The organism is Fluoribacter dumoffii NY 23 (assembly GCF_000236165.1).
In the GTDB taxonomy this organism is placed as follows: domain Bacteria; phylum Pseudomonadota; class Gammaproteobacteria; order Legionellales; family Legionellaceae; genus Legionella; species Legionella dumoffii.
This window is the reverse complement of the sequence record NZ_CM001373.1, coordinates 229,209-281,365: the sequence shown is the minus strand read 5'-3', so window position 1 is coordinate 281,365 and position 52,157 is coordinate 229,209. Positions and strand designations below refer to the sequence as shown.

The window sequence follows — 52,157 nt, the reverse complement described above, 5'->3', positions numbered from 1 at the left end:
AATAAGTCAATTAACTGCCGGCCTCAATATCCCAACTGATTTAATGGGTGACGATAAGGAATAATCCTAGCGATGGATATGTTAACCCGCTTGGTAGAGGCACTTCGCTGCCTACCAGGCGTAGGTCCAAAATCAGCACAGCGTATGGTGTTCCACTTACTCCAGCATCAAAGACAAAGAGGGCTACACCTCGCCTCTTGCCTGGAGCAAGCAATGAACAACATTCATCATTGTGAACGTTGTGCTAATTATACAGAACAAAGAATTTGTAACCTCTGTCAAAATCCAAATCGGGATTCATCTTTACTTTGTGTTGTGGAAAGCCCGGCAGATGTATCAGCTATTGAACAAAGCAATGCATTCCAAGGAAAGTATTTTGTTCTCATGGGGAAAATATCTCCACTAGACGGATTAGGGCCCGAAGATATAGGATTGCCCCGACTTAAAACTCTCATCATCCAAGAAAAAATTAAAGAAGTGGTATTGGCATTAAGCCCGAGCGTGGAAGGTCAAACTACCATTCATTTTATTCATCAGCTTTTACATGATTTGCCAATAAATATAACCCAATTGGCGCATGGCATTCCCTCTGGAGGAGAATTAGAGTTTCTGGATGGTAACACTATAGGAAACGCCTTTCGCAATAGAGCAATAATTCATGTTTAAATCAGTATACCGTGGTAAATACTTTCTCATATTAATGTTCCTCATTTCGGGGATAGCCCATGCATCTTTTTACAAAAATTTATGGCCCAGATGGGAGGTAAATAATCCTTTATCCAATGAGGTTATTTCCCATAAGCTTTGGCAAGATTTTCTAAACCGCCGTATCGTTACCAACGAAGAAAATATTAATCTGGTTGATTATGGCCATATGACACAAACCGATTTAAATCTGCTTAAAGATTATTTAAAAAGCATGTCCGAAATAAATATTGACAATTACAACCGCAATGAACAATTGGCGTATTGGATTAACGTCTACAATGCTCTGACCGTACAAATTATTGCCAATTATTTCCCAGTGACTACCGTTCAAGAAATTAATATTTCACCAGGATTATTCAGTATAGGACCCTGGGGGGCAAACCTAATCACCATAAAAGAAACGTCTTTAACTTTAGATGACATTAATAATCGCATTATCAGGGCGATTTGGAATGATGCACGCACCCATTATACTTTAAATAATGGCACGATTGGCGCACCCAACCTGAATAGAAAAGCGTATCAGGGAAACCTCATCGAAGAGCAATTGAATCAGGCGGCCTCTAATTACATTAACTCCCTTAGAGGAGTAAGTGTCATTGAAGGAAAGCTGATTATTTCCAAGTTATATGATTGGTATGAGGAGGATTTCGGCGGTACAAAACAAGATGTAATTTTCCATCTATTACAATTTGCCAAAGAACCATTACAAAGCCAACTCAAACATATTAACACTATTGACAGTTACATTTATAATTGGCATATAAACGCACCCTCTACAGATCTCGATTAAAAACACAGACACACTGCTTTAAACTGGAAAAAGCAGTAGTATACTCACCCTTTTAAATTATGAGGTGTAGAAAATGAACCGTGGTGGGTTTTCATGGAAAAGATTAATTGGTATCTCTGCTCTAAAAGCAAAAATTTCGCGAAAAATTGGTATTCCACTGACTCAATCAGGAAGGCAAAGAAAACTAGGGGCTCTAATCATTAAATACGTGCGCGCATTTTTTCTGGAAGAAAAGAGAAAAAAATAAAGATAAACAGATGAGTTCTCACCAAAAAATTCCGCAGTATGTTTTTTGCGAATGCTCATCAAATTCCGTTAAGGGGCGGGCATATAGCAAGCCCCCTAAGGAAATAAGATCCCCCACCAAATCCCCAACCTTGCCTCCTTTTAATCAGAGGTTTCGAGAGGTTGAAATAATTGTTCCATAATGTGATCTGGCGTTTCATGAGCGGGCTTGTAGATATGAATTACTCTCAATACTGCATCACGATGATGAGGGGCGAACTTGATGTCTGGTTTTTCTAAATCATATTTATAAGCTTCTGCACGCAAATGACGCCTTTTTAATTCAATGCGTAAAGATTCCAGAACACAGCATAATGCATCACCCACATTAGCTATTGCAGCCCTCTCCTCATTGCCGAGAGGAGGTAACTCCTCGAAAGAGTCTCCTTGGGAAAGTTTCAAAAAAATATAAAGTAAAGAACAGGTATCCTTATTAGCAAAATAACCATATAAATCCAGGCATTCCGTTGTAGTAAGCTGCGCATATAAATCTACCATTTTTTCTTGAAAAATAATTAAATGCTCATGCCTGGAACGATCGGCGAGCAAATGCTGTTGCAATAGCATTACTGCATCAATTAAACGGTTTGGGTTAAAACAGAATTTATAAGCCCATTTAAGATCATATAAACAATCAATAGCTCGATGCTTTAAATGAATTGCACTCGCGTTTGTCTTTAATTTTTTTAATGCTGTTTGTATTAATATTATCCACTCTTCATAAGGCTCGATAGTGATGCCTGCAAGCAATTCCTCATCATGTAGCAAATAATCGAGCCCAGGAATTAATCCCTTTTGAAAAGCAGCTGCATATAGTTGTTGCTGCATTAATTCAAGAGCATGATGTATTACCTCCAAACGCGCTTGTACTGAGATGAGTTTTTCAGGGTGGATACCCTCAGAAAACAATTTATCCGGATGATACTTATAAAAGAATATTGCATTCACTAAAGCCGCAAATTCGCGATTGGAAAAATAATCCAAGGCAGCTTGTAGATGTAAGCTATCCCATTCTTGGAATAAAGTTTTTAGCTCATTGTAGAGGAGCTCATTGTTGTTCCAATAATTGATAAATCCTTCCAGCCACAAATTAAAATTCCGTTCGTAAAATAACTGTTGTAATTCTTTTGAATAGCGATGAATTTCTCCTGGGGAAATTAAAGCCGTTAGCCGACTTTTTTCGGGAGGAAACCTATTTGAATGGTGAAATCGGGAATGAGTCATCCTGTCTCCTTGCACGATCCCTGAACTTGATTTGATTTTATCCGAAAAAAATTTCGGTTTCCGATTTTATTAAAATGCAATCTTATCAAGAGCATAGAAATTTAATTAATAATGCTTACAATAATATCGAAACTCATTGAAAGTCTATATTAATCTTGCCAAAATTATAGGTGAACTGTACTCATAAAAATCCGGAATAAATGAATGCCACAACCCAGTTATCTCTTATTTATTGATAACGATCCCGTTAATGAGGATCTTAAGAAATACTTTGCACAATTTAATATTAATATCGTGCAGCAAAACCAGTTGACTCCTCTTCAAAAGGGCACAGGGAAACCGGTTGCCATTCTAATTAACTGGTCTATTCTAAAAAATGACCTCCAGGCAATCCATCAATTTTATACAGAGTATCCTGTACCTTTATTGATTATAAACAACACCCCCAATGAAGAAGCCTGTATCAAGGTTCTTGAAGCAGGAGCTGATGACTTCATTGTAAAACCCCTGTTACCCAGAGAGCTTCACGCGCGGGTTAGTGCAATTAATCGTCGTGTTTTACGTGCCCAACAACAAGTGGAGCATGAAAAAGAAGTTCTGGTATTTGCCAATTGGAAGCTTTATCCTGCCTCCAGACAAGTGTTTAGTAATACCAATGAAGAATTGGCGTTAAGCGCAGGCGAATATGATTTATTACTTACCTTCGTACAACAACCCCAACGCATATTGGATCGAGAACTTCTGCTACACATCACCAAAAATAGTGATTTGAATCCTTTTGATCGCAGAATTGATGTGCAAATAAGCAGACTCCGCCAAAAAATAGAAATTGATGCCAAAAAACCTGCATTAATTAAAACGATTCGCAATGGTGGTTATATGTTCACGGCGCAAGTTGTTTCCTTAAAAGAAAGCGATACAAAATAGCATTTTTGCTTCCATTCAGGAAATTACTTTAAATATTTTGTATATATTTTATACTTAATATACATGGATTGTGAGGTCACACCAATGGAGAATACAAAGGAACCCATTGATTTTAAATCTATTTTCGAGTCTACCCCGGGACTTTATCTTGTATTGGATAAGGACTTTACCATTGTGGCAGCCAGTGATAATTATCTGCGAGCAACCATGGTTACCCGGGAGCAAATTATCGGAAAGAATATTTTTGATGCTTTTCCAGATAATCCGGAAGACTCTTTTGCAACAGGCGTAAGTAATTTACGTGATTCATTAAATAGAGTTTTAAAAAATAAAGCCTATGACATAATGGCAATCCAAAAATATGATATCCGGCGCCCTAAGGAAAAAGGAGGGGGATATGAAGAGCGCTTCTGGAGTCCCATAAATTTACCTGTCCTAGACCCTGATGGAACACTTAAATATATTATCCACCGCGTGGAGGATGTCACAGAATATATTCAGCTTAAAAAAACCCGCTATGAACAATTAAAAGCAATGGAAGCGCTTCGTACCCGAGCCGGGGAAATGGAGGTGGAAATTTATCAACGCTCCCAGGAAATTGAACTCATTAACAAAAAACTGCAAGTGGCTAATTACAATTTAGCTTCACTTGATCAGCTAAAGACGCAATTTTTCGCCAATATCAGTCATGAATTGCGTACTCCACTCATGCTAATTTTAGGCCCCATAGATTCTTTATTAGAGGATGAAACGTTAACACCTAAACAAATCAAAAAAATTGAATTAATGAAAGAAAATGCCCTTCTTTTATTAAAACATGTTAATGACTTGTTGGATATTGCCAAATTTGATTCGAACCGATTACCAATTAATTATTACACTGTTGATCTGGTCCAACTGATTAAAAAAATTCTTTCACTATTTGAGGCGGATATTGAAGCAAAAGGATTAAAAATTTCTTATTCGTTTCCTAAAAATTTGGCAATTCAAATTGATAGTGAAAAAATTGAGCGTGTTATTCTAAACCTAATCTCCAATGCCATAAAATTCACTCCGTTTCAGGGAAAAATTTATCTTGCTTTAGAGAAAAATGAAAATAGCGCCGAGTTTTCTATTGAAGATAACGGCCCAGGGATTCCGAAAGAATTTAGAGAAGCTGTTTTCGAACGCTTCTTTCAACTGGAGGAAAGTTTGCGTCATTCCGCAGGAACTGGTTTAGGTTTAGCCATAGTTAAAGACTTTATTGAACTTCATAAAGGAACCATTAAAGTACATCAATCAAAATTAGGTGGTGCGCTTTTTGTCATTCAAATTCCATTGACTGCCCCAGTAAATCAATTAGTTCATGGTGGACAGCCTGGACAAAATACTCTTGAAATACCTCGCATTGTGAATAAACACCGCGAAGATGTGCGCATGCAGCCGCAAGTGGAAAGTGATCCTAATCAGCCTTTAGTTTTAGTCGTAGAAGATAACCTGGCGATGAATGAATTTGTGTGCGAACTTTTAAGCAAAGATTATCGTGTTATTAGTGCTCATGACGGTAAGGATGGTTTGAATAAAGCGATAAAATTCCATCCTCACGTAATTATCAGTGACATTATGATGCCGAGAATGAACGGCATAGAAATGGTTCATGCCATCAGGCAACATTCTTCCCTGCTTTCCACTCCGATTATGATTGTAACGGCTAAAGCAGATGACGAGCTTTGTGTACGTATGCTTAAAGAAGGTGCTCAGGATTATATGATTAAACCGTTCTCCGCTGAAGAGTTTAGAGCACGCATTGCAAATTTGATTTTAGTTAAACATGCTGAAGATGAGTTAGAGCGCTTTGTTTATCTGGCTTCCCACGATTTAAAATCACCCTTACCAGCCATGGAACATCTCGTTTCCTGGATAGAGGAAGATATAGGGAATCAGTTAACTTCGCAATCTAAAACATATCTCACCTTTTTACGGCAACGTGCTTATAGGATGTCTAATTTACTTGATGGTCTTTTAAGATATTCTCAGGCCGGTGGAATACACTTAAAAATTGAAAAAATTAATTTTCCTTTATTGATTGATTCCCTGACTCATGAAATAGAAATGGCAAATAATTTTGATATCCGTTGCGAGCAGTGTAGTTTTTTAGTCGAAGCTGAAAAAGAATCGCTAAAACAAGTGATTTATGAGTTGCTTGACAACAGTGTAAAACATCACCATTTGAAAAAAGGACATATTCAGGTAGGGGTTGCTGAAAAGAACCATTATTATGAGTTTTTTGTAGCTGATGATGGTCCGGGAATTGAGCCTGCATTTCAAAATCGAATTTTCCAGCTTTTTCAAACCCTACAACCTCGAGATATTTTAGAAAGCTGCGGAGTAGGGCTTAGCATTGCAAAAAAAATTGTTGAAGCGCAAGGGGGAAGCATCGGGGTAAAATCAGATGTAAATCAAGGAGCAATCTTCCATTTTACTTGGCCCAAACGGACAGGAGGTACCATGTAATGGCTAATAAAAATACAATTCCTCATATTTTAGTAGTGGATGATGATGAAATAGATTGCATCTATATGGAAAGAGAACTGGGTAAATTGAATTTACCCCTGACCCTCCAAGTAGCAAAAAATGGAATTGAAGCCTTAAATTTGTTAACAAAAGAAAATACACAATCCACCGTCATGCCAACCATTATTGTTCTAGATTTAATGATGCCTAAGATGAATGGCCTGGAATTCTTGCAATGTTTCAGAACCCATGCAAAATTTAATAGCATAAGAATATTTGTATTGACTACTTCAAATAACAATAAAGATAAACTTGCTGTGCAAAATTATAATATTGATGGTTATTTTGTGAAGGATACTCAATTTAAAGAGTTTCTAAACCAGTTCAAAAGGGTATTGGAGCACAGCTAAAAGAAGCAAAACATTTGCTTAAGTATTTTTTGCTAGGGAAATTTTAAGTTTTATTGTCCCAAAGCTAGTTTATTTATGTTTCTTCTTATTTATTTTAAACACCCTCAAACTTTTAATCGTGTTATCGCCCACCTTTAATACTTCCATGCGATAGTTTTCTATAGTCAAACATGAATCAGGAGGAGGAATATATCCTAAATGTTCCACAATTAATCCGCTTAATGTTTTGGGTCCTATCATGGGTAATTGCCATCCCATTAAACGGTTTAAATGACGTAAGGTTAATCCAGCATCGACAATAACCGAACCATCGCTTTGTGGGGTAATGCCTCGACTCAATGCAGCCACATCGGTGGTAAACTCACCTACTATTTCTTCGAGTATGTCTTCCATGGTGACTAACCCCTGAATGTTCCCATATTCATCGACGACAAAAGAACTTCGTCTCTTCATTTTCCTGAAATTTAAAATCTGCAGGTTAAGCGGAGTAGCCTCGGGAATATAATAGGGTTTATCAGCGACTTCGAGCAAACTCTCTAAATCCAATTCGTTTTCTATAGCCAAATTTAAAACATCGCGTACATGGATCATTCCTACCAATTCATCAATTGAATCGCGGTAGAGAGGCAGCCGCGTATGCTTTGCTGTTTCCAATTGATACAGGATTTCAGACCAGGGTTCTTCTATATCAATTCCCACAATATCTGATTTAGGGATCATTATGTCTTCTACTGTTGCCGTTTCCAAATCCAGCAAGCTGATTAACATGCTTTTATGTTCAATTGGCAATAATCCCCCTGCTTCATGCACTACGGAACGTAATTCCTCTCCCGTTAAAGATTCTTTTTGTGCTTTATCAAGTGAGACTCTAAATAAACGCAAAACCCCATTAGACATAAAACTGGTTATGTATACGAGAGGGGCAAAAATCAATTGCAAAATTTGTAAGGGCAATGAAGTTGCGAATGCTACTTTCTGGGGATAAATTGCAGCAAATGTTTTAGGGATCATTTCAGCAAATACTAAAATAATTAGTGTCAACAGAACAGTAGCTATAGCGATACCTGCGTCTCCGTAAATATGTTGCCCGATAAGTGTTGCTATCGTTGAAGCAAGAATATTCGCAAAAGTATTTCCAATCAGCACTACACTCAATAAGCGATCGGGGCGTGAGAGAATTTGATTCACTCTTACTGCCTGTTTGTTTTCTTTTTTGACCAAATGTTTTAACTTGTAGCGATTAATCGACATCATGCCGATTTCAGTACCTGAAAAAAAAGCAGCCAAGAAAATTAGAAATAACAGGATGATGAATAATGTTGAAAGATGGTAGGACACCGAATTTCCTTAAGCATTTATTACACAAAATAAAGTATCATATGGTTGTAAAGAAATCGAGATAGTAATTTTTAATAAAAACACAGCAAGAATCAGGCAACACTATTTTAAGCCTGGGTTCAAAACATAGGTTTTCCCCAGGCACAATGAAAATAAATTATTTATGCTCTTTATTAAAGCGTGCCACACTGGACATAATTTCTTCAAAAGCGGCTTCAGGACCAACCCAACCATTAAGTTTTACCCATTTACCTTCCTCCAGGTCTTTATAATGGGTGAAAAAGTGCTCCAAGGAGTTTAACAGATGTTGTGGGATGTCTTCATGCGTTTGAATTGATTGGTATATTTTCGTGAGTTTGTTCGTTGGAACTGCCAAAATTTTAGCATCAACACCTGACTCATCAGTCATTTTTAACATTCCTACTGGTCGGCATGGAATTACTGAACCTCCGACAAGAGGAACTGGAGTGACAACGAGCACATCAACAGGATCACCATCTTCAGATAAAGTATTAGGAATATAACCATAATTGACCGGATAGAACATGGGTGTTGATAAAAAGCGATCAACAAATAAAACCCCTGATTCTTTGTTCACTTCATACTTGACCGGTTCACTATGCATAGGGATTTCTATAATTACATTTATTTCTTTTGGCAAATCACGACCGCTGCTAATTTTCATTAAACTCATTTATTCTTCTCCCCCTCTTATCGAATAAAAATACAAGAAACGTCTCCAGATAAGCTTTTAATAAAAGCCTTCCTTCGTTTACTGATCGATTTATTTTTGGCAAGATCAGTGCCCGAAGGTAAATTCACGACATAAAGCGGCTATTATGCGAAAAAACACATTAAAAGGCAAAGAGAAGCTGTCGCATTATGACCAATGCAATGTATAATAGCCCTTTTAATCAAATGAGATTGCTATGAATTGCTTGTTTTGCAAAATTGCACAAGGTGCGATTCCCGCATCAGTAGTTTTCGAAGATGATGAGATAATGTCTTTTCGTGATCTCAACCCGCAAGCTCCTAAGCATCTGCTGATTATTCCCAAGCAACACATTGCCACATTGAATGATGCCAGCGATGAAAACCAGGCCCTGTTGGGAAAAATGATTTTAGGGGCAAAAAATATTGCTCGAACTGAAGGAATAAGTGACGCAGGATATCGATTAGTTTTTAACATTAATCCCGATGGTGGCCAAACAGTTTATCACATTCATTTACATTTACTGGGCGGACGTCATATGACTTGGCCCCCGGGGTAGGAAATAACTATGGAAAAACTCTATAAAGAACTGCTAACACAATTAGGTGAAGATGTAACTCGGGAAGGTTTGATAGACACACCTGCCCGTGCCGCTAATGCCCTTCGCTATTTAACAAAAGGTTATAACGAAAATCTAGAAGATATTATCAATGACGCTCTTTTCGATTCAGACATGAGCGAAATGGTTATTGTCAAAGATATAGAAATGTACTCTATGTGCGAACACCATTTACTCCCGTTTCTGGGTAAATGTCATGTTGGATATATTCCTAATGGAAAAGTAATCGGATTATCAAAAATAGCGCGTGTCGTTGACTACTTTGCTCGACGCCTGCAAATTCAGGAACGATTAACTACTGAAATAGCAAACTGCTTGGAATCAATAACCGGTGCACGTGGTGTTGCTGTAGTTATTGAAGCAAAACATTTATGTATGATGATGCGTGGGGTTGAAAAGCAAAACTCGGTAATGACTACTTCAGTGATGCTTGGTGACATGCGCAACAATCCCACAAGCAGAGCTGAATTCCTCACTCTGACTCAAGGTAAGTAATTACCTCTTGTTTGAATTCCTTTAATCTTTCAATACTGTAACCTGGGTGAAGCGGAGTGCAATCCGGGTTACATATAATCTTTGATTACATGCCGCGGGATGCGCACCGCAAGAAGACATTCTCCCACGCTTGCTGTGTAGGAGAATGTGGGACTATTTACTCTTCTTCGCCTTCGTTAACCTTGGCGTGTTGATGTTCTTCTTCAGGCTGCCCTTCTTCGGCTGGAACATCAGCTGCAGCTTCTGTCTGAGGCTTATCTTTCCACTCAAGCTTCACTCGGCCTTGCTTATCAATACCGGCAACGAATACTTCAATTTCCTGTCCCTCTTGCAATACAGATTCAACTTTTTGGGAGCGGTCGTTGCAAATTTGAGAAATATGGAGGAGTCCATCCTTTCCAGGTAAAAGATTAATAAACGCACCGAAATCTACAATTTTACTCACTTTACCTTGATAGGTTTGGCCAACCTCGATTTCCGCGATTAACGCTTTAATCTGTTTTTGGGCTTCTTCGAGTGCATTCATATCGGGTGAAAAGAGCTGTATTACCCCTGTATCATCGATATCTATAGACACACCGGTACTTTCTATTAGTCCTTTAATCGTTGCACCGCCTTTTCCAATAATAGTGCGGATTTTATCTTCAGCAACTTTCATCGTAGTAATTCGGGGTGCGTGTTTGGATAATTCTTCCCTGTGCTCTGCTAATGCATTATTCATGACTCCCAGGATATGCAAACGGCCTTCTAAAGCCTGATCCAGTGCTTGTTCCATGATTTCATTGGTAATACCATGGATTTTGATGTCCATTTGTAATGCCGTAATTCCCTGTTCGGTTCCGGCAACCTTGAAATCCATATCACCCAAATGATCTTCATCACCTAAAATATCAGTTAACACCGCATACCGATCACCTTCCTTAATCAGGCCCATTGCCACTCCAGCAACCGGCGCTTTCAAAGGAACCCCTGCATCCATCAATGCAAGGCTGGTGCCACACACTGTAGCCATCGAGCTTGAACCATTTGATTCGGTGATTTCAGAAACAACTCTTAATATATATGGAAATTCATTTGCTTCAGGCAATACCGCCATAATCGCACGTTTGGCTAAACGGCCATGGCCGATTTCTCTTCGTTTTGGACTTCCAACCATGCCCGTCTCTCCTACTGAATAAGGAGGGAAATTGTAATGCAGCATAAAGCGGTCTTTGGTTTCACCAATAATATTATCCAGGATTTGCGCATCCCGCTCATTACCTAATGTGGCCACAACGATTGCCTGGGTTTCACCACGGGTAAATAAAACAGAACCATGAGTTCTTTCTAAAAGTTTGGTACGAATGGAAATAGGGCGAACAGTCTTTTGATCACGGCCGTCAATTCGTGGCTCACCATCAAGGATTCGATTACGTACTGTAGCACGCTCAATCTCTACAAACATATTACCAATAACATCTGCTTTTAACTCTTCATTTTCAGCTTGCAAAGCAGCGATTGTTTGTTCTTTTAATACATCAAGGCGCTTATAGCGTTCTTGCTTGTCTCTAATCAGGTAGGCTTCTTCCACATCTGTTTTAACCATATCGGCAACTCGTTCTTGCAGATGGGTATCTACTTCAGGAGCAGTCCACTCCCAACGAGATTTGCCTGCTTGTCCGGCGAGCTCTTCGATTGCTTTGATCACATTTTTCATCATTTCATGACCAAACATAATAGCGCCGCGCATAATGTCTTCGCTTAACTCTTTAGCTTCTGATTCCACCATCAAAATAGCATCTTTAGTGCCTGCCACTACTAAATCCAGTTTGGATTGTTCTAAGTCTTTGCGGCTTGGGTTCAAAAGGTAGATACCGTCTTTATAACCAACACGCGCGGCGCCAATTGGCCCATTAAAAGGCACGCCAGAAAGAGCTAATGCTGCAGAAGAAGCAACCATGGCAACGATATCTGAAGAGACTTCAGGATTTAAAGAAAGAACGGTAACAATAACCTGGACTTCATTACAAAAACCGTCTGGGAATAAGGGGCGGATGGGGCGATCAATTAAGCGTGAAATTAAAGTTTCGTTATCACTTGGTCTGCCTTCGCGTTTGTTAAATCCGCCGGGGATTTTTCCAACTGCATAAAACTTTTCCTGATAGTTGACTGTCAGGGGAAAGAATCCATTTTCTTCGCCACCCTCTTTCTTACCAACTACTGTAGCTAATACCTGAGTACCATTCATACTGGCTAATACTGCTCCGTCGGCTTGTCGTGCAATTTCACCAGTTTCCAATATAAGAGTGTGGTCACCAAATGCTACTTCTTTTGTAAACTTAGCCACGTAATCTTCCTCATTAAGTAATTATAACGAAAAAAAGGCGCAGAAAATTGCGCCTTTATTTAAGGTTTTATTTTAAAGTACATTTCTAATGAAATGTGTTTGCTCATCAAATTAATATGAATCTCTCAGTTCCAGACTTTGGATTAATGTTTGATAACGAGCTTCATCATTACGCTTCAAATATTTTAATAGCTTACGACGCTTATTAACGAGTTCTTGTAGTCCACGTCGGGAATGAAAATCTTTCTTGTGCTCTTTAAAATGCTCAGTTAAATATTTGATGCGGCTTGTAATGATAGAAACCTGAACTTCAGGCGATCCAGTATCTTTATCGGAACGCTTGTATTCTTTAACAATTGTTGCTTTATCTGCGCTGCTTAGCGACATTATACACTCCTGGAACTACTAAGTATTCATTTAAAGGCGAACATTCTACCAAGGCATGTCCAACGAAACAAGTACTGAAAATTATTTTTGTGCAAAAAATTTCATATTTAGTCGAGATTGTTCCTTATACTAAGTAAAAACTTAAAAAGAAAGCAACCGTTTCGCTTTAATATCACCCTTTATATTTCGTTCACCCAACCCAATAAATTGTGCGCGCTCATCGTAAAGACGTACACAATCTGCTACTTCTACATCAACTTTATTTGTTACAATTCTACCTTGGCGAATAGTAACTATCTCATCATCCAAAAGAGTTATTTGCTCTAGATGGTCAACCGCTTTATCCATAGGGATTAGGCAGGCCATGCGTTCACTCATTGACATTGCCTCTATTTCATCGAGCGTATACATAGGCATGTTTTCCAAACCTGCAGTATAAACCCGGTGTAGGCGAGTTACATGAGCGCCCACTCCTAATGCATCGCCAATATCTTCTACCAAGTTACGTATGTAAGTGCCTTTGCTGCACCTCACTGTTAATGAAAACTGGATTCCATCAAAAGCAGTAAGTTGTAAATCGCTAATCAGTATTTCTCGGGCCTTTCTTTCGACAGTAACCCCTTCGCGTGCCAAGCGATAAAGAGGCGTTCCATGATGCTTTAAGGCGGAAAACATCGAAGGAACTTGCTTAATGTGACCTGTATGCTGCATCAGTACATCCAGCAATTGTTCTGTGGAAATCGAAAAGCGTTCAACCCGGGCAGTTACTTCACCGGTTGCATCCGCAGTATTGGTTTTAATGCCCAGCAACCCCGTAGTTTCGTAACATTTATCGGCATCAAGCAAAAACTGACACACTTTAGTCGCTTCACCAAAACATAGAGGGAGCATTCCCGTAGCCAGGGGATCCAAACTCCCGGTATGTCCCACTTTTTTCGCCCCTAATAATCTTTTTGCTTTTTGTAAGGCGGTGTTGGAAGTCATCCCTACTGATTTATTCAACAGGAGGATTCCATCTTGTTTTAAAAGATTATTCGTTTTCATTATCTTCTGAAGTCGGCGGATTTACTTTATCGATGAGACGGCTTAAACGTTGTCCATATTCAATGGATTCATCATAAACAAAATGCAATTGGGGAACTGTACGCAAAGTAATACTGCGTGCCAGGGCCCCACGCAAGTAACTTGCAGCGGCATTTAAAATTGCTGCAACCGTTTTTTTATCGTCATTGAGAACGGTAAAGTATACTTTAGCATGCCCCAAATCAGCAGCGACTTTTACTGCTGATATCGTAACAAAACCTGTTAAGCGTGGATCCTTTACTTCTTTAGGTATTATTTGAGCTAACTTTCGCTGAATCATTTCAGCGACACGATCTGTACGTTTAAAATTTTGACCCATATTTATAAATCACGCTTAATTTCTACGGTTTCATACACTTCAATGAGATCACCTGGTTTTACATCATTGTAATTTTTAACGCCAATACCGCATTCAAAGCCCTGGCGAACCTCAACCACGTCATCTTTAAATCTTCTTAGCGATTCCAAAGTTCCTTCATAAATAACCACATTGGCACGGAGGACGCGGATTGGATTATTACGCTTAATTACCCCTTCGGTAACCATACAACCTGCAATAGCACCAATTTTAGGTGACTTGAATACATCGCGAACTTCGGCAATACCAATGATTTCTTCTTTAAATTGTGGGGCAAGCATACCGGTTAATGCACCCTTGATTTGATCCACAATATCGTAAATCACACTGTAATAATGGAGGGGTACTGACTCATGTTCAGCCAATTTCTTGGCACTGCTATCGGCCCTGACATTAAAACCAACCAAAATTGCATTCGAAGCTATAGCTAAATGTACATCTGACTCGGTGATGCCACCTACGCCACTGGAAATAACCTCAACCTTAACTTCATCGGTAGACAATTTCACCAATGCATCGGAGATTGCTTCAAGAGATCCCTGAACATCGGCTTTAAGGACCACATTAAGAACTTTGATTTCTCCTGCGGCCATATTTTCCATAATGCCTTCGATCGTTGATTTTTGACGTCTGGCAAGTTTTACATCACGGAATTTACCTTGTCGGAACAAAGCCACTTCCCTTGCTTTTTTCTCATCCGGAACAACAACTGCTTCATCTCCGGCATGCGGAATTGCAGACAACCCCAGGACTTCAACCGGAATGGACGGACCGGCACTCTCTACCATATCGCCATTATCACCAACAAGCGCCCGCACCCGGCCATACTGAAAACCAGCTAGCAGAATATCGCCTTTATGCAAGGTGCCGCTTTGTACTAATACCGTTGCAACAGGGCCTCTGCCTTTATCCAAACGGGATTCGATAACCACACCTTTGGCTGCGCCATCAGTAACTGCAGACAATTCCAAAACCTCAGACTGCAATAATATTGCATCAAGCAAATCATCAATACCCATACCTGATTTGGCTGAAATATTGATAAACATCGTATCGCCACCCCATGCTTCTGGAATGACTTCATGTACAGATAATTCATTCATGACGCGATCTGGATCAGCATCTGGCTTATCCATTTTGTTAATCGCAACGATAATAGGTACTTTTGCAGCCTTGGCATGCTGAATTGCTTCTACTGTTTGGGGCTTAACTCCATCATCAGCAGCAACAATCAATATCACTATATCTGTAACTTTTGCACCTCGCGCCCTCATGGCCGTAAATGCAGCGTGACCTGGGGTATCAAGGAAAGTAATATCACCTTTAGGAGTACTCACATGATAAGCACCGATGTGTTGGGTAATGCCGCCCGCTTCACCAATAGCAACTTTGGTACGCCGAATATAATCGAGTAATGAAGTTTTACCATGGTCTACGTGGCCCATAATGGTTACTACAGGGGCCCTTGATTCTGTGCGGCTGCCCTTGGTAATAGACTCACCTAAACCTACTTCAATTGCATCCTCTTTAATTACACGAGCTTTATGCCCCATTTCTTCAACAACAATTAGCGCTGTTTCTTGATCAATAACCTGGTTTATAGTTGCCATGGCTCCAAGAGACATCATCACCTTGATGACTTCAGCAGCTTTTACAGACATTCGTTTTGCCAACTCGGCAACCGTAATCGTTTCAGGAACTAAAACTTCTCTTACCACAGGTGCTGTTGGTAAGGCAAAGCCATGCTTTAGTGTTTCTTCTGCTTCTCTAAATTTATCGGATTTTTCAATGCCTTTGCGTTTTTTAAATTTGCTTCGACCACCGCGTCTGGGTCCTTCCTGGTCTTCCTCATCACGATCGTAATTCGATTGGTATTTAGGTTTTTTCTTCACTTTTCTAAAGTCGGAGGACTCGGGTTCAATTGCTTGATCAATATGCTTCTTTTTCGATGCTTTTTCCGCTTTATGTTCTTCTTTGACAGGGGCTTTCTCCATGTCTGCTGGCGCTTTATTTTCTTCAAGAACATCTGCGGTAAGTGTTTCCAACTCTTCAGTGGTTTCTGCTTTAACGGTTTCTTCCAAAACTGGCTCTTCTTGGGATTTATCTTGGGTCTCAAGCGTATCAACTGGACTCTCAACTGCTTCAGCAGGAGATTCTGCTAAAATATCGGGAGCAGATGCAACAGCAGGTTGCTCCATCTCGATTTGATGTTCTTCGGGCATCACTACAGGTTCTTCTACCTCAGGTTGTTGCTCTACTATGGGAGTACGTTTCACAAAGACTTTTTTCTTACGCACCTCTACATTTACAGTCTTTCCACTATGAGCATCATGGCCAACAGTGACTTGTGACAAACTTTTCCTTCTTAAAGTGATTCTTTCAGGTGAAGCATTTATATCGCGCAGAGAAGTCCTCTTCAGGTGATTGAGTAGGATTCGCTTTTGCTCTTCATTCACAGTCTGTTGGTCATCAGTAAAAGATAACCCTGCTTCCTGTAACTGGTTCAATAAGCGTTCAACCGGTATACCAACGACTTGAGCTAATTGTTTAACCGTCACATCCGCCATATTTTAATCCCCTTTCAGCAGTTATATTCATATTCTAAGAACGAACTGCACAATTGCACTACATTAATTGATAATAAATCCATGGTGTTATAAAAACCATGGTTCTCTGGCCTTCATTATTAAAGCACCGGCCTTTTCTTCAGTCATTCCTTCAATCTCTAACAACTCATCTACAGATTGTTCGGCCAAATCTTCCATGGAGGTAATTCCTTTAGCCGCTAATTTATTAGCAAGCTCTTCAGTCATGCCTTCCATTGAAAGTAGCGATTCGTCAGGTGAGCCAGATAATTCTTTACCAGAGGAGAGAGCCATCGTGAGTAATTTATCGTTTGCTCTGTTTCTTAGCTCTTCAACAATTTCTTCATCGAATTCTTCTATAGCAAGTAATTCTTCCTTGGGAACATAAGCTATTTCTTCAAGAGAAGAAAAACCATGTGCTACTAGTAATGTAGCAATTTCTTCATCAATTTCCAGTGCCGAAGTAAATAACTTAACAATTTTACTCGATTCTTCCAAATTTTTGTTTTCAAACTCATCTGTGGTCATTACATTCAAGGTCCATCCTGTTAATTGGCTTGCCAATCGAACATTTTGGCCGTTACGACCGATTGCTTGAGACAATTGATCTTTTTCTACGGCTAAATCCATGGTGTGCGTATCTTCATCAACAACAATCGAGGAAATTTCTGCTGGAGCCATGGCATTGATGACCAACTGTGCGGGATTGTCATCCCATAAAATAATGTCCACACGCTCGCCGCCCAATTCGCTGGAAACCGCCTGTACGCGTGCTCCTCGCATTCCCACGCATGCCCCGACAGGGTCGATGCGTCCATCGTTAGTTTTCACTGCAATTTTTGCTCTGTTTCCCGGATCACGTGCTGCAGCTTTCACTTCGATGACGTTTTCACCAATTTCCGGTACTTCAATCCGAAAAAGCTCGATTAGCATTTCATTACGAGTACGGCTCACAAATAATTGAGGCCCACGTGCTTGAGGAGTTATTTCATATAAATATGCACGGACTCTGTCATTCGGACGAAACATTTCATGGGGAAGCATTTCGATACGTGGTAGAAAAGCCTCAGCCTTACCACCCAAATCAATAATTATATTATCACGAGTTACTTTCTTAACCGTTCCATAAATCAACTGACCCAGCTTGCTTCTGAATTGATCGATAACGAGCTCTCGTTCCGCTTCCCTGACTTTTTGCATAATCACCTGGCGAGCCGCTTGAGCTTCGATGCGGCCAAATTCAATCGAAGGAATTGATTCTTCGATCCGATCCCCAATTTTTACAGCCGGGTTACGCTCTTTTGCTTGTTCTAGAGTTAACTGGCGGTCGGGATGTTCCAGTTCATCATCATTCACTACCTCCCAATATCTAAAGGTTTCATAGTCACCTGAGCGGGGGTCCAGTTTAATGCGCACACCTATATCTAAACCAAAGATCTTGCGAGTTGCAGACTCCAATGCGGCCTGAATGGCAAGTATAATTACATCTTTACTTACACCTCTTTCGTTTGATAACGCCTCTGCAACTAGTAACAATTCTTTGCTCATTGTTCGCCTCTCTATACTGTCAAACTTGCTTTCACAATATTTGAAAAAAGTAATTCTAGATCTTCATTATTTACATTAAGTACTACACCATTCTCGGATACGGAAACAATAATACCTGTAAATTTACGCTTACCACCAACCGGTTTAAAAGTTTTAACTTGTATTTCATGTCCCATATATCGCTGGTACTGCCAACTTTTGAATAATGGCCTGGGGATTCCTGGTGATGAAACTTCTAGACTGTAATTTCCGGTAATTGGATCTTCTACATCAAGCAATGCACTGACTTGATGACTTACTGCTTCACAGTCTTCGATTCCTATCCCATCGGCTTTATCTATATATATTCGTAATAGAGAATGCCGGCCTTGTGAAAGATATTCGCATCCCCATAGCTCATAGCCCATATCATTGATGGTAGGCGCTAGTATATGTTCCAATTCATCCTGTATCATAGTATTAATAATTCAAATAGGGTACATGCCTAATACAAATACAATAAAGTAACCTGAGTTCGGGGAAGGAGTTAAACTCTGGGGAAGAATTACTAAACAGTGCATCGTTCCGAGTTTGTCCTTGACTTCACTGGCTACTACTATTTTTTAGTGCAGTTACAAATTATACATAATAAAAAACCCCATAAATGGGGTTCTAAAAAAGTGGTAGCGGGGGCAGGATTTGAACCTACGACCTTCGGGTTATGAGCCCGACGAGCTACCAGGCTGCTCCACCCCGCGTCAACTGATGGGAAGTATACTGAGAGTCTGTACTCTTAGCAAGTACTTTCTCTAACTTTCCCAACAAATATCTGTTCTGCATTAAAAAAACCATTATTTCCTCATGCAGAAGCAGATAAATTTGATTTTAGGTAGCAAATGCATTAATACAAGCTACGATTAAAGCGCTTGGAAAAATACCTAAAAGAAGCAATGATAAGCAATTGACAGAAAGTACCAGAGTATTACCTTTATTCATCACTACCGGTTCACTCTGTACGGGCTTATCAAAATACATGATTTTCACAATTCTTAGATAATAATAGGCGCCAATTACCGTAAAGAACAGTCCAACTACTGCAACCCAGGTCATTTGGGCATCAACCAAGGCTTTAAGTACAAGTAATTTAGCAAAGAAACCGACAGTCGGTGGAATCCCTGCCAAGGAAACCATAACAATTAGCATCATAAATGCTAGCCAAGGGCTTCTTTTGTTCAGGCCTTTTAAATCATCTATATTATCAATTTCCATTCCTTGGCTGGACATTAGAACAATCAAGCCAAAAGAAGCCGCCGAAGTTATCGCATAAATTAAAATATAATAAAGCGCTGAAGCATATCCTGCTGCTGTGGCAGCTAAAACACCAAACAGTGCATATCCCATATGTGATATGGCCGAATAGGCTAACATGCGTTTAATACTGGTCTGTACAACAGCAAATAGATTTCCAAGCCCTGTTGACAGCAAAGACATCACCAATAAGATTTGTTGCCATTGGGTGCTAATATCGACAAAACCAATAGTTAATAGTCTGAATGTCATTCCTACAGCGGCAATTTTGGGTGCGGCACTGATAAATAAGGTCACTGATGTTGGTGCCCCTTGGTATACATCAGGAACCCACATATGAAAAGGAACCGCTGCCAATTTAAAGGCAATTCCAGACAAGATAAATACTAACGCAAATATCAGGAGATTACTTTGCTGCTGCCAATTTGCCGCAATTGCATTGGCAACTTCAAGTAAATCAAGTTTTCCTGTTGCTCCATAAATTAGGGAAATCCCGTATAAAAGCATTGCCGAGGCAATTGAGCCCATAACAAAATATTTCATTGCAGCTTCAGAGGCATCGCTATCAGTTCGGCGAATTGCTGTCATCGCATATAAGGGTAATGAAAGCAATTCCAAACCAAGAAAAATAGTAAGTAATGAATGTGCTGAAACCAGGAGGATCATCCCTAAAGTCGAAAACATTCCTAAAATATAGTAGTCTCCTGAGGGCATTTGACGCTCATCTATATAGTTCTTGGAATAGATAAAGCTCAACAATACCGTGAGGTAGATAAAAAATTTCATTAGATTGGCAACGTCATCATTAATGAACAAGCCATGGAGTGTAATGACTTTATACATACCGATATAAAGAAAATTCACAACAGCAGCTAGAACCAATCCGATACAGGATATAGTAAAAGCAATTGATTTATAGCGATGTCGTAAAAATAAATCGGCGAGTAAGGCGATACACGCTGCAACCAGCACGATTATTTCTGGAAGGGCTACATGGATATTTTCAAGTAATGCTGTCATATTGATTAACCTTGATTACAATTTTGATTGACTTGCTAATGCTAGAGTATGGCTTACTGTTTGATGTATGTACTCTAACAATGGCTTAGGATAAACACCCATAGCGATGACCATCAAAGCCAGTAGAATATAAGCACTTAACTCAAAGCCCGAAAGATCTTTTAATGCGGCAACTTTTTCATTTGCTACAGGACCAAAAATAACGCGTTTATACATCCAAAGATTATAACCTGCTGCTGTAATCAGGGTGGTAGCAGCCCAAAATGTGACCCAGAAACCTGCTTTAAGCGAGCCCAGGATTACCATGAATTCTCCAACAAAACCTGAAGTTCCGGGCAGCCCCGCATTGGCCATGCAAAAGAGCATAAAAAAGGATGCAAATACAGGCATTGTATTTACGATTCCACCAAGATCTGCCAGTTTGCGTGTATGCATGCGATCATAAATGTAACCTACTCCGGCAAAGAGCGCGCTTGAGACAAATGCATGGGAAATCATCACTACAATTGCCCCCTCCAGTATCAAACCTGCTGCGCCTAACCCGGATTGTTTTGCTATAGCAAATATTGCAAATGAACCCAGAGTTACGAATCCCATGTGTGAAATTGAAGAATAGGCAATTAATCGCTTCATATCTTTTTGAATAATTGCAATCAAGGCAATGTAGACAATTGCAATTAACGACAAGGCAATCATCACACCGGCATAGCGGCTGCAAGCATCCGGTACGATTGGCAAAGAGAAGCGGATAAATCCGTAAGCACCCAGCTTTAACAAAATAGCTGCCAAGACAACAGATCCTCCTGCTGGAGCTTCGGTATGTGCATCAGGCAACCATGTATGTACGGGAAACATGGGGATTTTAATGGCAAAACCAAGAAAAAACGCAATGAAAATCAGGGTTTGTGCAGTCATACTCAGTTTGATGGCATAAAATGCTTCAATATTAAATGAACCTGCTATGTAGCCCATATACAAGAAGCTCGCCAACATGAGTACCGAACCCAAAAAGGTATATAAGAAAAATTTTATAGCAGCATAAACCCGGTTGTCTGAGCCCCATATCCCAATAATGAGATACATGGGAATGAGGGTCGCTTCCCAGAATATATAGAATAGGATTGCATCTAAGGCGGAGAAAACCCCAACTAATAAGCCCTGCATAATTAAAAATGCAGCCAGATATTGCGAAACTCTGTTGGTTATGCTTTCCCAGGTTGCCAGAATTACCACAAGATTGGTAAAAATACTTAAAACAATCAGGAGTAATGACATTCCATCAATGCCTAAGCTGTAGCTAATACCTAAAGCAGGCATCCAGGAAAATTCCTCCAAATATTGCATTCCCAATACCTTGGGATCAAAACCTGCAACCAATGGAATACAAAGCAGCAAACAAAGTATTACGGTAAATAAAGCCAAATAACGCGAAATATTCGGGCTGCGATCATCTCCGGCGAGAAGAACAAAAACACCGCCTATTACTGGCAACCAAATTAGTAAGTTGAGCAAATAATGCATACCTTCACCCTATGTTCAGCCGAGTATCAACCAGCATAAAAATCCAAGTAACCCCAAAACCATTACCGTTGCATAATGGTACAAATAACCACTTTGTATCATACGACCCTTAGCTGATAACCATCTAACAAGTCGACTGCTGCCATTTACCACCATTCCATCGATTAATGTTTGATCACCTACACTGTAAAACACGTTTCCTATTCCTTTAGAACCTTTAATAAATACCAGATTGTTAAAGGCATCAAATCCATATCGGTTAAGAAGTATTTTATAGATAAGCGAAAAGCGGCGTGCTAAATAACCTGGAATAGATGGTACAGCGATGTAACAAATCCACGCTATCGCAATTCCAGCCACGGTAATCCAGAATGTGAGCGAAAATACTGAGTGCAACATGCTCTCAAATGGTGAAGTTATTTCATGCGCGAGCTCGCCCAACACATTATGCTGAGGCAGAATAAATAATGATGAACCTAATACCGTCGGATTATCGAAAAGCATAGGCATATACAGAATATATCCCAGTATGATAGAAGGAATGGCCAGGATCACTAGAGGCAACCATACAACCCAGGGTGACTCATGCAAATGGCTTAAAGTATGCTCGTCCATCCGTGGTTTGCCATGAAAAGTCATAAACAGGGAGCGAAAACTATACAAGGCAGTGACACCCGCGCCAACCACTACGCAGAAATAGGCATAAGCACTTCCGGGTATCTGCGAGAGCTTCGTGGCCTCAATAATTGTATCTTTGGAATAAAAGCCCGCAAATGGAGGGAATGCGCAAAGAGCTAAGGTACCAATTATGAAGGTCACATAGGTGATTGGCATTTTATTCCATAAACCACCCATTTTCCGCATGTCCTGTTCATGATGCATGCCAATAATTACTGAACCAGCACCCAGGAATAACAGGGCCTTAAAACACGCATGAGTCAGAAGATGAAACATTCCTGCACTATAAGCAGAAGCGCCCATTCCAACCATCATATAGCCTAATTGCGACAGTGTTGAATAAGCAACTACACGTTTAATGTCATTCATTGCCAAGGCGAGAATACCGGTAAACAGAGCGCCGGTGGCACCGATAACCAGAACAACGCTTAATGCCGTGGTTGAAAATTCGATTAAGGGAGAAATTCGCGCAATCATGAATACACCCGCTGTAACCATAGTTGCAGCATGGATTAGCGCAGAAATGGGCGTCGGGCCTTCCATTGATTCAGGTAACCACACATGAAGGGGGACTTGTGCCGATTTACCCATGGCCCCTACATATAAAGCCAAGCAGATAACGGTGACTAGCGACCAAGGATGGCCGTTGAACAATTCAATACTTTGACTCGACAAGTAGCTTACACTTTTGAAAACAGTTTCATAGTCAAGGCTACCGGTGTAGGCGAAAATCAAGGCCATACCTATAAGAAAACCAAAGTCTCCAACCCGGTTTACGATGAATGCCTTAAGGCTTCCCTCGATGGCAGATTCTTTTTGGTACCAGAAACCGATAAGCAGGTAAGAAACAAGACCTACACCTTCCCATCCGAAGAACAATTGCAGAAAATTGTTCGCAGTCACCAACATCAACATCATGAAGGTGAATAGTGAAATGTAACTAAAAAAGCGTTGATAACCATCATCATCCGCCATGTATCCGATACTGTAGATATGCACCAGCAAAGAAATGAAATTAACCGTCACCAGCATCACTGCGCTGAGCGGATCAATTAAAAAGCCGATATTAAATTCAAAAGGAAGAATTAATCCGCCGTTAGCCCAATGATATACCACGGTGCTTTCATTCTGGATTGACCCGGAAAACAGTTGCCAGGCAACATACAAGGATACCACAAAAGAAATGGCAACACCCAGAATCGTAGTACTGTGGGCTCCTACACGTCCTATTTGATTGCGGAAAAATCCAGCAATTATAGAGCCTGCTAGGGGAGCTAAAACAATTATTAGACAAAGTTGTTGGATACTCACAATGTTAACCTTTTAAATGATTCATCTTATCTACGTTAATATTGCCTCTATTTCTAAAAAGCAACATCACTATGGCTAATCCTATTGCCGCCTCTGAGGCAGCAACTGTTAAAATAAAAAAGACATAAACCTGGCCGCTAATTTCACTATAATAATGTGAAAATGCTACGAAATTCGTGTTCACTGCAAGTAACATCAGTTCGATACATACCAGCAACAAGATGATGTTTCTTCGATTCATCATGATCCCAATAAGTCCAAATCCGAATAAAATTGCTCCTAAAATCAGGTAATTATTAACAGGTATCATATAGAAGTCCCCAACCTTATTTTTCTGCTTTCATATTAATTAATGCAACCCGCTCATCCCTGCGTGTCATAATCTGCTGCTTCACATTCTGTCTTTTTGATTTTCTTGGGCCGCGATGAACCAAGGTAATTGCAGAGATAATCGCAATGAGTAACAAAGCAGCTGCAATTTCAAAAGCCAACAAATAATCAGTATAGAGAACCATACCCAACGCTTCAGTATTTGATAAAGGCTGTGCTTGGGAATTGTTGTGTTCTATATCGATAAACTGTGTGCTGACTGATGCTGTATTTTGTGTTTCGACGGTGGACTTAAATGTACCTGCAGGAATAGATACCATTAAAAGTCCAATTAATAACGCTACAAGGATTAAAGCAAACGGTATATAACGTTTATGATGACTTTTAACCACTTCTATATCGATATTAAGCATCATGACCACAAACAGGAAGAGTGTCATCACCGCACCGACATACACCAGTATCAGAATAAGTGCTAGAAATTCAGCTTCTGCGAGTAACCATAATACCGCGCTTGCGAAAAATGTCAGTACAAGAAATAAAACGCTGCGCACAGGATTATCTTGAATAATAACCATAAATGCAGCGCCAACTGCTATAGCAGCAAATACATAGAAAATAATTTGAATTAATAATTCATGCATACTTTAACCCCGTTATCGGTATTTTTCGTCAGCAGCCCTATCTGCTGCAAGTTTTGGCTCCAGTAAATCTCCAAGTGCCAAAAGCTTTTCTTTAGTCATAATGTTTTGACCACGTTCGCTAATATGATAATGATGTACTGGGGTAACTACTATAGAATCTACAGGGCAAGATTCTTCGCATAATCCGCAGTTAATGCATTTAAACACATCAATATCATATCGTGTTGTACGACGGGATCCGTCCTCTCTTGGTTCTGATTCTATGGTTATCGCCAAGGCAGGACAAACTGCTTCACATAATTTACAAGCAATGCATCGTTCTTCACCGTTCGGATAACGACGTAAAGCAAGTGCGCCCCTAAAACGAGGTGAAATGGGAGTTTTTTCTTCAGGAAATTGTACGGTTACCTTTTTCTTAAAGAAATATTTCCCAGTTAACTTTAAACCCTGCAGTAATTCTAATAAAAGAAAACTGCGTACATAGTATTTAATATATTGATATGCTTTTTTCATCGGCTTCTCTATTAATCATCAAAACCAAGGTTTAACATGTGTAACAACCATTAACGCAGTTACAATGATCCAAACAATGGTGACCGGAATAAGTACTTTCCAGCCTAAACGCATAAGCTGGTCATAACGATAACGAGGAAAAGTAGCCCTAACCCATAAATATACATAGAGGAAAAAGCTCACTTTCACGAGTAACCAAACAAAACCGGGAACAAAGAAAAATATATTTTCTAAAACAGGAATTCCTTCAAAAGGCGACATCCAGCCACCCAGGAACATGATGCTCAAGAGAACTGAGATAAGAATCATGCTGGCATATTCCGAAAGGAAAAATAGCGCGAACCCAATTCCGGAATATTCAACATGGAATCCTGCTACAATTTCAGACTCACCTTCGGCCAAATCAAAAGGCGCTCTGTTTGTTTCGGCAATTCCAGCTATCCAAAACACAAGAAATAGCGGTAGAAGGGGAACAAACCACCAATGCAAAATACCGCCGCGTTGTGAATTCACGATGTCTGTGAAGTTCATACTACCGGCTGCTAATAAGACGCCGACCAAGGCAAAACCCATGGCAATTTCATATGATACTGTTTGTGCTGTACTTCTTAAAGCGCCAAACATGGCATACTTGGAGTTAGATGCCCACCCTGCAATTAATACACCATATACCCCCAGCGAACTCATTGCAAACACATAAAGTACGCCGGCATTAATATTGGCCAGTACTATCCCTTCCTGGAACGGAATCACCGCCCAACCTACCAGTGCAGGAACCAAAGCGAACAATGGTGCGGCAATAAAGAGATATTTATTCGAACGCGTGGGTATAATGATTTCTTTAGTAATTAACTTAACCAAATCAGCAATGGGTTGGAGCAACCCTTTTATCCCAACCCGGTTTGGTCCTATACGCGATTGGATGTACCCGATAACTTTGCGCTCTGCATATATTAAATATGCGACACACAATAGTAATGGCACTACGATTACTAATATCTTAATGATGACCCAAATTAATATGCTAATATCTTGCAGCATCTTCTTACCTGCCTAGCGCTTAATAGTTATTGCAGCAAATGAATGACCCAAATCTACTGTTTCAGGCATTGCGTTTGCTACCCATACAACATCTGCCGCAATGCGTTCGTCACGTTTGAGCGGCAATGTTATCTCAATATCTCCCTGAGATACAGTAGCAACATCCTCCAATTTCAATCTATCTGCTGTTAGAGGATTGATTCGTATGCATGCTGATTCAGCAGCAGCGCATAATTGCAGCTCTTTGCTATTTCTGACAATTGCATCACTTCGATAGAGCGGCCATTCGCCAACTCGGACCAGTGACTGGTTTATCATAGGCAAACTCTCAGGATAATAAGGTTTATATTCCTGCTCTGTCGTGATCGCTACACAATTTCTAATTTCTGTTAAAATATCTTCTGTTGACAAGTATTCAAAGCCATTGCACTGCAATAAATTGCCTAGTACCCTCAATATTTTCCATGCAGGTCGTGCATCCCCGTGAGGAGTCAAAGCCCCTTTTACAGTTTGCCAGGTGTTATCCACATTAACATAAGTCCCTGAAGTTTCAGCATACGGAGCCATAGGTAAAATGACATCTGCGTAATCATGCATGGATTCATGGTTGTATGCCGAGATTAACACGACAAATTCGGCTGCAAGCATGGATTGTCTTGCCCCATAGGGATTTGCAAAATCAAATCCGGGCTCAACTCCCAGAAGTACGTAGGCTTTTAATTTATTATTTAGTGCAGTCTGCACATCCATTCCTGGTGTGGAATCTGCTTTCCCGGCCGTAGTGCGATGAGGAACCATACCCGCAATCCAGGCACCGGCGGAATTTGCACCCTGTGTCAATCTGAGTACTTTAGCACCGCTTATTTTTTCAATGTGGAAAATCAAGGTGCGGAGTAAAGCGGCTTCAGGATGGTTCTCACAAAGAGCACCTGTAACCAAGCAGGTTTTCTCTTCTTTCAACGCTTTAGCAACTCTTAAAGTTGCTTCATCTGGCTCAAGGCCTATCAATAATTTCTGTACTGCCGCTGGTAATGTCTTTATATCATCAGTTAGGGCTAATGCAAGCTTGGCAAGCTGCATTGGCATTTCCAACGGGGAAACGATAAAACGTTCACTTAAATCAAAACGGGATTCAAAATCTATCGGGTTTATCGCAACTATTGAAGCACCATTCCGATAAGCCTTACGAACCCTTACCGCTGCAAGTGGAACTTCACGATCAATATTGCATCCGACCAACACAATCGTATTTTGTAATTCCAGATCGGCGTAAGTTAAAGAACTTCTGGGTGAAGTTGGCTGAGATTCCTGATCTTTAAAGTCAACTTGCTGTAGTCTGTGATCTAAATTATGAACACCGATATCACGCATTAATTTTTGCAACAAGTACATTTCTTCTAATGTAGATGAGCTTGAAGCAAAAGCAGCTACTTGCTCGGGGCCATTTTGTTTTATCACTCGCGCCAGGCCTTCTGCAGTATATTTTAAAGCAGTTTCCCAATCGACAACTTCCCACTGGCCATTCCGTTTAATTTGCGGCTGGCTTGCTCTAAGCGGGCTATTTAATCCAAGATAGCTAAACCGGTCCCGATCAGACAACCAGGTTTCATTGATTTCTTCATTTTCCTTGGGAACTACTCGCATCAATCGATTTCGACGCGTGTGTAAATAAACATTTGAACCAAGGCAATCATGCGGTGCTACACTATCATGCTGGGTGAGTTCCCAGGCCCTTGCTGTAAACCGATAAGGTTTAGACGTTAAGGCGCCTACTGGGCATAAGTCAATTATATTTCCGGAAACTTCTGATTTCATGCTGTGCTGGACATAGGTGCCAATTTGCATGTGTTCACCGCGACCAGTTGCACCCAACTCTCTTAAACCCGCTATTTCTTCTCCAAAACGAACACAACGGGTGCAATGGATGCAGCGCGTCATTTCTGTTGCAATTAGTGTCCCTAAATTATCATCATCTACCGAGCGTTTGGTTTCGGTATATTCGGATGCATCTGCTCCATATCCCATGGATACATCTTGCAGCTCGCATTCCCCTCCCTGATCGCAAATGGGACAGTCGAGAGGATGGTTAATGAGAAGAAACTCCATCACTACCTTTTGAGAATGTAATGCTTCCTTTGATTTGGTAAACACTTTCATTCCGTTGGTAATCGGAGTGGCGCATGCAGGAACTGGCTTTCGGCCATTTTCTACTTCAACTAAACACATGCGGCAGTTAGCAGCCACAGAAAGTTTTTTATGATAACAAAAACGGGGGATATGAATACCTGCTTCATCAGCAACTTCAATGATCATTTTACCGTTTTCTGCTTCAAATGTTTTACCGTCGATTTCAATAGTAGTAGTCATGGTCAAAACCTTTTTTATTTATGCTGCGACGATCGAACGTTTATGTTTGACGAAATATTCAAATTCATCGCGAAAATGCTTAACAAAACTTTGTACAGGCCAAGCTGCTGCCTCACCTAATGCACAAATCGTGCGTCCTTCGATATTGTTCGCAACATTGACTAATTTCTCTACATCCCCAGGTTCGCCATGGCCTTCTTTAATACGGTGTAACAGACGAACCAACCAGCCTGTACCTTCACGACAAGGAGTACATTGACCGCAAGATTCATCCATATAGAATTCTGAAATACGGTATAATGCATCAACCATACAGGTGGTTTCATCCATAATGATTACGGCACCGGAACCTAATCCTGAACCTGCTTTCTGGATGCTGTCATAATCCATATCAAGTCCCATCATGACCTCGCCAGGTAAAACAGGCATTGAAGTCCCACCAGGAATTACTGCTTTAATTTTTCGACCTTTTATCACCCCGCCAGCGAGCTCAAGGAGGGTCTTGAAGGGTGTTCCCAATGGAATTTCGAAATTTCCAGGCTTGTTCACATGCCCGCTCACACTAAAACATTTCGCTCCGCCATTGTTTGGTTTGCCCAACTTTAGGAACCACTCACCACCCTTTTCCATGATCACCGGAACAGAAGCAAACGTTTCCGTATTGTTAATCGTTGTGGGTTTGCCGTATAAACCATAGTTGGCAGGGAATGGCGGTTTAAATCTGGGTTGGCCTTTTCTTCCTTCTAAAGAATTAAGAAGCGCTGTTTCTTCACCACAAATATATGCGCCTGCGCCTAAATGATTAAATAAATCAAAATCAATTCCTGAGCCCAAGATATTTTTTCCCAGCAAGCCTGCTGCATAAGCTTCTTTTAATGCAGCCTCCGTACGCTCATAAGGGAGCCAAAATTCACCGCGAATATAGTTATAACCGACAGTGGCGCCCATGGTGTAACCAGCTATCGCCATCCCTTCAATGAGTTGGTGTGGGTTTAATGTGAGTATTTCCCGGTCCTTACATGTGCCTGGTTCACCTTCGTCTGAGTTACACACTACATACTTTTGTACAGGAGTATTCCGGTTCATGAAACTCCATTTTAAACCTGTAGGGAATCCAGCACCCCCACGTCCTCGTAAGGCAGATGTTTTTAATTCATCAATAATCGTTTGTGGAGAAGTTTGTTCTTTAATGATTTTTCTCCAGGCACTATATCCACCAACGCTTTCATAAGCAGATAGTGTCCAAGGCTCTGGTAGATGAAATGTCCGATAACAAACTTGATTTAATTCAACCACGGCAACCACCTCTATCTTTTATTGGTATTGTTCCAACACTTTATCTATAGATTCAGGAGTTAGATTCTCATGATAATTTTTGTCCACCTGCATCATTGGGGCGTTAACGCAGGCACCTAAACACTCAACAGATCTTAAAGTAAAACGCCCATCATCGGTGGTTTCACCTAACTTTATACCCAATTTTTTTTCTAAATGTTCTACAACTGCAGCAGAGTCACGCAGCATGCAGGAGATATTGGTACACACATTTATAGAATGTCTGCCAACGGGTTTGTGTTCGTACATCGTATAGAAACTGGCTACCTCGTATACTGAAATAGGAGGCATTTCTAAATAATCAGCTACAGCATCCATAAGCTCCGTAGTTAGGTGCCCATGCTCTTCCTGAACAATTCTTAAAGCACTCATCACCGCCGATTGCTTCTGATCTGCTGGATATTTTGCTATCCAATGATCTATGTCTTTTATTCTTTGAGCTGATACCAATTGCTGTAATATTTTTGCTGAATTATCAGACATTTCTAAACCTTTATTAATTTATAATTGCAATTTCCGGCATGTTTTTTTCAGTTGAAATAACATTCCCATAAATTAACGATCAATTTCACCAAATACTATATCCTGACTCGCAAGGATAGCGACACCATCGGCGATCATATGGCCTCTCGTCATCGCATCATAGCTGGATAAATGTGCAAAACCAGGGGCACGGATTTTCAATCTGTAAGGCTTATTTGCCCCATCAGATACCATATAAATACCAAACTCACCCTTAGGTGCCTCTACAGCACTGTATACTTCGCCACGGGGCAAACAAAAACCCTCAGTAAATAGTTTGAAGTGATGGATTAATGACTCCATATCTTCTTTCATTACCACACGACGAGGTGGGGTAATCTTGTGATCCTCAATGCGAACAGGACCAGGGTTTGCCCTGAGCCATTCGATGCATTGTCTAATAATACGATTTGATTGTCTTAACTCTTCTACCCGTACCAGATAACGATCGTAACAATCACCAGTTTTACCTACTGGAATATCGAATTCTACTTGATCATAGGCAGCATAGCTTTGTTTTTTGCGTAAGTCCCAAGCAACTCCAGAACCACGGAGCATTGGACCAGTAAAACCCCATTGTAAGGCTTCTTCGGGTGAAACGACGCCAATGTCGACAGTACGCTGTTTCCAAATTCGGTTATCAGTTAACAGGGTTTCATATTCATCGACGCAATGAGGGAACCGTTCGGTAAAAGCCCACAGGAAATCGAGCAGGCTGCCATTACGATGCTCATTAAGTTTTTCAACTTCACGCTCATTATGCCATCTTGATGCCTGGTACTGCGGCATGCTGTCCGGCAAGTCGCGGGCAACACCACCGGGTCGGTAATAAGTGGCATGCATGCGTGCCCCGGATACCGCTTCATAACAATCAAATAAATCTTCCCGTTCTCTAAAGCAGTAGAGAAACACTGTCATAGCACCTATATCCAGTGCTATAGCACCCAGCCATAGCAAATGATTCAAAATACGGGTGACTTCATCAAACATGGTACGAATGTATTGCGCCCGTATTGGAGCTTCAATACCTAAAAGTTTTTCAATCGCCCGCACATAAGCATGCTCATTACACATCATAGACACGTAATCGAGTCTATCCATATAACCAATTGATTGCAGGTAAGGTTTAGTTTCTGCTAACTTCTCTGTTGCCCTGTGCAGTAATCCTATGTGGGGGTCCGCACGAACGATTGTTTCACCTTCAAGTTCTAGAACCAAACGCAATACTCCATGCGCTGCCGGATGTTGTGGACCAAAATTTAAAGTGTAATTCTTTAATTCAATCATTTTTCGACCCTTTTATCACCAATATATCGGTTATCTTCACGGATAACCTTGGGCACCAATACTCTGGGCTCAATATCTACTGGATCGTAGATTACCTTTTCTAATTTCGCATCATAGCGCATTTCAACATGGCCGCTCAGTGGGAAGTCCTTGCGGAAAGGATGTCCGATAAATCCATAATCAGTGAGGATACGTCTTAGGTCAGGATGGCCTTCAAACAAAATTCCAAATAAATCGTAAGCTTCACGCTCAAACCAATTTGCGCCTTTCCACAAATGATGCACAGAGGGGACTATAAGATGGGATTCGTCAACGAATACTTTGACCCGCAGACGATGATTTTTTTGGGTTGAGAGCAAATGGTACACTACAGCAAAACGCGGCTTGTCCAAAGTGTACGCTCTAACTTCTTGGCGCTCTACACCCCGGGAAAAACCCCTTTCAGTTGCTATTTCTGTTTCCCAGTCATAATCCCCATACAGTAAATAATCCACGGCACAAAGATCAATAAGTTGATCAAATCTAAATGCTTCCAGATCACGTAATTCCAACATCGTTGCTTTTAGATTGGAGGCGCTGCACTCAATAGTCACTTCATCACAAGCAACCGTTATCTCATTAATATGGTTCGATAATTCGCTTTTGAGTTGTTCAACCAAATAATCATTTTTAGCCATCTATTTGTACCTTTGATGATCTTAAGCTTCTAAGATTTTTTTATGCCTGATTTTATTCTGTAATTGAATAATGCCATACAATAGTGCTTCAGCAGTTGGAGGACAACCTGGCACATATACATCTACCGGGACAATACGATCACACCCGCGAACTACTGAGTAGGAGTAATGATAATATCCTCCGCCATTTGCACAGGAGCCCATAGAAACAACCCATCGAGGTTCGGGCATTTGATCATACACTTTGCGTAAAGCAGGGGCCATTTTATTGCATAAGGTTCCGGCAACAATCATTACATCGGATTGGCGCGGACTGGGGCGAAAGATAATTCCGAATCGGTCTAAGTCATAACGTGACGCGCCTACGTGCATCATTTCTACTGCACAACATGCCAAACCAAAAGTCATAGGCCACATAGAACCACTACGCGCCCATCCTAGAAGTTTATCGACTGAAGTCGTTACAAAGCCATTTTTTTGCAATTCTGCAACCGCCATAGCTAGCCTCTAAGCAGTTAAATATTAATAAAAAAGTATCACCTCTGATTTTTCTGCCTCTTATTGAAGCGGCAATCAGAAGTGAATTTGTTTTTGCACTCTTAAATTATTCCCACTCGAGTGCGCCTCGTTTCCATTCGTAAATAAAGCCAATAACCAAAAGTCCTAAAAATAACATCATTCCGGCAAAACCAAACCAGCCGATTTTCCGTAAGGCCAGAGCCCATGGAAAGAAAAATGCAGTTTCCAAATCAAAAATAATAAATAATATCGCTACCAGATAAAAACGAACATCAAATGGGATATGCGAACTTTCAAATGCACCAAAGCCGCACTCGTAAGGAGCATTTTTGGCACTATCAGGTTTGTGCTTTGAAAATAAGGCACCTGCCCCTATCATTGCTACACCTAAGGCCAATCCGATAATTATAAAAATTAGAACAGGTAAATATTGAGATAGCATTTTTTCACCCTGCACGGATTAAAATGGTGCCGAAGGCCGGACTCGAACCGGCACGGCTTTCGCCACCGCCCCCTCAAGACGGCGTGTCTACCAATTCCACCACTTCGGCATTTTCTTTTAGAACTTATTTAGTCTACTGATTTCATTCGGCAATCTGCTCTAATAATCGAAGTTCAATTAGAACACCCCGCTCGAAACAACTGTACCTAAACAAGTCTCATTCTTTTACTTCATCCTGTGCTGCCCTTCGGCAACCAAGAATATTTATTTATTCTTTTTACTGTTATCTACAGGTACTGGAATTGAATTCGCAGGTACACTGGTTTGCTGAGGCAGTATTTGTTGATCTGCTTTTTGATATTGAACAGACACCAAATAGGATAACAATAAGCTGGTAACAAAAAAGGTCAGCGCCAAACCACCAGTTAGTTTAAATAAAAATCCGCCTGTCCCTTGGCTTCCAAATAGTGTATTTGAAGCTCCTGATCCAAAGGCTGCACCTATATCAGCACCTTTACCATGTTGGATAAGAACCAGGCCTATCAAGACCACAGCAACGATTACATGAATCATTAATATCAATTGATACATTTCACAATTTCCACAAACTGTTTCGCGTTCAACGATGCGCCCCCTACCAAGCCTCCATCTACATCTGGCATGGCAAACAATGCCTCGGCATTGTTTTCGTTTACACTCCCTCCATAAAGAAGTGGTAAGCGCTCGGCATCGCTATGATTAATTTCTGCAATCAGTTTTCTAATAAACTGATGTACTTCCTGTGCCTGTTCTGGTAACGCTGTTTTTCCTGTACCTATTGCCCAAACAGGTTCATAAGCTACGATACAATCACGAAAACACTGTTTATCGTTTTCACTTACTGCGAGTATTTGCTTGGCAATTACTTGCTCTGTTCGCCCACTTTCACGTTCTTCCAGCGTTTCACCAACACAAAGAACCGGTATCATATCATGTTCTTTTACATGGTGGAATTTTTGCGCCACAAAATTTTCATCTTCGTGAAAACAATGTCTTCTTTCGGAATGTCCCACCAACACATAGCGGCAATTATAATCTTTCAGCATAGGTGCTGATATCTCACCAGTATAGGCTCCAAAATCTTTGGGATAAATATTTTGGGCACCTATTTCAATTTTACATCCAGCAAGTACATTCCGAACTTGAGGAATATATATGGCGGGAGGCATGACAATCACTTGGACATTGTGAATAGGGTTGAGCAATTCTCTAAGCTCATTGCTTAATTGAATTACCTGCTGTAACTGACCATTCATTTTCCAGTTACCAGCAACTATTTTTTGTCTCATCTAACCCCCTCGCTTTCAACTGCGGACTATACCCAAACTCCTTGCTGATGTGTAGTCTTATTATGATTTTTTTATTAAAACCCTTGGCAGGTATAAAAACCATAAGAGCAATTTTACTACTGAGTATGCAAACTTCTCTCAATTTGACTTATGTCATCACAGAGCTTTTGCGCATGTTGTTGTACTAAAGATGCGTCTATGCCTTCAACCATAACTCGTAATAAAGGTTCAGTTCCTGAGGGTCTGAGTAAAACGCGTCCTTCGCCATTTAAGCTTGATTCCAAAGCTTTAACTACCTGAATTACTTGCGAATGTTCTGCAAGCAGGTTAGCGTAATTGGTTTTTAGATTAACCAAGCTTTGTGGTAATAACGTGATTCCTTGAATCAGTTGTTGCAATGATTTGCCTTGTTTTACCATAATCGACAAAACTTGTAATGCGGCGACTATCCCATCTCCTGTGGTGGTTTTATCCAAGCAAACAATATGCCCAGAAGTTTCCCCGCCTATTTTCCAATCTTTTTCCCGTAATGCTTCCAGGACATAACGGTCTCCTACCCGGGTACGTACAAATGGGATTCCCAAGCTTTTAATCGCCATCTCCAAGCCATAATTGCTCATTTGGGTGCCCACAACACCCCCGTTTAAAACACCACGTTGATGTCGGTCTTTAGCGATAATATAAAGGATTTGATCGCCATCGATTAAACGTCCATCCGAATCGATTAGCACGACGCGATCTCCATCACCATCGAGGCCAATGCCAATGTCTGCACCGGAGCTTATTACTTTTTGTCTTAATAATTCCGGCGATGTGGAGCCACAATCCTCATTAATGTTAAAACCATCGGGACGATTGCCAATAGAAATAACTTGGGCGCCAAGCTCTGAAAAAACATTAGGTGCAATGTGATAGGTCGCACCATTTGCACAATCAACTACAATTTTTAAACCTGATAATCGGGTCAGCGACGGAATAGTCGATTTACAAAACTCTATGTAACGTCCGCTTGCATCATTAATGCGTGTTGCCTTACCCAGTTGTTCTGAAGATACCGTTTGCATCTTCTTGTCCAATTCTGCTTCAATCGCCAGTTCTACACTATCAGGCAACTTTCCCCCTTCGGAGGAAAAGAATTTAATCCCGTTATCTTCAAACAGATTATGGGATGCACTGATCACAATTCCGGCGTTGGCCCTAAGGGTTTGAGTAAGATATGCAATAGCAGGCGTGGGCATGGGCCCCAGGAGAGCGACATCGACACCAGCAGCTGAAAGCCCGGCTTCCAAAGCAGACTCTAGCATATATCCTGATACCCGGGTGTCTTTTCCAATAACTACTTTTTTGCGATGCCCGTTAGCAAGCACGCGGCCAACAGCCCAACCCAATTTCAATACAAATTCGGGGTTTATATTTGATAAACCCACATGTCCCCGTATACCATCAGTGCCAAAATATTTACGTTGACTCATCCTTAACCACCCTCTTATTAAGAATTTATAGCTTGCGTGAGCTGATAAACGTGCGCTTTCCCAATCATGGCGATCATATGCAACGCCTGATTTGTTTCATCTACATCATGCGTTCTTATAATCCCAGCACCTTTCAATGCTGCATAAACTGCGACCGCAATACTCCCTATCAAACGCTCACCCACCCCTTTAGCAAGTACTGCCCCAATTGTACTTTTACGAGATACCCCTAAAAGCAGAGGCATTCCAAATGTTGCAAAGCTATCAAGATTTTTAACTAAGAGCAAATTATCTTGTACTTGTTTTCCAAATCCGAAGCCCGGATCCAAGATTAAATTACTTTTTTTAATACCCGCACGCTCGCATGCAGCAATACGTTCTGCAAAAAAACGGGTTATTTCGACAAGTACCCCCTTGGGATAATGAGGTTCGTGTTGCATGTTGTGCGGCTCGCCTTGCATGTGCATCAAACACACAGGGACTGCCAGTTTTGCAGCAATTTCCAGAGCTCCTGGGGTGCGTAAAGCATAAACATCATTAATGAAGTTAGCACCTGCATTTACAGCGGCCTCCATTACTTCCGGTTTATTAGTATCTATCGAGATGCAGATATCTGAAGCAGCACGGATTTGCTCAATAACGGGGACTACTCTTTTTATTTCTACATCGATTGGAACGGTTTGCGCCCCGGGTCGAGTGGATTGTCCGCCCACATCAATTAAATCAGCGCCTTGGCTAACCAAATGAAATGCATGTTCACAAGCCCTACCCAGGGATAAAAATTGCCCCCCGTCCGAAAACGAATCAGGAGTCACATTTAATATACCCATAATTAAAGGCTTTTGTGGAAAACTATCCGGAGAAGGTTGGCATTGATGTTCAAGCCAACCTGAAAATTGATTTGCATTCACCTGCTTCTCTCACTAATTAGGCTTAGTGCTCTTCAGCAGGATTTACGATGACTTCGTGCTCTGAAGGCTTATCTGGGGAACCTTTACTTACATCAGCACCATCGAGAGGTTTAGATGAGCCCCAATCTTCCGGGGGAGAGGGCTCTTTACCTGACATAATCTCTTGTATTTGTTTGAGATCAATGGTTTCATATTTGATTAAGCTTTGAGCCATCAAGTGCAGTTTATCCATATTGGAAACCAGAATTTCCTTGGCGCGCTTATAGTTTCTATCAATAATTGCACGAACTTCATCATCAATTTGTTGTGCCGTTCTATCTGACATTTCCTTATGTTTATTCATTGAGCGTCCCAGGAATACCTCTTCTTCTTCCTCACCAAAGGTAAGCGGACCCAGAGTAGATAAACCCCAGGTGGTGACCATTTTACGCGCTATTTCAGTAGAACGCATAATGTCATTTGATGCTCCCGTGGTCACGCTTTCCGGACCAAAAATAAGCTCCTCAGCAATTCGGCCGCCAAACAAGCTGGATAATTGACTCTCCAGACGTCGTTTACTGTGGCTGTATCGATCCTGTTCTGGCAAAAACATAGTCACGCCTAAAGCACGACCGCGTGGAATGATAGAAACTTTATAAACAGGATCATGTTCCGGTACACTTAAACCGACAATCGCATGGCCTGCTTCATGATAAGCGGTCAGTTTCTTCTCATTGTCATCCATCACCATAGAACGTCGTTCAGCACCCATCATGATTTTATCTTTGGCTTTATCCAGCTCGATCATGCTTACTTTACGTTTATTGGCGCGGGCGGCAAATAATGCAGCTTCATTCACAAGATTTGATAAATCTGCTCCCGAGAAGCCAGGGGTGCCTCGAGCAATGGCCATAACATCTACATTGCTATCTACAGGCACTTTTTGCAAATGCACTCTTAATATTTGCTCCCGCCCCCGTATATCCGGTAAGGGGACGACAACCTGGCGATCGAAACGGCCGGGACGTAATAATGCAGGATCCAATACATCAGGACGGTTTGTTGCTGCAACTACAATAACCCCTTCACTTCCTTCAAAACCATCCATTTCGACGAGTAATTGGTTTAAAGTTTGCTCCCGCTCATCATGGCCGCCGCCAAGACCTGCGCCTCGATGACGCCCTACAGCATCTATTTCATCAATGAAAATAATGCAGGGAGCATGTTTTTTTGCTTGTTCAAACATGTCGCGGACACGGGATGCCCCAACCCCTACAAACATTTCGACAAAATCAGATCCTGAGATGGTGAAAAATGGTACCTTGGCTTCGCCTGCAACAGCTCGGGCTAAAAGGGTTTTACCGGTTCCAGGAGAGCCCACGAGTAATACCCCGCGTGGGATACGTCCTCCTAAATTCTGGAATTTGGTGGGGTCGCGTAAAAAGTCAACTAATTCCTTAACTTCTTCTTTAGCTTCATCTACACCAGCGACATCCGCAAAGGTTACCTTGACTTGATCTTCACCGAGTAACCGGGCACGTGAACGGCCGAAAGACATTGCACCTCGACCGCCCCCGCCTTGCATCTGGCGCATAAAAAATACCCAAACACCAATTAAAAGCAGCATCGGGAACCAGTTTATAAATAAATGGAGGAGGAAACTTTCTTGTTGTTTTTCCTGACCACTCACCTCAACTTTGCTTTTCAATAACTCCCCTAAAAGAGCGTTATCTTGCATCGGCATGTAAGTAACAAAACGCTTATTATCTTTTTTCGTCCCTTTGATGATTTTATCATCTTCGATGGTGACCGAATTCACCATACCTTGATCGACTTCTTTCAAAAACTGGCTGTAAGAAAGTTTCTCAGCAACCGAGTTTCGAGGGCCGAAATTACTGAAAACTGAGACAAGCACTATCGCTATAATCAGCCATAAAAACAAATTCTTAACCATGTCGTTCAAAGTATTAACCTCGTTAGTGACGTACAGCTTTTATTTTATGATCGAACTCTTAAATCATAAAGTTACTATAAATTATATCCCTTTGCCAGCAAATAGGTTTCTTTTGAGCGAGCTCGAGAAGCTGAAGGCTTTCGAATCACGACTTTTTCAAAAGAAGTTCTTGCCTGTTTTACTAAATCATCAAAGCCTGCCCCATGAAAGATTTTAATAAGCATGGAGCCACCTGGCCTTAACATTTTTGCTGCAAAATCAAATGCCAGTTCCACCAAATACATCGCACGCGGAATATCGATTGCGGTAGTACCACTCATATTTGGGGCCATATCGGATAATAACAAGTCCACACCACGCTCTGGAATTATGTCCACCAATTTGCGTAACACTTCATCCTCTCGAAAATCACCCAGAATAAAATCTACATCGGGTAAAGAATCCATCGGCAATATATCCAAGGCAATAATGTGTCCTCGCCCTTGCAATCGTTCAGAAACATACTGGGTCCACCCTCCTGGAGCTGCACCCAGGTCGACTACGGTCATTCCAGGTTTGAGCAATGATTCTTTCTCATCTACTTCTTTTAATTTGTATACGGCGCGACTGCGATAGCCTTCTGCTTGTGCTTTTTTTACATAAACATCATCAAAATGCTCTTGCAGCCACCGTTTGCTGCTCTTAGTACGCTTCATAAATTTATTTATGAGTATCAATTTGACCTATGATACTGAATTTCACTACCTTTTCCCAGCAAAACGTGCAATAATTTACCATTTTATCACTTAAGCTCCAAAATAATTGCGTTATTTGGAGTTATTAAAGGAAATTACAGTGGATAATTCACTCAAAAAATCACTTAAAGCCCAGGCGCATCATTTAAAGCCTGTCGTTCTTCTGGGGGCAAAAGGATTAACGGAAGCAGTTATTGCAGAAACTGATGTGGCTTTGCTCGCCCATGAGTTAATTAAAGTGAAAATTAATGGGGCTGAAAAAGAAGACCGGATTATGATGGCAAGCGAGCTATGTGAGCAATTGCATGCAGAACTTATCCAGATGATTGGCAATACCGTAATTATGTATCGTAAAAATGAAGAGAAACAAGGGTGACAGAACTGCTAGTATTGTATACACTAGATTTTATTGTTTAGCAAAACACACATATTCCCTTCTGAATCCAATCATAAATAAAGAATGAAAGGTGCGGACCAGTAAGGGATTATTAAATTATCGTATGGCCTATGATATTGAAATTCATTCCAAATGTTCTGACTTTATTGCGTCTGCTATTAATCGGGCCTTTTCTATTTTATTTATATAACCATCAATATGTTATTTCTTTTTATTTATTCATACTCGCCGGTTTAAGTGATGGTTTGGATGGCTTTTTGGCGCGAAGTTTTAATTGGCAGAGCTTTTTTGGCTCATTTGTTGATCCCTTGGCGGATAAATTATTAATCGCATCCAGTTTTATCTCTTTAGCCTTGATTGGCATGCTTCCCTGGTGGTTAGTTATTCTGGTGTTTCTCAGGGACTTGACCATTTCCCTGGGGGTTCTTGCCTGGTATCAATTTATTCGTCGTAAACTGGATTTTCAGCCGACATTGCTTAGTAAAATAAATACTGCTTTGCAATTAACACTGGTTACTTCCTGTTTATTTGAATTAGCCTATTTTGCCTTTCCTTCCTATCTTCTTAACGGACTGATTATTTTAACAACATTTACGACAGCATTTACCTACATTGATTACATTTGGACATGGGGCAGAAAAGCATGGCCCAAAAAAGAACCATCATAATGAATAAGCAGTTAGCGCTCGCTATAAAATTAAATGATGAGGCCACCCTAGCTGATTTCAATTGGGGAGAAAACAAGCTGCTGCAGCAACAAATAAACAGCATGCTTACCAACAAAGAAGAGCGGCTGCTTTATCTTTGGGGTAATACCGGTAGTGGAAAAACCCATTTACTACAGGCATGTTGTCAAGCCGTTAGTTCAACCCAGTCCGCAATCTATCTCCCTTTGGCTCTTCTTAAGGAGTGGGGGCCGCAAACTATAGAAGGACTTGAGGATCAAGAATTAATCTGTATCGATGATATAAACCTCATTGCCAAAGATTCCGCGTGGGAAGAAGCTTTATTTCATTTGTATAATAAAGTGAAAGACATGGAAAAAAGCATTTTAATTATTTCGGGAAATCAATCGCCAACTACGCTTCCCATCCAGTTGGCGGACTTACGGTCGCGATTAAGTTGGGGTTTGGTCATTCAGTTAATGGAATTGAATGATGAAGATAAAATCAACACCCTGAAGCTGCATGCATTGAAACGTGGGTTTGCTTTGCCAACTAGCGTGGGACAATTCCTTCTAAATCGATGTTCGCGCAACATGCACGATTTACACCATTTACTTAATCGTTTGGATGATGCATCCCTTGCAGCACAAAGAAAAATAACCATTCCGTTTGTAAAAGATATTTTGAATATTTAGAAGCCGGAGGGAGTATACTGCCTCAACGAGGCCCTACTTGCCAACTACAGACACAAACAGGACTTATCTAAATCCTCCAAACTTTCGTCAATGAAGAGTGCAGGGGTTATGGATTTTTTGGGGGTTAAATCCGAAGGTTTTAGGAAAGAATAATTGTTAGTACTTGCTTTAATGCCTGGCAAGAGTTGCGGGACAAGCTCCTCCCCAAACTGACGTTCCTGAGTGAAAACACCTTGTTCCGAAGGCATTGTTCGACCAGTGATGCGGGATATGCTGATGATATTCCTTTCCAAATGATTTAATTTTTTGCTTTCTTTAAGAATCAAATCCTCATCACATAGTTTCTGGATGTTTTCCTCATCCAGACCAAACCAGCTGCTCACCAGCTTGCTGAGCTCTGGACGCTCAACATACCAATACAAACTCAGGGCAGCCAACCCCACAAGCGTACTAAAAATAATTACAGGCCAAAAAGCCGGAATTGCACTCCCCATGAGCGTTAAGGTAAAAACGGCTACAGACTGGCCTGCAAAAAAACCACTTCCAAAGAAGAGTATGGCCGAGCCTACAGACATAAGTGTTTTGGCTATTTCCATATTTTCACTATGAAGCGCCCGGTTAAGTTGAGAACTGGCTTCAGCAAGGGATAAAAAACATGTTTTTAAAATGGAAACTATTTGTTCTTGTTCTTGCAAAACGTTTGCAGGCAAATCGCAAAAACAGTATCCATTTATTTTTTTTCTTATGGATTTAATCATCTGCAACTGCAATAAGTATGCATCTAAAAGTTTATAGGAGTCATTAATCCTAACTCCCAAGGCATTCGATACCTTTATGAGGTCAAATCCACAAAAAACAATAACAGACAGAAATGAAAAAACGAAACCAAACCCAAAAATAATCGATGGAGACAACTCGAAAATACTTAACATAGTATAAATACCATCAAATCCCTGGCAAGCAGCCACCAAAATGCCGGCTGCTGTAAGTAATCCAAATTTAATTTTGTCCATAACTGACCGATTTTCCTCTTCGGTGCGCTTTATATTATCTACGTTTAGAGCATCACATAAATCATGTAACAACTCATTCTGTAAGGAAACAAAAGCCAATTCCGTTTTTGGTTTTTTTGAACTCTGGGAATGCCTAATCCGCTCCCTACTTAACCAATAAGCTAAATCGTCAAGATTTACTGCACTAGGGAGGGCAGGAAGCTCATCGAGGGAGACACCCGAAGCTAATAAATATTTTCTTAGCAATTTTTGAGTATGCAAACGGAGTACAATATTCATTTTCTTCATAATTGCAGCTGAAGTGAAACGGAAACTGTAATCTGGGAAATCCCTTTTTTGCTTTCGTTTTGCTCAGCATACTATTTTTTCAACTTTATTACCTACTAATGCACAATAGTACAATAAAACCCATCTAGATGAACATAGTTTACTCACTAAAAATGGCGCAACACGTTACAAACAGCTTGCTTTTTTGCCTAATAAATAGCCATGAAGTATAATTAGTGTACGGACATTGACGAGGGAGCGACTATGAGAAAACTGGTTATCGCAGCACTGGTGTTTGTACCTACTCTCCTTTTAAGCGGTTGTTATGTTTCTGCTTATCCAGGAGGCTATTATTATTCCAGCTATTCTCCGGGTTACTATTATCCAAGTGGATATTATTATTCTGGATGGCGTCATCATGGTGGTTGGGGATATTGGGGTGGCCGCGGCTGGCATGGCAACTATTATAGAGGATGGCATGGTGGTGGCTGGCACGGAGGACATCACCACTGGCGATAAAATTAAATTCAGCTAACCTAAATTCCTAATGAATTTAGGTTAGCTTGCAGCAAGTAAAAAACTTAGTTGGATTACAAACTAGACTGACTCATAAAACACCTGGAGACAGAGTATTCTGCTTCTCGTGCTTCTTGATGTAAATCTGTCTTTTTTACAGCGATGTATCGACTTAATCGTGGAGATAATAACCACATGCAAAAAGCAATAATTAAAGTGACAATACCGATAACAGCAAATACGTGGGTATAAATCATCAATGACTCCACCCCCGGTTTAATGTGCTCGGGTAGCGCTGTATATGAAGCCACTGTAGCCCCAATAAACCCTGCAATTGCGGAAGTTAAAAACCACATTCCCATCACAAAACCTGCAATTTGCGCCGGCACCAGTTCTGCTACCATAGCAACACCCAGTGCAGAAACCAGTAGTTCACCAAGACTTTGAAACAAATAACTTATAATTAACCACCATGAAGAGACCATGCCATGGTCCACATAAAAATAACGCGCAAAAAAGAGCATTAGAAAGCTCAAACCACACATGGTCATCCCTAAAGAAAATTTGAAAGGGATAGAAAATTGAATTCCTTTTTTGTTGAGGAAATCATAAAAGTAAGCCAGTACCGGGCTCATCAATACAATCCAGATGGGATTAAGCGCTTGAAAGCTTTGCGCATCAATTGTGATTCCAAAAAAGACCGGGATTACATTATTCACTGCAAATAAATTCAATGATGTGGGCATTTGTTGATATAAAGTGAAGAAAATGATGGCTTCCAGCATCAGTACCAGAGCAACCAGCATCCGCATTCGGATAATCTTACTTTCTTTACGCGTCATTAATAGGTAATACACAATAACGGCAAGGGTAATGAACCAAAACAAATTTTTAGCAAGCATCACATGTTGTAATAAATAGGCGGAACATTCCGTCAAGAGAAAGATACCAACAAATATCAAAATCCATTGAAAAAATGAGATAGTTCGTTTATCAGCGTCCGTATTGATGTGGGCGACATATTGATGTTGCAGCCAGTAATTAGCCAATCCCATGAGCAACCCAATTGCACTCATCATATAAGCATACGAATAGCCATAACGACTTGAAATGGCAGGCCCTGCAAATAGGGCGATCATACTTCCCAAATTGATTGCCATATAATACAAAGTAAAGCCCCCGTGTAAGCGAGGATCATTTTCCTGATAACACTTTGCCAGCAAATTCGAGGGATTCGCTTTGAATAATCCATTCCCCACGCAAATTAAACCTAAAGCAAAAAAAACGTTTTCTTTATTTGTAATCGCCAGGGAGAAGTAACCTGCAGCCAAAACAACCAGTCCAAGTATAATAGTGCGTTTGGTCCCTAAGATCCTGTCTCCTAAATACCCTCCAATGACCACCATGCCATAAACAAGGGCAGAATAAGCACCGAACGTATAATAAGAAATCGTGTCGTTATAACCTAAGTAACGAATAAAAAATAAAGTCAAAATCCCTTGTACCGTATAAAATCCAAACCGCTCCCATAATTCCAGCATAAAAATCATGTGAAATGCACGGGGTTGCTCGCGAAGGATATTCAGCATGAGGTTTCTTCCTTTGGGGGGGTAAATTTTTAAATTAAAGGAGTTTTTAGTATTTTGCAATGAACTTTTTAAACTTTAAAATAAGAAAATTCCAAATTGAAGGTACGGGCGCATCTGGGGAAAAGAGCTTGCATGCAAGCCGATTAGTAGTTCATATCAGGCAAGTCGCAAGCCAAATCCTGAGCACCAGGAGATTCCTCCACTTGAAATATTGAGGCAGTACTTGTTGATGAATAGTCAATCCCTTCAGGAGGGGTGTTTTTAAAAGATGCGCGTGCCTTCTCTTTGCTCCCAAAAAAACGTTCAAGCATAAAGTCCGTTGAAAGTTTATTGTCCTTTGCATTTGTTTCGATGAGATCGTCATTTGTTGGGCCCTCGCTTCCGCTGGTGCGCAGCAATCCTCGTATCCATTGAGCCCCAGATAGAAACAATCGGGCCGCAACATACGTTAATGAAAGCACTGAAACTGCGGTTAAAATGCCTAAACCAGCAAGCGGAAAATATAAAGAAACAATCAAACCTATCAAGCCTACTGCGGATAAACTAAAACCAACCCCTTTGTCAAAGACTGCTCTGAAATTTGCGTCCTTAAGTTTTTTGTTTAAATCCAACTCCGTAAGCTTAAGGTTGAGTAAATCCCGTTTTTGGAGCTGATAATTTTCATATATCAATCCCACTTGTTCACAAAAGGAAATGAAATCCATTTCCGTATCCAGTTTGTCTAAAGCACTGTTGAGTTTTCTCGCATTCTCCTGAATGGCTTTCATCTCAACTTCCGCGCTGTAAATTAGTTTTTTATTGACTTTTTTTGCTTCATGCAATGTGTAATATTCATAGGTTGTCCGCCCTAATAAAAATAAACTCAATGCTAGCGAGAGGGAGGTTGTAACAAAGGCGACTGCTACCGCGACGGCAGGAACAGCCATTGAAGTAATGGTTAGGGCTAAGAAAATCCCAGACAATAGCCACTTTGCATTATTCTCCTTGTTCACAGGCATTTCTGTATCGAGAAGATAGCAGGTCAGATAAACAAATGGGATAAGCAGAAAATCCAAGACAGCTAAAAAAATTGAGCCGAAACGTAAGCCTTGCAGTAGTGATTCTGTTGGCGGTACGTTCTGGAACTTTCTGACCGAAGAGCCTATCTGCATCATTGCTTTACTTGAATCGCCTGTGGTTTTAATCACTTTTGATACAAGTACTACCTTTTTTGAGGTGTTTGCAGGGTCGACAGAAATCGAAAATTCTGCATCATAATCGATTGAGGACTGTATTTCATTTAAAATTACTCTTGCTTCACTTAGAGTATTGGCAATCTCAAATTCTTTCACACTGGCCACTAATCACCCACTTTGGAGAAAATATATAATATACTATTTCTCCGGGGTTGTTAATTTTTTTACGAAACAAATGAGAACTTGCTAAGTCCAGGTCTATTCAACTATATTTCACTTAAATACAAAATAAATGCGGTAATAATAATCGTTATGTCTAAAAAAGCCCTTTATTTGGCAGGTGGCGGCGCTCGAGGCGCCTATCAAGCAGGTGTCCTGAAAGCGATAGGTCATATTTTACAAGTTAAAACCTTACCCTTTGAAATGGTCAGTGGAGTTAGCGTAGGCAGTATGAATGCGGCTGTACTTGCTGAAAATGCCGATGACTTTCCAACAGCACTGGATAAACTGGAAACTATTTGGAGTGAAATTCATTGCCAACAGGTGTATCGGGCCAGTAATTTGGCTTTAAGCAAATCGGTTGTCCGTAATATGAGTACGATGATGATTAAGCAACGGCAGGCAGCTCATTTATTGGATACCACCCCACTGAAACAAATGATTGCCGATGGTCTTGATTTCACCAAAATAGCTCAGAATATCAATAATGGCTTTCTCGAAACTTTGGAAATAATCAGTAATTGTTATGAAACACGGCAAACAATTTCTTTTTATGAGCACAATAACCCTGAATTTACCGACTGGAATTATCCACGACATGGTAGCAAGCGCGTCAGTTTCCAGGCAGAACATATTTTAGCCTCGAGCGCTCTGCCTTTATTTTTTCCAACAGTTCTGCTCGATGGTTTTCATTACGGAGATGGAAGTGTGGGGCTTGCCGCCCCCCTGCGTGGGTCTATTCGTTTCGAGGTAGATAAAATTCTTATTCTTGGAACGCGAGCCCTGCCTACATTTGTAGAACAGGAGAATTTGCGTAACCATGAGGATATTCCTTTTTCACATATTTTCGGAAATATGTTAAACGCACTGTTCCTGGATAATCTCGACCGTGACATTGAAATGGTCAACCGCATGAACGAAATTGCCATGTTGCTATCCATGTGGAAAAAACGCCGCTCTCCGTGGCGACCGATTACTACATTGCATTTGCGTCCCAGCAAAGACCTGGCTCCTTTGGCTCAAACCCACTTTAAAGCCTTGCCGACCTTGCTAAGATATCTCCTTAATTTTTTGGGAGAAAAAAAACATTCCGGCGATCTATTGAGTTTCGTGCTTTTTGAAAGTGATTTCACAAGAGAATTGCTTGAACTAGGTTTTCAAGACACCATCAATAATGCCAAGGAAGTCTTGGCATTTTTTGAATAGCAGCAAAACTGGTATAGAGTTCTGCACTCCTCCCAAGCCGCAAAAGAGGACAAAGTTTTTATTCTTTCGAGCAAAAGGTGAAGTGCGACAGAATTAATGCCGCCTTGCCGCGGGTACAACTAGCCTTTGTCTTCACATGCTGTGCGCAAAAACGTCAAAACCTCTTCAGTTGCGGGCATAATCCTGTGCCAAATAAAAAAGGCCTCTGCAGCCTGCTCGACCAGCATCCCTAAACCATCTGCAGCTTGGCATCCGGATTCTTGCGCATATTGGACAAAAACTGTAGGTGCATGCTGTTTGTACGCCAAGTCATAACAAAAGGGTTTTGTGGACATACATCCAGCAGGTAGCCCCACAAACTCCCCAACCAAACTTGCTGATGTTGCATTGATTACCAAATCAAATTGGCCCTTAATTTCATTAAATGATATACATTTTGTTTGCGGAAACGCTCCTTGAAATTCTTTTGTTTTAGCCAAAGTACGGTTTGCTACGATTAACTCCAAAGGATGCTGATCTAATAGAGGGTGTACTATTCCGCGTGCAGCGCCTCCTGCACCCAAGATCAATACTCGCTTATCTGCCACACTGAAATAGCGATTCAAATCACGAATAAAACCAATGCCATCGGTATTATCGGCATGTAACTGGTTGTCTTTTATCCATAACGTATTAGCAGCACCGGCTTTCTGACAACGGACACTGCATTGCTGTGCCATTTCAAAAGCTCGTTGTTTGAAGGGCAAGGTAACATTGAGCCCCTTGCCAGCCTGAGCAAAAAAGTCAGATACTAACCGCTCAAAGGATTGCTCATCTGCCTTGATTTTCTCATAGGTCAGTTGCACGTTTAGCTGCTTAGCAAAACGTTGATGAATTATCGGAGATAAACTATGCGCCACAGGATTACCAATCACTGCAAAACGTTGAGACATCTTCCCCTCCTGCTTTGTCTGATGGGTTGCTTTTTTACCAATCTTGCACTGGCTAAAAGCCTATCAATTAATGTTTACCTAAAATTAAAACCTGAAAACCATGTCAATAACCTGATCAAAGAGTTTAATCAATATTTAGCACAACAAGGACTATTAACAATCTTTCAGATTAAGCCTTATTTGCCTCATCACCCTCTGCATATCACGCTGTATCTGACCGACTATAATTCCCAACAAATCCCTGCCATTATCAAAAAAGCACAGGCACTGGCAAAACAACAAAAACCCATTGTTTTTTCCACTGGGAAATTTGTGCCCAGCCAGAGTGGCTACGTCATGTTGACTGTAGCACATAATAAGACGATACAAGAATTAAGCAATAAAACACTCTATGAGTTAGCACATTTACACGATCCCCAGGCAACGATACCTGCCTGGGCAGTGCATGACTCAGGCCGTCAAGCACTATTTCATCAATACGGCAGTCCAAGCGTTTTAAACTACTTTAAACCCCATTTTTCCATTTTTTTTGCAGAACACTTAAATAAGAAGCAAAGTACTCTTTTATATCAACAACTGCAAAAACTCATTTATCAATTCACCCAATCCCATAAAACGCAGGTTACGGGGTATGGCACGGCAATAGGGGTGGGATTGGCTGATGCCCAAGGACAAATTATCAAAGAGTTGGCGATTTTTTCTCTTGAGCCCTAAGCCGTTAAAACTAAATTGTTTTTAGAAAAAATGAGCAGCCTCCTTAAATGGAGGCCGTTTTTGAACCTGTATTGGCAGGAAGTTGCCGATATCTAGACTTCATTAACCAGCAAGCTTTTAGAAATTACCTCAGCCAAATCACGAGATAACTCCATTTTGCCTAACCTCTCCAATTGTTCCCGCATGAGACGTTGGCGGTGTTGGTCATAGCGTTTCCAGCGTGTAAATGGATTGGCTAAACGGGCGGCAATTTGAGGATTAATTTTATCCAATGTCACCAGGATTTCTGCTAGAAAACTATAGCCACTCCCATCAATTGCATGGAAATTACGTGGATTCCCCATACAAAATGCACCTATCAATGCACGCACCTTATTGGGATTCTTAATTGAAAAAGCCGAGTGCTTTAATAACATTTTCACATGGTTCAACGTTTCTGGTAACTCGCTTATTGCTTGGATAGTGAACCATTTATCCAAAACCAGATCTTCTTTAGACCATTGCTTGTAGAAATCTTCAATTGCCTGTTCCCGCAAACCCTGATTGGTGGAATTCACCAATAAAGAAAAACTGGCGATTTGATCAGTCATGGTTTGTGCGGCGATGAACTGCTGCTGGCATTTATCTAACGCAGCTGACTCTTTCGCTTTCATCATGAGCCATAAGCACACATTACGCAATTTTCTACGGCCGTAAGCAGGTCCATTCATGCGATGATCTTCACTTGTCCATAGTTGTTGATAGAGCATTTGCGCTTCTTCATATAGATACCACCCTAACTGCTGATGGAAAAAATCACGGGCTTTTTCGACAGCGCCAACATCCACGCTCTCCAACTGCATGGCAATATCCTCAAATCCGGGAGGAGTTAATAATTCCGCCCGTAAATCAGCATCAAGCGACTCATCAAGCAATACATGTTTTAAGGCAGAAATTAAAGCGGAAGGAATTTGCCATTTATTGGCATGCAAATTCAGGCAGTCCTTGATGCTATTTATAATCAGATTTTGTGCCGCATCCCATTTGGCAAATCCATCCACCTCATACTTTAATAAAAAGAGCAATTCGTCCTGGCTTAAATTTTGTTTTAATTTAATTGGTGCGGAAAATTCACGTAATAATGAAAGCACCGGTTTTTCACTCAGGCCCTTAAAAGTAAAACTTTGTTCTTTTTCCTTGAGTTCCAAAATCTCATTCTCAATGGCTAGCTGCTGTCCCTTGGAATCGAAAAGAGCAAAACGAATAGGGATATGGAATGGTTTTTTATCATGGCATTCCGGGGTTGGCGGGCAATATTGCTGCATCTTAAGGGTTAACTCGCCTTGTGCATAATTGCTGGTCACGAGAACTTCCGGAGTTCCTGCCTGACTGTACCATCTTTTAAATTGCGTCAAATCAATATGATTTGCATCTTCCATTGCTGCAACAAAATCATCAATAGTAACGGCCTGACCATCATGGCGATTAAAATATAAATCCATGCCGCGGCGAAAGCCCTCTTTACCAAGTAAGGTGTGCTGCATTCGGATTACTTCAGCACCTTTATTATACACTGTTGCCGTATAAAAATTATTTATTTCCTGGTATGCCTCCGGGCGGACAGGATGAGCCATTGTTCCTGCATCTTCAGGGAATTGGGAATTTCGCAATACCCTGACATCCATAATACGGTTTACATCCCGTGAATTCATGTCTCGGGAAAATTCCTGGTCCCGAAAAACAGTTAATCCTTCTTTCAAACTTAATTGGAACCAATCACGGCAAGTAACCCGATTCCCAGTCCAGTTATGGAAATACTCATGGGCAACGACTCCTTCGACATCAGCAAAATCCTGATCTGTTGCGGTATCAGGGCGAGCAAGAATGTATTTGGAGTTAAAAATATTTAATCCCTTATTCTCCATAGCCCCCATATTAAAGTCACTGACTGCGACTATCATAAAAATATCGAGATCGTATTCCCGACCGTAGACCTCTTCATCCCAGCGCATTGATTTTTTCAATGACTCCATTGCATGGGTACATTTATCTTCATTTCCAGGCTCAACATAAATGCGTAAGTCAATGCTTCGCCCTGAACAGGTAACAAATTGATCCCTAACGCACGCCAAATTGCCTGCCACTAATGCAAATAAATAGGAAGGTTTTTTAAAAGGATCCTTCCAGACTACCCAATGACGCCCATCTTCAGCGTCACCCGCATCGATTAAATTACCATTGGACAATAAGATAGGATACTGTTTTTTTTCGGCGGAAATACGAGTTGTATAGGTAGTCAAAACATCCGGTCGGTCAAGAAAGTAAGTGATGCGCCGAAAACCTTCTGCTTCACATTGCGTACAAAACAGGTGATTAGAACGGTAAAGCCCGGATAATTGAGTATTTTTTTGTGGGTAAATACGCGTTACTATATTTAAAGTGAGTTCGTCGGGACAATTTTCGATGATAAGTGCATCGGGTTGCAGGATATATTCCGATTGATCTAATTTTTGACCATTCATATGCACGCTAACCAGTTCCAACTCATCACCACAAAGATGCAGAGGGCCCTCATGTTGACGAGTTAACTTAAGTTCGTTACTTATTAAAGCATGGTCATCATAGAG

49 protein-coding genes and 2 tRNA genes (2 of these 51 cut by a window edge) are annotated in these 52,157 nt (G+C 40.8%); 14 read left to right on the top strand and 37 right to left on the bottom strand.

Annotation, left to right across the window (positions count from 1 at the left end; all coding sequences use genetic code 11):
* The 3 genes in view from KYQ_RS01325 to KYQ_RS01315 are tightly spaced (at most 8 nt apart) and all read left to right on the top strand, a layout consistent with a single transcriptional unit that may run on beyond the window.
* Positions 1–64: the final stretch of a YbaB/EbfC family nucleoid-associated protein gene (locus KYQ_RS01325; protein WP_010652418.1), read on the top strand. 272 nt of this gene lie to the left of the window's left edge; 64 of the gene's 336 nt are visible here — the last part of the coding sequence; its start codon lies beyond the left edge, outside the window; its stop codon occupies positions 62–64.
* 8 nt (positions 65–72) lie between these two features.
* Positions 73–666, top strand: coding sequence for a recombination mediator RecR (recR, locus tag KYQ_RS01320; RefSeq protein ID WP_010652417.1), 594 nt, complete (start codon positions 73–75; stop codon positions 664–666).
* Positions 659–1,501: a DUF547 domain-containing protein gene (locus tag KYQ_RS01315; protein ID WP_010652416.1), complete on the top strand. Its 843-nt coding sequence runs from the start codon at positions 659–661 to the stop codon at positions 1,499–1,501. The genes recR and KYQ_RS01315 overlap by 8 nt, the downstream gene beginning before the upstream one ends.
* A gap of 387 nt (positions 1,502–1,888) precedes the next feature.
* On the opposite strand, the gene KYQ_RS01300 is transcribed toward KYQ_RS01315, so the two are convergent.
* The gene (locus tag KYQ_RS01300) at positions 1,889–3,010 is read right to left on the bottom strand and encodes a hypothetical protein (protein ID WP_010652414.1); all 1,122 of its coding nucleotides are present in this window, start codon (positions 3,008–3,010) and stop codon (positions 1,889–1,891) included.
* A gap of 204 nt (positions 3,011–3,214) precedes the next feature.
* On the opposite strand from KYQ_RS01300, the gene KYQ_RS01295 reads away from it, so the two are divergent.
* The 3 genes from KYQ_RS01295 (at position 3,215) to KYQ_RS01285 (ending at position 6,840) form a co-directional block, all read left to right on the top strand.
* Complete coding sequence (locus KYQ_RS01295) at positions 3,215–3,937, top strand: winged helix-turn-helix domain-containing protein (protein ID WP_010652413.1); 723 nt, start codon at positions 3,215–3,217, stop codon at positions 3,935–3,937.
* An 84-nt stretch (positions 3,938–4,021) separates the two neighbouring features.
* A complete protein-coding gene (locus KYQ_RS01290; RefSeq protein ID WP_010652412.1) occupies positions 4,022–6,430 on the top strand; it encodes an ATP-binding protein in 2,409 nt (802 codons plus the stop codon).
* Positions 6,430–6,840: a response regulator gene (locus KYQ_RS01285; protein ID WP_010652411.1), complete on the top strand. Its 411-nt coding sequence runs from the start codon at positions 6,430–6,432 to the stop codon at positions 6,838–6,840. The genes KYQ_RS01290 and KYQ_RS01285 overlap by 1 nt, the downstream gene beginning before the upstream one ends.
* A 69-nt stretch (positions 6,841–6,909) precedes the next feature.
* Here the strand turns inward: KYQ_RS01285 and KYQ_RS01280 are convergent, their stop codons facing one another.
* Positions 6,910–8,178: an HlyC/CorC family transporter gene (locus tag KYQ_RS01280; protein WP_010652410.1), complete on the bottom strand. Its 1,269-nt coding sequence runs from the start codon at positions 8,176–8,178 to the stop codon at positions 6,910–6,912.
* Between the two features lie 157 nt (positions 8,179–8,335).
* Positions 8,336–8,872 (bottom strand): inorganic diphosphatase, encoded by a 537-nt coding sequence (gene ppa, locus KYQ_RS01275; protein ID WP_010652409.1) that lies wholly within the window; start codon positions 8,870–8,872, stop codon positions 8,336–8,338.
* Positions 8,873–9,107: 235 nt separating this feature from the next.
* On the opposite strand from ppa, the gene KYQ_RS19040 reads away from it, so the two are divergent.
* Positions 9,108–9,449 carry a histidine triad nucleotide-binding protein gene (locus KYQ_RS19040; protein WP_010652408.1) on the top strand — a complete coding sequence of 114 codons (342 nt, stop codon included), beginning with the start codon at positions 9,108–9,110 and terminating at the stop codon, positions 9,447–9,449.
* Between the two features lie 9 nt (positions 9,450–9,458).
* Positions 9,459–10,004, top strand: a complete 546-nt coding sequence (gene folE, locus KYQ_RS19035) for a GTP cyclohydrolase I FolE (RefSeq protein ID WP_010652407.1) — start codon at positions 9,459–9,461, stop codon at positions 10,002–10,004.
* Between the two features lie 157 nt (positions 10,005–10,161).
* Here folE and pnp read toward each other — a convergent pair whose 3' ends face one another.
* The 29 genes from pnp to rlmE all read right to left on the bottom strand — a co-directional run bounded on the left by pnp (position 10,162) and on the right by rlmE (position 40,124).
* Positions 10,162–12,330, bottom strand: a complete 2,169-nt coding sequence (gene pnp, locus KYQ_RS01260) for a polyribonucleotide nucleotidyltransferase (RefSeq protein ID WP_010652406.1) — start codon at positions 12,328–12,330, stop codon at positions 10,162–10,164.
* Between the two features lie 111 nt (positions 12,331–12,441).
* Positions 12,442–12,717 (bottom strand): 30S ribosomal protein S15, encoded by a 276-nt coding sequence (gene rpsO, locus KYQ_RS01255; RefSeq protein ID WP_010652405.1) that lies wholly within the window; start codon positions 12,715–12,717, stop codon positions 12,442–12,444.
* A gap of 141 nt (positions 12,718–12,858) precedes the next feature.
* Positions 12,859–13,761, bottom strand: a complete 903-nt coding sequence (gene truB, locus KYQ_RS01250) for a tRNA pseudouridine(55) synthase TruB (RefSeq protein WP_010652404.1) — start codon at positions 13,759–13,761, stop codon at positions 12,859–12,861.
* Positions 13,748–14,119, bottom strand: coding sequence for a 30S ribosome-binding factor RbfA (rbfA, locus tag KYQ_RS01245; RefSeq protein WP_010652403.1), 372 nt, complete (start codon positions 14,117–14,119; stop codon positions 13,748–13,750). Before rbfA ends, truB begins: the two co-directional genes overlap by 14 nt.
* A 2-nt stretch (positions 14,120–14,121) precedes the next feature.
* The gene (infB, locus tag KYQ_RS01240) at positions 14,122–16,725 is read right to left on the bottom strand and encodes a translation initiation factor IF-2 (RefSeq protein ID WP_010652402.1); all 2,604 of its coding nucleotides are present in this window, start codon (positions 16,723–16,725) and stop codon (positions 14,122–14,124) included.
* A gap of 87 nt (positions 16,726–16,812) precedes the next feature.
* Positions 16,813–18,291 (bottom strand): transcription termination factor NusA, encoded by a 1,479-nt coding sequence (gene nusA / locus KYQ_RS01235; RefSeq protein WP_019349474.1) that lies wholly within the window; start codon positions 18,289–18,291, stop codon positions 16,813–16,815.
* An 11-nt stretch (positions 18,292–18,302) separates the two neighbouring features.
* A complete protein-coding gene (rimP, locus tag KYQ_RS01230) occupies positions 18,303–18,746 on the bottom strand; it encodes a ribosome maturation factor RimP (RefSeq protein ID WP_010652400.1) in 444 nt (147 codons plus the stop codon).
* A gap of 205 nt (positions 18,747–18,951) precedes the next feature.
* A tRNA-Met gene (locus KYQ_RS01225) sits at positions 18,952–19,028 on the bottom strand.
* Positions 19,029–19,155: 127 nt separating this feature from the next.
* Entirely contained in the window at positions 19,156–20,598 is a 1,443-nt protein-coding gene (gene nuoN, locus KYQ_RS01215) for an NADH-quinone oxidoreductase subunit NuoN (protein ID WP_019349473.1), read from the bottom strand.
* Between the two features lie 15 nt (positions 20,599–20,613).
* Positions 20,614–22,119 (bottom strand): complex I subunit 4 family protein, encoded by a 1,506-nt coding sequence (locus tag KYQ_RS01210; RefSeq protein ID WP_019349472.1) that lies wholly within the window; start codon positions 22,117–22,119, stop codon positions 20,614–20,616.
* 15 nt (positions 22,120–22,134) lie between these two features.
* On the bottom strand, positions 22,135–24,108 hold the full coding sequence (gene nuoL / locus KYQ_RS01205) for an NADH-quinone oxidoreductase subunit L (protein WP_019349471.1): 1,974 nt from the start codon (positions 24,106–24,108) through the stop codon (positions 22,135–22,137).
* Positions 24,109–24,112: 4 nt separating this feature from the next.
* Positions 24,113–24,418 (bottom strand): NADH-quinone oxidoreductase subunit NuoK, encoded by a 306-nt coding sequence (nuoK, locus tag KYQ_RS01200; RefSeq protein WP_010652396.1) that lies wholly within the window; start codon positions 24,416–24,418, stop codon positions 24,113–24,115.
* 16 nt (positions 24,419–24,434) lie between these two features.
* Entirely contained in the window at positions 24,435–25,082 is a 648-nt protein-coding gene (locus tag KYQ_RS01195) for an NADH-quinone oxidoreductase subunit J (protein ID WP_010652395.1), read from the bottom strand.
* A gap of 12 nt (positions 25,083–25,094) precedes the next feature.
* Positions 25,095–25,595 (bottom strand): NADH-quinone oxidoreductase subunit NuoI, encoded by a 501-nt coding sequence (gene nuoI, locus KYQ_RS01190; RefSeq protein ID WP_010652394.1) that lies wholly within the window; start codon positions 25,593–25,595, stop codon positions 25,095–25,097.
* Positions 25,596–25,613: 18 nt separating this feature from the next.
* Positions 25,614–26,636: an NADH-quinone oxidoreductase subunit NuoH gene (gene nuoH / locus KYQ_RS01185; RefSeq protein ID WP_010652393.1), complete on the bottom strand. Its 1,023-nt coding sequence runs from the start codon at positions 26,634–26,636 to the stop codon at positions 25,614–25,616.
* Positions 26,637–26,648: 12 nt separating this feature from the next.
* Positions 26,649–29,003 (bottom strand): NADH-quinone oxidoreductase subunit NuoG, encoded by a 2,355-nt coding sequence (gene nuoG, locus KYQ_RS01180; RefSeq protein ID WP_019349470.1) that lies wholly within the window; start codon positions 29,001–29,003, stop codon positions 26,649–26,651.
* An 18-nt stretch (positions 29,004–29,021) separates the two neighbouring features.
* Entirely contained in the window at positions 29,022–30,299 is a 1,278-nt protein-coding gene (nuoF, locus tag KYQ_RS01175) for an NADH-quinone oxidoreductase subunit NuoF (protein WP_010652391.1), read from the bottom strand.
* A gap of 18 nt (positions 30,300–30,317) precedes the next feature.
* Positions 30,318–30,821: an NADH-quinone oxidoreductase subunit NuoE gene (gene nuoE / locus KYQ_RS01170; RefSeq protein WP_019349468.1), complete on the bottom strand. Its 504-nt coding sequence runs from the start codon at positions 30,819–30,821 to the stop codon at positions 30,318–30,320.
* A 72-nt stretch (positions 30,822–30,893) separates the two neighbouring features.
* Complete coding sequence (locus tag KYQ_RS01165; protein ID WP_010652389.1) at positions 30,894–32,147, bottom strand: NADH-quinone oxidoreductase subunit D; 1,254 nt, start codon at positions 32,145–32,147, stop codon at positions 30,894–30,896.
* Positions 32,144–32,824, bottom strand: coding sequence for an NADH-quinone oxidoreductase subunit C (locus tag KYQ_RS01160; protein ID WP_010652388.1), 681 nt, complete (start codon positions 32,822–32,824; stop codon positions 32,144–32,146). Before KYQ_RS01160 ends, KYQ_RS01165 begins: the two co-directional genes overlap by 4 nt.
* Before the next feature lie 21 nt (positions 32,825–32,845).
* On the bottom strand, positions 32,846–33,322 hold the full coding sequence (locus tag KYQ_RS01155; protein ID WP_010652387.1) for a NuoB/complex I 20 kDa subunit family protein: 477 nt from the start codon (positions 33,320–33,322) through the stop codon (positions 32,846–32,848).
* Positions 33,323–33,428: 106 nt separating this feature from the next.
* Positions 33,429–33,785, bottom strand: coding sequence for an NADH-quinone oxidoreductase subunit A (locus KYQ_RS01150; RefSeq protein WP_010652386.1), 357 nt, complete (start codon positions 33,783–33,785; stop codon positions 33,429–33,431).
* 24 nt (positions 33,786–33,809) lie between these two features.
* Positions 33,810–33,894 (bottom strand) — tRNA-Leu (locus KYQ_RS01145).
* A gap of 155 nt (positions 33,895–34,049) precedes the next feature.
* The gene (gene secG, locus KYQ_RS01140) at positions 34,050–34,376 is read right to left on the bottom strand and encodes a preprotein translocase subunit SecG (protein ID WP_010652385.1); all 327 of its coding nucleotides are present in this window, start codon (positions 34,374–34,376) and stop codon (positions 34,050–34,052) included.
* Complete coding sequence (gene tpiA / locus KYQ_RS01135) at positions 34,364–35,113, bottom strand: triose-phosphate isomerase (protein ID WP_019349466.1); 750 nt, start codon at positions 35,111–35,113, stop codon at positions 34,364–34,366. The genes secG and tpiA overlap by 13 nt, the downstream gene beginning before the upstream one ends.
* Before the next feature lie 116 nt (positions 35,114–35,229).
* Entirely contained in the window at positions 35,230–36,585 is a 1,356-nt protein-coding gene (glmM, locus tag KYQ_RS01130; RefSeq protein WP_010652383.1) for a phosphoglucosamine mutase, read from the bottom strand.
* A 17-nt stretch (positions 36,586–36,602) separates the two neighbouring features.
* Positions 36,603–37,496, bottom strand: a complete 894-nt coding sequence (gene folP, locus KYQ_RS01125; protein WP_010652382.1) for a dihydropteroate synthase — start codon at positions 37,494–37,496, stop codon at positions 36,603–36,605.
* 22 nt (positions 37,497–37,518) lie between these two features.
* Positions 37,519–39,429, bottom strand: coding sequence for an ATP-dependent zinc metalloprotease FtsH (gene ftsH / locus KYQ_RS01120; protein WP_010652381.1), 1,911 nt, complete (start codon positions 39,427–39,429; stop codon positions 37,519–37,521).
* 74 nt (positions 39,430–39,503) lie between these two features.
* Positions 39,504–40,124 (bottom strand): 23S rRNA (uridine(2552)-2'-O)-methyltransferase RlmE, encoded by a 621-nt coding sequence (rlmE, locus tag KYQ_RS01115; protein WP_010652380.1) that lies wholly within the window; start codon positions 40,122–40,124, stop codon positions 39,504–39,506.
* A 139-nt stretch (positions 40,125–40,263) separates the two neighbouring features.
* Here rlmE and yhbY point away from each other — a divergent pair, with 139 nt between their 5' ends.
* From yhbY to hda, 3 genes are all read left to right on the top strand, one after another.
* Positions 40,264–40,539 carry a ribosome assembly RNA-binding protein YhbY gene (yhbY, locus tag KYQ_RS01110; RefSeq protein WP_010652379.1) on the top strand — a complete coding sequence of 92 codons (276 nt, stop codon included), beginning with the start codon at positions 40,264–40,266 and terminating at the stop codon, positions 40,537–40,539.
* Positions 40,540–40,670: 131 nt separating this feature from the next.
* Complete coding sequence (locus tag KYQ_RS01105) at positions 40,671–41,228, top strand: CDP-alcohol phosphatidyltransferase family protein (RefSeq protein WP_010652378.1); 558 nt, start codon at positions 40,671–40,673, stop codon at positions 41,226–41,228.
* A complete protein-coding gene (gene hda / locus KYQ_RS01100) occupies positions 41,228–41,920 on the top strand; it encodes a DnaA regulatory inactivator Hda (RefSeq protein ID WP_010652377.1) in 693 nt (230 codons plus the stop codon). Before KYQ_RS01105 ends, hda begins: the two co-directional genes overlap by 1 nt.
* A gap of 44 nt (positions 41,921–41,964) precedes the next feature.
* Here the strand turns inward: hda and KYQ_RS01095 are convergent, their stop codons facing one another.
* Positions 41,965–43,212, bottom strand: coding sequence for a hypothetical protein (locus KYQ_RS01095; RefSeq protein ID WP_019349464.1), 1,248 nt, complete (start codon positions 43,210–43,212; stop codon positions 41,965–41,967).
* A 252-nt stretch (positions 43,213–43,464) separates the two neighbouring features.
* Here KYQ_RS01095 and KYQ_RS01090 point away from each other — a divergent pair, with 252 nt between their 5' ends.
* Positions 43,465–43,719: a hypothetical protein gene (locus KYQ_RS01090; protein WP_172461310.1), complete on the top strand. Its 255-nt coding sequence runs from the start codon at positions 43,465–43,467 to the stop codon at positions 43,717–43,719.
* Between the two features lie 71 nt (positions 43,720–43,790).
* On the opposite strand, the gene KYQ_RS01085 is transcribed toward KYQ_RS01090, so the two are convergent.
* Together KYQ_RS01085 and KYQ_RS01080 are read right to left on the bottom strand one after the other, a co-directional pair.
* On the bottom strand, positions 43,791–45,305 hold the full coding sequence (locus tag KYQ_RS01085) for an oligopeptide:H+ symporter (protein WP_010652374.1): 1,515 nt from the start codon (positions 45,303–45,305) through the stop codon (positions 43,791–43,793).
* Positions 45,306–45,448: 143 nt separating this feature from the next.
* A complete protein-coding gene (locus tag KYQ_RS01080; protein ID WP_019349463.1) occupies positions 45,449–46,645 on the bottom strand; it encodes a hypothetical protein in 1,197 nt (398 codons plus the stop codon).
* 147 nt (positions 46,646–46,792) lie between these two features.
* On the opposite strand from KYQ_RS01080, the gene KYQ_RS01075 reads away from it, so the two are divergent.
* The gene (locus KYQ_RS01075) at positions 46,793–47,905 is read left to right on the top strand and encodes a patatin-like phospholipase family protein (protein WP_010652372.1); all 1,113 of its coding nucleotides are present in this window, start codon (positions 46,793–46,795) and stop codon (positions 47,903–47,905) included.
* A gap of 119 nt (positions 47,906–48,024) precedes the next feature.
* Here KYQ_RS01075 and aroE read toward each other — a convergent pair whose 3' ends face one another.
* On the bottom strand, positions 48,025–48,837 hold the full coding sequence (gene aroE, locus KYQ_RS01070; RefSeq protein ID WP_010652371.1) for a shikimate dehydrogenase: 813 nt from the start codon (positions 48,835–48,837) through the stop codon (positions 48,025–48,027).
* A gap of 21 nt (positions 48,838–48,858) precedes the next feature.
* Between aroE and KYQ_RS01065 the strand changes: the two genes are divergently transcribed.
* A complete protein-coding gene (locus KYQ_RS01065; protein ID WP_019349462.1) occupies positions 48,859–49,551 on the top strand; it encodes a 2'-5' RNA ligase family protein in 693 nt (230 codons plus the stop codon).
* A 92-nt stretch (positions 49,552–49,643) separates the two neighbouring features.
* Here the strand turns inward: KYQ_RS01065 and pepN are convergent, their stop codons facing one another.
* Positions 49,644–52,157, bottom strand: partial view of an aminopeptidase N gene (pepN, locus tag KYQ_RS01060; RefSeq protein WP_019349461.1) — the 3' portion only. It continues 78 nt past the right edge of the window; the window shows 2,514 of its 2,592 coding nt (coding positions 79–2,592); its start codon lies off the right edge, out of view; its stop codon occupies positions 49,644–49,646.

Bases quoted from the DNA above. Each gene is read 5' to 3' on its own strand.
- KYQ_RS01295 (WP_010652413.1), top strand. From the start codon at position 3,215: ATGCCACAACCCAGTTATCTCTTATTTATTGATAACGATCCCGTTAAT.
- nuoE (WP_019349468.1), bottom strand. From the start codon at position 30,821: ATGTCTGATAATTCAGCAAAAATATTACAGCAATTGGTATCAGCTCAA.
- nuoN (WP_019349473.1), bottom strand. From the start codon at position 20,598: ATGACAGCATTACTTGAAAATATCCATGTAGCCCTTCCAGAAATAATC.
- KYQ_RS01105 (WP_010652378.1), top strand. From the start codon at position 40,671: ATGATATTGAAATTCATTCCAAATGTTCTGACTTTATTGCGTCTGCTA.
- KYQ_RS01195 (WP_010652395.1), bottom strand. From the start codon at position 25,082: ATGCATGAATTATTAATTCAAATTATTTTCTATGTATTTGCTGCTATA.
- KYQ_RS01090 (WP_172461310.1), top strand. From the start codon at position 43,465: ATGAGAAAACTGGTTATCGCAGCACTGGTGTTTGTACCTACTCTCCTT.
- KYQ_RS01155 (WP_010652387.1), bottom strand. From the start codon at position 33,322: ATGGCGGTTGCAGAATTGCAAAAAAATGGCTTTGTAACGACTTCAGTC.
- folE (WP_010652407.1), top strand. From the start codon at position 9,459: ATGGAAAAACTCTATAAAGAACTGCTAACACAATTAGGTGAAGATGTA.
- secG (WP_010652385.1), bottom strand. From the start codon at position 34,376: ATGTATCAATTGATATTAATGATTCATGTAATCGTTGCTGTGGTCTTG.
- hda (WP_010652377.1), top strand. From the start codon at position 41,228: ATGAATAAGCAGTTAGCGCTCGCTATAAAATTAAATGATGAGGCCACC.
- infB (WP_010652402.1), bottom strand. From the start codon at position 16,725: ATGGCGGATGTGACGGTTAAACAATTAGCTCAAGTCGTTGGTATACCG.
- KYQ_RS01300 (WP_010652414.1), bottom strand. From the start codon at position 3,010: ATGACTCATTCCCGATTTCACCATTCAAATAGGTTTCCTCCCGAAAAA.
- nusA (WP_019349474.1), bottom strand. From the start codon at position 18,291: ATGAGCAAAGAATTGTTACTAGTTGCAGAGGCGTTATCAAACGAAAGA.
- rlmE (WP_010652380.1), bottom strand. From the start codon at position 40,124: ATGAAGCGTACTAAGAGCAGCAAACGGTGGCTGCAAGAGCATTTTGAT.
- ftsH (WP_010652381.1), bottom strand. From the start codon at position 39,429: ATGGTTAAGAATTTGTTTTTATGGCTGATTATAGCGATAGTGCTTGTC.
- nuoG (WP_019349470.1), bottom strand. From the start codon at position 29,003: ATGACTACTACTATTGAAATCGACGGTAAAACATTTGAAGCAGAAAAC.
- rimP (WP_010652400.1), bottom strand. From the start codon at position 18,746: ATGATACAGGATGAATTGGAACATATACTAGCGCCTACCATCAATGAT.
- KYQ_RS01165 (WP_010652389.1), bottom strand. From the start codon at position 32,147: ATGATTGAATTAAAGAATTACACTTTAAATTTTGGTCCACAACATCCG.
- KYQ_RS01065 (WP_019349462.1), top strand. From the start codon at position 48,859: ATGGGTTGCTTTTTTACCAATCTTGCACTGGCTAAAAGCCTATCAATT.
- KYQ_RS01085 (WP_010652374.1), bottom strand. From the start codon at position 45,305: ATGCTGAATATCCTTCGCGAGCAACCCCGTGCATTTCACATGATTTTT.
- rbfA (WP_010652403.1), bottom strand. From the start codon at position 14,119: ATGGGTCAAAATTTTAAACGTACAGATCGTGTCGCTGAAATGATTCAG.
- ppa (WP_010652409.1), bottom strand. From the start codon at position 8,872: ATGAGTTTAATGAAAATTAGCAGCGGTCGTGATTTGCCAAAAGAAATA.
- tpiA (WP_019349466.1), bottom strand. From the start codon at position 35,113: ATGAGACAAAAAATAGTTGCTGGTAACTGGAAAATGAATGGTCAGTTA.
- KYQ_RS01150 (WP_010652386.1), bottom strand. From the start codon at position 33,785: ATGCTATCTCAATATTTACCTGTTCTAATTTTTATAATTATCGGATTG.
- KYQ_RS19040 (WP_010652408.1), top strand. From the start codon at position 9,108: ATGAATTGCTTGTTTTGCAAAATTGCACAAGGTGCGATTCCCGCATCA.
- KYQ_RS01315 (WP_010652416.1), top strand. From the start codon at position 659: ATGTTTAAATCAGTATACCGTGGTAAATACTTTCTCATATTAATGTTC.
- nuoK (WP_010652396.1), bottom strand. From the start codon at position 24,418: ATGATACCTGTTAATAATTACCTGATTTTAGGAGCAATTTTATTCGGA.
- KYQ_RS01290 (WP_010652412.1), top strand. From the start codon at position 4,022: ATGGAGAATACAAAGGAACCCATTGATTTTAAATCTATTTTCGAGTCT.
- KYQ_RS01210 (WP_019349472.1), bottom strand. From the start codon at position 22,119: ATGCATTATTTGCTCAACTTACTAATTTGGTTGCCAGTAATAGGCGGT.
- KYQ_RS01160 (WP_010652388.1), bottom strand. From the start codon at position 32,824: ATGGCTAAAAATGATTATTTGGTTGAACAACTCAAAAGCGAATTATCG.
- truB (WP_010652404.1), bottom strand. From the start codon at position 13,761: ATGAAAACGAATAATCTTTTAAAACAAGATGGAATCCTCCTGTTGAAT.
- nuoH (WP_010652393.1), bottom strand. From the start codon at position 26,636: ATGCTGCAAGATATTAGCATATTAATTTGGGTCATCATTAAGATATTA.
- rpsO (WP_010652405.1), bottom strand. From the start codon at position 12,717: ATGTCGCTAAGCAGCGCAGATAAAGCAACAATTGTTAAAGAATACAAG.
- nuoI (WP_010652394.1), bottom strand. From the start codon at position 25,595: ATGAAAAAAGCATATCAATATATTAAATACTATGTACGCAGTTTTCTT.
- KYQ_RS01075 (WP_010652372.1), top strand. From the start codon at position 46,793: ATGTCTAAAAAAGCCCTTTATTTGGCAGGTGGCGGCGCTCGAGGCGCC.
- KYQ_RS01095 (WP_019349464.1), bottom strand. From the start codon at position 43,212: ATGAATATTGTACTCCGTTTGCATACTCAAAAATTGCTAAGAAAATAT.
- aroE (WP_010652371.1), bottom strand. From the start codon at position 48,837: ATGTCTCAACGTTTTGCAGTGATTGGTAATCCTGTGGCGCATAGTTTA.
- recR (WP_010652417.1), top strand. From the start codon at position 73: ATGGATATGTTAACCCGCTTGGTAGAGGCACTTCGCTGCCTACCAGGC.
- glmM (WP_010652383.1), bottom strand. From the start codon at position 36,585: ATGAGTCAACGTAAATATTTTGGCACTGATGGTATACGGGGACATGTG.
- KYQ_RS01285 (WP_010652411.1), top strand. From the start codon at position 6,430: ATGGCTAATAAAAATACAATTCCTCATATTTTAGTAGTGGATGATGAT.